Genomic DNA, 56,541 nt, shown 5'->3' with positions numbered 1-56,541 from the left:
TTGTCCTTGTTGTTTTTGTTAGCGCAGTGGCCAATGTTGATGACAGGCATGACGCACCGCGGCGGCGCTGTTCAGCTTGAGCAAGTCCCGGGCGAGGCGTTGGCATTCGGCTTCGTGCAGCTGGCGCACGCGATCCTTGATTTCACCAATTTGTACCGGGCTCACCGACAGCTCGGTCACGCCCAGGCCGATCAACACCGGCGTCGCCAGCGGATCGGAAGCGAGGGCGCCGCATACGCCGACCCAACGCTTGTGCACCGCCGCGCCTTCGCAGGTCATGGCGATCAGGCGCAGCAGCGCAGGGTGCAAGGCATCGACCCGTGCGGCGAGGCCGGCGTGGTCGCGGTCCATGGCCAGGGTGTATTGCGACAGGTCGTTGGTGCCGATGGACAGGAAGTCGGCGTGTTCGGCCAGTTGTTGGGCTTGTAGCGCGGCGGCCGGGACTTCGATCATCACGCCGATTTCCGGACGTTGATTGATCCCCAGTTCCAGGCACAACGCATCGACCCGTTGGCGGATGTGCAGCAGTTCGTCGACTTCGGTGACCATCGGCAGCAGGATCCGGCAGCGCTGCAACGGGCTGACTTGCAGCAGGGCGCGCAGTTGCTGATCGAGGATTTCCGGGCGGGCCTGGGCCATGCGAATACCCCGCAGACCGAGCACCGGGTTGGCTTCCACCGGCAGTGGCAGGTAATCGAGTTGTTTGTCGCCACCGACGTCGATGGTGCGGATGATCACCGACTTGTCGCCCATGGCATCGATCACCGCCTGATAGGCGGCGCGCTGTTCTTCGACGTCCGGCGCGGTGTGGCGATCAACGAACAGAAACTCGGTGCGCAGCAGGCCGATGCCATCGGCGCCATTGGCAAACGCATCCGCCGCTTCATGGCTGGAGGCGACGTTGGCGACCACTTCGATGGTCACGCTATTGCGGGTTTCGGCTGGCAAATGGGCTTTGGCTTGCTGCGCATCGCGACGTTGCTGACGGTCGATTTGCGCTTGTTGGACTTCGGCCAGACGCAGGGCATTCGGCGTCAGTTCGAGGCGCCCGCCATCGGCATCGAGCACCACCGATTGGCCTTGCGTTTGATCGAGCAGCGCCGAGCCCAGTGCGACCATGCACGGCAGGCCTTTGCCCCGGGCCAGAATCGCCACGTGGGAAGTCGCGCCACCTTCGGCCATGCACAAGCCGGCAACACCTTGCGCGCTCAGTTGCAGCAGGTCAGAAGGGGTCAATTCGTGGGCGGCGACGATGGCACCGGCCGGCACTTCGTAATGCCAGGCTTCACCAAGCAGGGCACGCAGAACTCGTTGTTTCAAATCCCGCAGATCATTGGCGCGCTCGGCGAGCAACGGGCTGCCGGTGTTTTGCAGCACTTCGCATTGCGTGTCGATGGATTGGCTCCAGGCGTGAGTCGCCGCAGTGCCGGTTTCAATCGATTGCTGTGCGGCGTCGAGCAGGGCCGGGTCTTCCAGCAGCGCCAGGTGCGCGGCGAAGATCGCTTCTTCGTCGGCATTACGCTGTTTTTTCGCCTGGGCGAGGGTGCCGTTGATTTCGCTGCGAACCTGATTCAGCGCCGTATCGAGGATCTGCAATTGGTGCTCGGGCTGATGATTGCCGGCGTCCGCCGGCAGGCTGATCGCGTTCAGGCGAAACAGCGGCCCGCCGACCAGACCCGGTGCAGCGCACACGCCGTGCAACACGCCGGCCTCGGCCGGGCGATTGCGCGGCGCGGCAGCAACCGGTGCAGCGGCGTGATGATCCTCCGGCAGGGCGGTAGCCAGTGCAGTGAGCAAGGCTTGCAATGCCGCTTGCGCGTCGGAACCCTGGCAACTGACTTGCACTTCGTCCTGTTCGCCAATCGCCAGGCCCATCAAACCGATGAGGCTGTTGCACGGCGCCGATTTGCCGGCGAAATGCAGCTGCGACTGACTCTTGAAACCTTGCGCCGTCTGGCGAATCAACGCCGCCGGACGTGCATGCAGACCACCGCGATGGGCGACCCGCACGTGACCGTGAACTTCCGGCCCGCCGAGTTCTTCTGTGTTCGCCGCTGCACTGTGACGAGCGACGATGTGCAACAGCGGCTCGCCGACCTTCACTGTTTTCAGGGTGATGGGGCGCGCCTGGAAATCCTGGCTGTTGGTCAGGATCAACAGGCTGACCAGGCTTTTGCACTGACGGCCGACCTTGTCCAGGTCATAGCGCAGCAATGGCTGGCCACTGCTGACCCGCGTGCCTTCCTTGACCAGCATCGAGAAACCTTCGCCCTGCAACTCGACGGTGTCGAGCCCCAGGTGCAGGAGGATTTCCGCGCCGTTGTCGGCTCGCACGGTCACTGCATGGCCGGTGCGGGCGACGTGGATCACCACCCCGGCGCAAGGCGAATAAAGGGTGTCGTTCAGCGGATCGATGGCAATGCCATCGCCCATCGCGCCGCTGGCGAACACCGCGTCCGGAACTTTGGCGAGCGTGAGCACCGGGCCGCTGAGCGGGGCGCTTAAAGTCAGCTCTTTATTGTTGTTGTGCATGGCTCGGTCTCATCAGGAAAACGTTCGGTTCGGACTCAGTGCGTACGGGTGACTTTGCTCAGGTGCCGCGGCTGATCCGGGTCCATGCCACGGGCCACGGCCAGGTTGGCGGCCATCACGTAGAAGCTCTGGATCGCCAGGATCGGATCGAGCGCCGGGTGTTCGGCACGGCTCAGGGTCAGGTCGCGTTCGAGCACATCATCCGGCGCCGCCAGCAATACACGGGCACCACGCTGACGCATTTCCGCCGCCAGGCTCAGCAGGCCGGCCTGCTCGGCGCCGCGCGGGGCAAACACCAGCAATGGGTAGTTGGCATCGATCAGGGCCATCGGGCCGTGACGCACTTCGGCGCTGCTGAAGGCTTCGGCCTGGATCGCCGAGGTTTCCTTGAATTTCAGCGCGGCTTCCTGGGCGATGGCAAAACCGGCGCCACGGCCGATCACCATCAAACGCTCACAATCGCGCAGGGCATCGATGGCCGGGCTCCAGTCCTGTTGCGCGGCATCACGCAAGCCTTCGGGCAGGGCGTTGTGCGCCTCCAGCAATTCACTGTCTTCTTTCCAGTGGGCGATCAGGCGGGCGCTGGCGCTGAGGGTGGCGATGAAACTCTTGGTCGCGGCGACGCTGCTTTCGGTGCCGGCCAGCAGCGGCAGGCTGAATTCGCACGCGGCCTCCAGCGGCGAATCAGAGGCGTTGACCATCGACACGCTCAAGGCGCCGCGCTTGCGCAGCAGACGCAGGCTGTTGACCAGGTCCGGGCTCTGGCCCGACTGGGAAAACGCGAACGCTACCTGACCGCTGACCTTCAACGGCGCCTGTTGCATGGTGACCACCGACATCGGCAGTGACGCCACCGGAATCCCCAGTTGCTGCATGGTCAGGTAGGCGAAATAACTGGCCGCATGGTCGGAACTGCCACGGGCGACGGTCATCGCCACTTGCGGCGGCTGACGGCGCAGGCGACCGGCGATCTCGATCATCGAGCCATCGAGCTGTTGCAGTTGGGCTTGCACGGCCTCGAACGAGGACAGCGCCTCCTCAAGCATTTTTGAAGTCAATGTCTTCTCCTTCGACCATGACGGCGGTCAGTGTGAGTGAGCGATCCAGCCGCACGCAGTCGGCCCAGGCGCCAGGTGCAAGGCGCCCGCGTTCGGTGATGCCGAGGTAGTCGGCGGGGAATTGCGAAAGACGTTGCGAGGCCTCGGCGATCGGCAGACCGATCTTCACCAGATTGCGCAAGGCCTGATCCATGGTCAGGGTGCTGCCGGCCAGCGTGCCGTCCGGCAGGCGCACGCCGCCCAGGCATTTGGTGACGGTGTGGCTGCCGAGCTTGTATTCGCCATCGGGCATGCCGGCGGCGGCGGTCGAATCGGTGACGCAGTACAGGCACGGAATCGAGCGCAGGGCCACGCGGATTGCGCCGGGGTGCACGTGCAGCAAGTCCGGGATCAGTTCAGCGAACTTGGCGTGGGCCAGTGCCGCGCCGACGATGCCCGGTTCGCGGTGATGCAGCGGGCTCATGGCGTTGTACAGGTGAGTGAAACTGGTGGCGCCGGCTTCGAGGGCGGCGACGCCTTCCTCGTAACTGCCGAGGGTGTGGCCGATCTGCATGCGGATGCCGCGGCGGCTCAGTTCGCGAATCAAGCCGTCATGGCCGGCGATTTCCGGGGCGATAGTGATCACCCGAATCGGCGCCAGTGCCAGATACTCTTCAACTTCGGCCATCAGCGCGGTGTGGGCGAAGTTCGGCTGGGCACCGAGTTTGCCGGGATTGATGTACGGACCTTCGAGGTGAACGCCGAGGACCCGGGCGGCACCTTTCGGACGCTGCTCACAGAATTCGCCGACATCCTTGAGCACGCTGGCAATCTCGGCACTCGGCGCGGTCATGGTGGTGGCCAACAGCGAGGTGGTGCCGAAGCGTACGTGGGTCCGGGTGATGGTCTCGAAGGCGCTGGTGCCTTCCATGATGTCTTTGCCGCCACCGCCGTGGACGTGCAGGTCGATGAAACCCGGCAGCAGGTAAGGCAGGTCGTTGTCCGCCGGGTCGCAGGGCACGCCTTCGATGGACACGACTCTGCCGTGTTCGTGGATCAGCCGGCCGCGAATCCAGCCGTCAGCGGTGAGGATGTTGTCTTCGGACATTTCGCTTCTCTCGTTTGGCCTGGCTGCCGGTCAGCGGCGCAGCTCTGCAACAAAGTCGTAGTAGTCGTTGCGGCAATAGGTGTCGGTGACTTCGATCGGTGTGTTGTCTTCCAGGTAGCCGACCCGGGTCATCAGCAGCATCGCGGTGCCGGGGGCGATGCCGACCAGCGCGGCGAACTCGTCCGAGGCGTTGATCGCCTGGATGTGCTGCAAGGCGCGCACGATCGGCTTGCCGATGCTGTCGAGGTGTTCGTAGAGCGAATCGCCCACCACTTGTGGTTTGGGCATGATCGAGGCGGGCAGGGTGCTCATCTCGATGGCCATCACCGTGTCGTCGGCCTTGCGCAGGCGTTTCATGCGCGCGACCTTGTCGTTCGGCGACAGGCCGAGGCGGATCAATTCTTCGTGGGTCGGCAGGGTGATTTCACGCTCGAGCCATTGCGAGCTGGGCACGAAGCCCTTGAGACGGAGCATTTCGCTGAAGCCCGACAGGCGCGATAGCGGTTGTTCAAGGCGCGGGGTGATGAAGGTGCCGGAACCTTGCAGACGGCGGATCAGGCCTTGGTCCAGCAAAACCTCCAGCGCCTTGCGCGCGGTGACCCGGGAAATCCCCAGCATTTCGCTGAGATTGCGCTCCGACGGCATCGCCTGTTCGGCTTTCCACTGGCCGGCATGAATTGCCGCTTCCAGGTTGCGCGCCAGTTGCAGGTACAGCGGCGTCGGCTGGGAGTCGTCAGGGCGCAGGGCGTGGAGATCGTTCATGCGGGCACTTCCGGAGCTGGTATTGAATTGTTGTCGCTCGGTGTTTCGGCGAAAACTAATACCACTTGAATACCATGTCAACGCAGCGGAGAGGCCTGTAGTCCTGTTGGATCGGGTGTTTGAGGACGGGTGGTTTTAAGTGGTATTAGAGGTGGGTGCGGGAACGCAAAAGATCGCAGTCTGCGGCAGTTCCGGCGGGTGAAAGTGGTATCACCGTTCAGGCGTTGCCGCAGGCTGCGATCTTTTGCATTTATTTTTTTGCGGGCGACCAATGGTCAGGGGAAAGGGCCGCTTCGCGGCCCGGAGAACCCAGGTACCCTGGTGACAGAATCAGGGGCGGATTTCGATCATCGTGCCGTCCGGCACCAGGTTCCAGACTTCGCGCATGTCGACGTTGCGCATGGCGATGCAGCCGTCGGTCCAGTCCAGGGTATGGAACAGGTTTTCCGGGTTCTCTGCGGAGTCCGGCGTGCCATGGATCATGATCATGCCGCCGGGCTCGACGCCTTCGCGGCGGGCGCGGGCGGAGTCGCTGATGTTCGGGTAGGAGATGTGCATCGACAGGTTGAATTTGTCGCTGGTCTTGCGCCAGTCGATCCAATAGAAACCTTCGGGTGTGCGTTTATCGCCTTCAATCAGTTTCGGACCTTTCTTCGCGCCCTTGCCCAGGGAAATGCGATAGCTCTTGAGCGGTTTGCCGTCGGCGATCAACTGCAGTTGATGAGCCGATTTGAGCACCAGTATTTTTTCGATGAGCGGGGTGTTCGAAGGCGTCACGGTGGTCACGAACGACGCTTGGGAGACGGTGACGAACGACAGGCAAAACAGGGCAAGCAACCAGCGCATTGAAACGATTCCCCAGAAGGTGATGCAGATAATTTATTTATAGATCTTATGCAGGCGCTGTCGCGGGCTGCGCACGCGGGTTATCGGCCGGCTGGCGCTGAAATCAAGTGATGGCCGGCTGAGCGAGCGGCGGGATCGATTCCGAGCGCACGGGGTAAGTCTCGGCGCGGCGGTCAGCGAAGAAGCATTCTAAGGTACGGCCCACCGTGCGGAAAGCCAGCTCGTCCCATGGAATCTGCGCTTCGTCGAACAGTTGCACTTCGAGGCTTTCGGGGCCGGCGGAAAAGTCCAGGTCTGCGAGCTCGGCGCGAAAGAACACATGAACCTGACTGATGTGTGGCACGTCGATCAGGGTGTAGATGCTCAGGTTGCGCACTCGGGCGCAGGCTTCCTCGGCGGTTTCGCGGATGGCAGCCTGTTCGATGGTCTCGCCGTTCTCCATGAACCCGGCGGGCAGCGTCCAGTAACCGAGGCGCGGCTCGATGGCGCGGCGGCAGAGCAGGACTTTGCTGCCCCAGGTCGCTACACAGCCGGCCACGATATTGGGGTTCTGGTAGTGAATGGTCTGACAGCTGTCGCAGACAAATCGCAGCCGCGAGTCGCCTTCGGGAATGCGCTGGGTCACCGGGTTGCCGCACTGGCTGCAAAATTTCATGCTGGGGTTCCTGAATGCTGCGCCTATCTTGGCGTGCAGCGGTGTCAGTCGGCAAGTTGTCGTTTCGCGACATGTCCCTTGTTCAGGGCTTGGGCGGTCGCATTGATTGGTGCATCATGCAGGGCAAGGCACAGATCGAGAACACTTATGCTGGACGAGCTACTGCACCGGGTAAGCAATCACACGCCGCGCACGCTGGAAACCGACACGCGTTTCCCCGAGGCCGCCGTCCTGGTGCCGATTACTCGCAGTGACGAACCCGAGCTTGTCCTCACCCTGCGTGCCAGCGGGCTCTCGACCCACGGTGGCGAAGTCGCCTTTCCCGGTGGCAGGCGTGATCCGGAAGACCCGGACCTGATCTTCACCGCGCTGCGTGAGGCCGAGGAAGAAATCGGCCTGCCGCCGGGACTGGTTGAAGTGATCGGTCCGCTCAGCCCGCTGATTTCCCTGCATGGCATCAAGGTCACGCCGTATGTCGGGGTGATTCCCGATTTCGTCGAGTATCAGGCCAATGATGCCGAGATCGCAGCGGTGTTCAGCGTGCCCCTGGAATTCTTCCGCAAGGACCCGCGTGAACACACCCACCGCATCGACTATCAGGGTCGCAGTTGGTACGTACCGAGCTATCGTTACGGCGAATACAAGATCTGGGGGCTGACGGCGATCATGATCGTCGAGTTGATCAACCTGCTCTATGACGCCAGAATCAGCCTGCATCGACCGCCGAAAAGCTTTATCAATACCTGAAGCCATCGTTCGAATGGCCAGCCATCGTGAGCCCTGAGGAAAACAAGATGAAATATCGCCTGGGCGACGCCCGCGTCGAAACCCATCCGCAGAGCTGGGTCGCCCCCAACGCCGTGCTGGTGGGCAAGGTCAAGCTGGAAGAGGGCGCCAACGTCTGGTTCAACGCCGTGCTGCGCGGCGATAACGAACTGATCCTGATCGGCAAGAACAGCAACGTGCAGGATGGCACGGTGATGCACACCGACATGGGCTTTCCGCTGACCATCGGAACCGGCGTGACCATCGGCCACAACGCCATGCTCCACGGCTGCACGGTCGGGGACTACAGCCTGATCGGCATCAACGCCGTCATCCTCAACGGCGCGAAGATCGGCAAGAACTGCATCATCGGCGCCAATTCGCTGATCGGTGAAGGCAAGGAAATTCCCGATGGTTCGCTGGTGATGGGCTCGCCGGGCAAAGTGGTGCGCGAACTGACTGAGCCGCAGAAGAAGATGCTCGAAGCCAGTGCCGCGCACTATGTGCATAACTCCCAGCGCTATGCGCGCGATCTGGTCGAGCAGGAAGAATGACAATCCCGGAAAGACCCGTCGCCTCGCCGTGCGTGAGCATTTGCGCGCTGGACGAGGATGACATTTGCACCGGTTGCCAGCGCACGGTCGAGGAAATCACCCGCTGGAGCCGGATGACCAACGACGAGCGGCGGGTGGTGCTTGGGTTGTGTCATGAGCGGGCGAAGGCCAGTGGATTGATCTGGATGATCCCTGCCAAGCGCTGATTCTCGCCTGACGTCGGGTGTATACAATTTGTTCCCCGACTTGGCCGGACTCTCCTCCTCAAGTAACCTGTGCGCCAATCTGACAGGTCGCTCCCCATGATTTTCCTCATCGCCTATATCAGCAGCGTCGTGCTGATCAACTTTGCGTTCTCCACTGCGCCGCACCTGGACATCATCTGGTCCGCGTGGGGCGGGCTGGTATTCGTGCTGCGCGACATGGTGCAGATCCGTTTCGGCCATGGCGCGATTGTGGCAATGCTGGCGGCGCTGGTGCTGTCCTATGTCACCTCCGATCCATCGATCGCGCTGGCCAGTGCCACGGCGTTTGCGGTGTCCGAGTGCATCGACTGGCTGGTCTTCAGCATCACCAAACGCCCGCTGCGTGACCGGTTGTGGATCAGCTCGGCGCTGAGCATTCCCCTTGATACCTTCATCTTCTTCGGCATGATCGACCTGCTGACGCCGCCGGTGATCATCACTGCCCTGGCCTCGAAGTTCGCCGGTGTGACTGCGGTCTGGCTGATCATGGCCTGGCGCGAACGCAAACAGGCTGTCGCCGGCTGAAGCCAAACCCTCAGGTTCATGTAAAATGCCGCGCTTTCTCCCCATGGAAAGCGCGTCTGGCGTTGCTTTCCTCGATGATCCGCTTCTTTGAGGACCTGAGATGACCCGTATCGGAACTCCATTGTCGCCGACCGCGACCCGCGTATTGCTGTGTGGCTGTGGTGAGTTGGGCAAGGAAGTGGTGATCGAGCTGCAACGCCTGGGCGTTGAAGTGATCGCCGTTGACCGTTACGCCAATGCGCCGGCCATGCAGGTCGCCCATCGCAGCCATGTGATCAATATGCTCGACGGCGCTGCCCTGCGTGCGGTGATCGAAGCCGAGAAGCCGCACTTCATCGTGCCGGAAATCGAAGCCATCGCCACCGCCACCCTGGTCGAACTGGAAACCGAAGGCTTCACCGTGATCCCGACCGCGCGCGCCGCGCAACTGACCATGAACCGCGAGGGCATCCGTCGTCTGGCCGCTGAAGAGCTGGATCTGCCGACTTCGCCGTACCACTTCGCCGACACCTTCGAGGATTACAGCAAAGCCGTTGAAGACCTGGGTTTCCCATGCGTTGTCAAGCCAGTAATGAGTTCGTCGGGCAAGGGCCAGAGCCTGCTGCGCAGTGTCGATGACGTGCAGAAAGCCTGGGATTACGCACAAGAAGGCGGTCGTGCCGGTAAAGGCCGGGTGATCATCGAAGGCTTCATCGATTTCGACTACGAAATCACCCTGCTGACCGTGCGTCATATCGGCGGTACCACGTTCTGTGCACCGGTCGGTCACCGTCAGGAGAAGGGCGACTACCAGGAATCCTGGCAGCCACAAGCCATGAGCCCGATCGCGCTGGCTGAGTCCGAGCGCGTTGCCAAAGCCGTGACCGAGGCGTTGGGTGGCCGTGGCCTGTTCGGCGTCGAGCTGTTCATCAAGGGCGATCAGGTGTGGTTCAGCGAAGTGTCGCCGCGTCCGCACGACACCGGTCTGGTGACCCTGATTTCCCAGGACCTGTCGCAGTTCGCCCTGCACGCCCGGGCAATTCTCGGCTTGCCGGTGCCGCTGATCCGTCAGTTTGGCCCATCGGCGTCCGCAGTGATTCTGGTGGAAGGCCAGTCGACCCAGACCGCATTCGCCAACCTCGGCGCTGCGCTGAGCGAGCCGGATACCGCGCTGCGTCTGTTCGGCAAGCCTGAAGTCAACGGCCAGCGCCGCATGGGTGTTGCACTGGCCCGTGACGAGTCGATCGAGGCCGCTCGTGCCAAGGCGACCCGCGCTTCTCAGGCTGTCGTTGTAGAGCTGTAATCCCGCTATCTGATCGCTCCCGCCCGTGCGGGAGCGATCATTGCGCCTACGACACCTGATTCAGGTCGTTATGGCGCGTTTCCTTCAGGCACAGCACAGCGATCAAGCTGAGTACCGCGGCCGCAGACACATACCCACCGACATAACTCAAACCACCCATCGCCACCAGTTTCTGCGCGAAGAACGGCGCCGCCGAGGCTCCAACGATGCCGCCGAGGTTGTAGGCCGCCGATGCACCGGTATATCGCACGTGTGTCGGAAACAGTTCCGGCAGCAGCGCGCCCATCGGGGCGAACGTCACGCCCATCAGGAACAGCTCGATGCACAGGAACAGCGCCACGCCCCAGGTCGAGCCCTGAGTCAGCAACGGTTCCATCAGAAATCCGGAAAGAATCGCCAGAACACCGCCGACGATCAGCACTGGTTTGCGCCCGTAACGATCACTTGCCCACGCCGACAGCGGCGTTGCAGCTGCCATGAACAAAACGGCGAAGCACAGCAGTCCGAGGAATGTTTCGCGACTGTAGCCCAGCGTCGACACGCCGTAGCTCAGGGAAAACACTGTCGAGATGTAGAACAGCGCGTAGCAGACGACCATGGCGGCGGCGCCCAGCAACGTTGGCGCCCAGTATTGGCTGAACAGCTCGACCAGCGGCACTTTCACCCGCTCCTGGCGGGCGATGGCGTTGGCGAACACTGGCGTTTCGTGCAGCTTGAGGCGCACGTACAGCCCGACCATCACCAGTACCGCACTGAGCAGGAACGGAATCCGCCAGCCCCAACTGCGAAACTGTTCGTCATTGAGCGTCATGGCCAGCGTCAGGAACAGGCCGTTGGCTGCCAGAAAACCGATCGAAGGGCCCAACTGCGGGAACATGCCGAACCATGCCCGTTTGCCTTTCGGCGCGTTTTCGGTGGCCAACAATGCCGCGCCACCCCATTCTCCGCCCAGTCCGAGACCCTGACCGAAGCGCAGCACACACAACAGGATCGGCGCCCACGCTCCAATGCTGTCGTAACCCGGTAGCACACCAATCAGCGTGGTGCAGACCCCCATCAGCAGCAACGAAGCTACCAGTGTGGACTTGCGCCCGATCCGGTCGCCGAAATGGCCGAACAGTGCCGAACCCAGCGGGCGGGCGAGGAAGGCGATACCGAAGGTGAGGAATGCCGAAAGCATCTGCGCGGTGCCGGATGTCTGCGGAAAGAATACAGGTCCGATCACCAGTGCGGCGGCGGTGGCATAGACGTAGAAGTCGTAGAACTCGATGGCCGTGCCGATGAAGCTCGCGGTGGCCACCCGGGTGGCGGAATTGGCCGGTTGGGCAGGCGTGGTGTCGCTGTAAGCGGTACTGGTCGTCATGCGGTGATCCCTGACAGTCATGAGCTCCATTGGAGCGAATTATTATGGTCGACTACCCGGGGATGTGGGATAGGGCGCGAGCGCTGTTTCAGGTAGGAACAGTCGTCGGTGTGATGCGGAAAGCGGCGATGAACCGGCCGGAACCTGTCGGGTGCGGGGTAAGCACTGGGTTCGGCGGGGCTTGGGTAAGCACCGCAATTATAGGAAGGTGGCTAACGATTGAACAAGGGGCGAGCTAGCGGACGGGTGTGAGCGCCGGTGCCGAGCTGGTGTGCCAGATGAGCACTTTGCTCACGCGGTTTTCCTCGGTTTCGAGGATCTCCAGGCGATAGCGCCCGATTTTCAGGCACACCGCGCTTTCCGGAATGGTTTCCAGCGCTTCGGTCACCAGGCCATTCAGGGTTCGCGGGCCGTCGCTGGGCAGGTGCCAGCCCAGGCATTTGTTCAGTTCGCGGATCGAGGCGGCGCCGTCGATCACCATGCGCCCGTCGGCCTGCGGATGAATATGCGGATTATCGAGGCTGTGCTCACTTTCGAATTCGCCGACGATTTCTTCGAGAATGTCTTCCAGGGTGACGATCCCCAGCACTTCGCCGTATTCGTCCACCACCATGCCCAGACGACGCTGCTGCTTGTGGAAGTTCAGCAATTGCAGTTGCAGCGGTGTGCTTTCCGGGACGAAATACGGCTCGTAGCTGGCGGCGAGGAGCGCTTCGCGGGTCAGGGCGTGATTGTCCAGCAAGTGGCGGATCTGCCGGGTATTGAGGACGGCCTCGACCTGGTTGATGTCGCTGTGGAAAACCGGCAGGCGCGTGCGCTTGTTGTGGCGCAATTGCTCGATGATCTCTTCGATCGGATCGTCGAGATTGATGCCGTCGACGTCACTGCGAGGCACCAGGATGTCGTTGACCGTGATGTTGTCCAGCGCGTGGATACCGTTAACCGGGTGCGTGCGTGACGGATGTTCCGGGTCGTCATGGCGTTCCGGCGGGACGTCGTCTTCGCTCTGTTGCACGACCTGCTGCTTGCGCACCAGCGGACGCAACAGCAAACCACTGATGCTGCTCAGCAGCCATGCGAGCGGATAGATCACTTTCAGTGGTACTGCCAGCAACGTGTTGCCGAATGACAGCACGGCGTCCGGATAACGCTGGGCGAGGGTGCGCGGGAAATAGTCGGCAAACACCAGCAGGACGGCGCCGGCGCCCAGAGTGGCTGCCCAGGGACCGTTTTCTTCACACAGGAAAATCGCCAGCAGCGTGGCAAGCACCACGGCGAGGGCGCGGCACAGGGTGTTGCACAGGATCAGGCTGTCGAGCGGGAAGCTCAGCTTGGCCAGTGGTTTGTCACTGGCGCGCGACGCGGTGCGTTGTGCCAGCAGATGCTGTTGCGCCACTTCGATGGCGGTAAACAGCCCCGACCAGAGAATCAGCAGGACAAATACCGCGAGCATCGGCCCTATGGGCAAACCGTCCATTTATGCCGCCCGTCAGATGTGCAGGATGTATTCACGGACCAGTTTGCTGCCGAAATACGCCAACATCAGCAGACAGAAACCGGCGAGGGTCCAGCGGATCGCTTTGTGGCCGCGCCAGCCCAGGCGGTTGCGGCCCCACAACAGCACGCTGAACACGATCCAGGCCAGGCAAGCGAGCAGGGTCTTGTGCACCAGGTGCTGGGCAAACAGGTTCTCGACGAACAGCCAGCCGGAAATCAGTGACAGCGACAGCAGCGTCCAGCCGGCCCAGAGGAAGCCGAACAGCAGGCTTTCCATGGTTTGCAGCGGCGGGAAGTTCTTGATCAGCCCGGACGGGTGCTTGTTCTTGAGCTGGTGATCCTGCACCAGCAGCAACAAGGCCTGGAATACCGCGATGGTGAACATGCCGTAGGCAAGGATCGACAGCAGGATGTGCGCGAGGATGCCCGGCTCTTCGTCGATGATCTGCACGGTGCCGGTCGGCGCAAACTGCGCCAGCAATACGGTGATCGCCCCCAGCGGGAACAGCAGGACCAGCAGGTTTTCCACCGGGATCCGCGAGCAGGCCAGCAGGGTCAGGGCGATGACCGCTGCGGCAATCAGGCTCGACGCACTGAAGAAGTCCAGGCCCAGCCCGATCGGCGTCAGCAGGTGAGTCAGCAGGCTGGCACTGTGGGCCAGCACGGCGAGCACGCCAAGCGTGACCAGCAGGCGCTTGTTGGCCTTGGCGCCGGTGGCCAGGCGGGTGCCCTGATAAAGGGTCGCAGCGGCATAGAGAAGGGCGGCGGCGAGGGTGGTCAGCAAACTCGGTGACAAGGGGAGCATAAATCCTGTTAGGCAAGCCCGAAAGGCGCTGAGTTTGGCATAGAACGGTCATCGCACGAAAGACCGGCAAGCTGACAGCGAGGTGTCCGCCAGACGCAGTCTTCGCTATAATCCGCGACCTGCCCACGCCGCAGGCTCGCCGAGTACATGTTGATTCCGGTCCGGGCCGCCATTATCCCGGTCTACACAGGGCCTGAAAGGATCGCGCAATGTTTGAAAACTTAACCGACCGTCTCTCGCAGACGCTGCGCCATGTCACCGGCAAGGCGAAACTGACCGAAGACAACATTAAAGACACCCTGCGTGAAGTGCGCATGGCGTTGCTCGAAGCCGACGTTGCCCTGCCGGTGGTTAAGGACTTCGTAAACTCGGTCAAGGAACGCGCTGTCGGCACCGAGGTGTCGCGCAGCCTGACGCCGGGCCAGGCGTTCGTGAAGATCGTCCAGGCCGAACTCGAAAGCCTGATGGGCGCGGCCAACGAAGACCTGAACCTGAGCGCCGTGCCGCCTGCCGTCATCCTGATGGCCGGTTTGCAGGGTGCCGGTAAAACCACCACCGCCGGCAAGCTGGCGCGCTTCCTTAAAGAGCGCAAGAAGAAGTCGGTCATGGTTGTGTCGGCGGACATCTATCGTCCTGCCGCTATCAAACAGCTGGAAACCCTGGCCAACGACATCGGCGTGACGTTCTTCCCGTCCGATCTGAGCCAGAAGCCGGTCGACATCGCCAACGCGGCTATTAAAGAAGCAAAACTGAAATTCATCGACGTGGTCATCGTCGATACCGCCGGTCGTCTGCACATCGACGAAGAGATGATGGGCGAGATCAAGGCGCTGCACGCCGCGATCAACCCGGTTGAAACCCTGTTCGTGGTTGACGCCATGACCGGTCAGGACGCCGCCAACACGGCCAAGGCCTTCGGCGATGCACTGCCGCTGACCGGCGTGATCCTGACCAAGGTCGACGGTGATGCCCGTGGCGGTGCCGCACTGTCCGTTCGTGCCATCACCGGCAAGCCGATCAAGTTCATCGGTATGGGCGAGAAGACCGAAGCCCTCGACCCGTTCCACCCTGAGCGTATCGCTTCGCGAATCCTCGGCATGGGCGACGTGCTCAGCCTGATCGAACAGGCTGAAGCGACCCTCGACAAGGACAAGGCCGACAAACTGGCCAAGAAGCTGAAGAAGGGCAAGGGCTTCGACCTCGAAGACTTCCGCGATCAGCTGCAGCAGATGAAGAACATGGGCGGCCTCGGCGGCCTCATGGACAAGCTGCCGAGCATCGGTGGCGTCAACCTGTCGCAGATGGGCAATGCCCAGAGTGCGGCAGAGAAGCAGTTCAAACAGATGGAAGCCATCATCAACTCCATGACCCCGGCCGAGCGCCGCGATCCCGAGCTGATCAGCGGTTCGCGCAAGCGCCGGATCGCCATGGGCTCCGGCACCCAGGTGCAGGACATTGGTCGCTTGATCAAGCAGCACAAGCAGATGCAGAAGATGATGAAGAAGTTCTCCGCCAAGGGCGGAATGGCGAAAATGATGCGCGGCATGGGCGGAATGCTGCCCGGCGGCGGCATGCCAAAACTGTAAAAGAACTCGCCGGTCGTCGTACCGGCGCAGTCCCGCAAGGACGCGGGATCCACAGCAAACCCGCATTCGGCGGGAGCTGACTGGCCGTTTTCATCGACGGCTCTACCGCAAATCAGCACGGCATGCCATAGGCGCCGGAAAAAGTCATTTGCAAAAGTCCGGATATTCCTTAGAATATGCGGCCTTTCGGGCACCCATGCCCGCTGTGCATTTAGATTTGCAGCACCGACTACAGGAACGATGTTCACATGCTAACAATCCGTCTTGCCCTTGGCGGCTCCAAAAAGCGCCCGTTTTACCACCTGACCGTAACCGACTCCCGCAACCCGCGTGACGGTTCCCACAAAGAACAGGTTGGTTTCTTCAACCCTGTTGCCCGTGGTCAGGAAGTTCGTCTGTCCGTGAACCAAGAGCGCGTAGCCTACTGGCTGAGCGTTGGTGCACAGCCTTCTGAGCGTGTTGCTCAGTTGCTGAAGGAATCGGCTAAGGCTGCGGCCTGAGCAATATGAACGCGACGCCTGCTGTTGCCGATGATTTGATCGTTATTGGCAAAATTTATTCTGTTCACGGCGTTCGCGGCGAAGTGAAGGTTTATTCCTTTACTGATCCGACTGAAAACCTGTTGCAGTACAAAACCTGGACGCTCAAGCGCGAAGGCAATGTCAAACAGGTCGAGCTGGTCAGTGGACGCGGGAGCGACAAGTTCCTGGTCGCAAAGCTCAAGGGTCTTGATGATCGTGAAGAAGCTCGTCTTCTGGCCGGTTACGAGATCTGCGTGCCGCGCAGCCTGTTCGCTGAATTGACCGAAGGCGAGTACTACTGGTACCAGCTGGAAGGTCTGAAGGTCATCGATACGCTTGGGCAATTGCTCGGGAAAATCGATCATCTTCTGGAAACCGGCGCCAATGATGTAATGGTAGTCAAGCCTTGCGCTGGCAGCCTGGATGATCGCGAACGCCTGTTGCCCTATACGGAGCAATGCGTGTTGGCCGTCGACCTCGCAGCGGGCGAGATGAAGGTGGATTGGGACGCGGACTTCTAAGCGTGGCTAACTTGCGCGTAGAAGTGATCAGTTTGTTTCCCGAGATGTTTTCCGCCATCGGCGACTACGGCATCACCAGTCGAGCGGTCAAACAGGGGCTCTTGCAGCTGACCTGTTGGAATCCGCGGGATTACACGACGGATCGGCATCACACTGTGGACGATCGCCCGTTTGGCGGTGGTCCGGGCATGGTGATGAAGATCAAGCCCCTGGAAGATGCTCTGGTTCAGGCCAAGGCAGCAGCCGGGGAGGCGGCGAAGGTGATTTACCTGTCCCCCCAAGGCCGTCAACTGACTCAGTCGGCGGTACGCGAACTGGCTAAATCGGATGCATTGATCCTGATTGCCGGTCGCTATGAAGGCATTGACGAGCGTTTTATTGATGCTCATGTCGATGAAGAGTGGTCGATTGGGGACTATGTCCTGTCTGGCGGCGAGCTGCCGGCGATGGTCCTGATAGATGCGGTTACACGACTGCTGCCCGGAGCTTTAGGGCATGCGGACTCCGCGGAGGAAGATTCCTTCACGGATGGTTTGCTGGATTGCCCGCACTACACCCGACCGGAGGTGTATGCGGATCAGCGTGTTCCCGACGTATTGCTAAGTGGCAATCACGCACACATCCGGCGTTGGCGTTTACAGCAGTCCCTTGGTCGGACCTATGAACGACGCGCCGATCTTCTGGAAAGCCGCTCGCTTTCTGGAGAAGAGAAGAAGCTGCTCGAGGAATACATCCGCGAGCGGGACGATAGTTAACAACGTATCGATGGTAGATCCGACGATTTACCTTAGGAGCACAGCATGACCAACAAAATCATCCTTGCACTCGAAGCAGAGCAGATGACCAAAGAGATCCCAGCCTTTGCCCCGGGCGACACCATTGTCGTTCAGGTGAAAGTGAAGGAAGGCGATCGTTCCCGTCTGCAAGCGTTCGAAGGCGTTGTAATCGCCAAGCGTAACCGCGGCGTGAACAGTGCGTTCACCGTTCGTAAAATCTCCAACGGTGTTGGCGTAGAACGTACTTTCCAGACCTACTCCCCGCAGATCGACAGCATGGCTGTCAAACGTCGCGGTGACGTACGTAAAGCCAAGCTGTACTACCTGCGCGACCTGTCGGGTAAAGCAGCTCGCATCAAGGAAAAACTGGCTTAAGCCCAGCTTCCGATGCAGAAAAAAGCAGCCTACGGGCTGCTTTTTTGTTGTCCGCAATTTATCCACAGCATCATTGTTTCAGGCCGTACCCATGACATCTCGCGAGCAAGAAATCGAACGCCGCACCGAACTCTCGGTGACCCGCGTGACCAAGGCGGTCTTCCCGCCGACCACCAATCACCACAACACCCTGTTCGGCGGCACCGCCCTGGCCTGGATGGATGAAGTGTCGTTCATCACCGCCACGCGTTTCTGCCGTTTGCCGCTGGTGACGGTCTCCACCGACCGGATCGATTTCAACCATGCGATCCCGGCAGGTTCCATCGTCGAGCTGGTCGGGCGGGTGATCAAGGTGGGCAATACCAGCCTCAAGGTCGAGGTGGAAGTGTTCGTTGAGAGCATGAGCTGCGACGGGCGTGAGAAGGCGATTCACGGGCAGTTCAGCTTCGTTGCCATTGATGATGACAAGCGGCCAGTGCCCGTGCTGCCGGGCTTCGCGGCCTGACCCGGCACCGAGCCGCAGCATTCGCGGGCTTGCCCGCGATTGGGTTTATGCGCCGCCGCTGATCTCAGGCTGAATCAACGCCAGCAACGTCCACCCCGGTCCCGGTTTCAGCACGGTCTCCGGCGTGACCACATGCACCCAGCCGCTGTCATCGCGCATGAACAACAGTGTCGCGCGATTGCCATGCAGCGCCCGGTAATCGTCCCAGCCAAACCCGTCCGTCAGCGTCGTGCTGTACAGATCGGCGCCCTGGCCCAACTGGCTGGCCAGCCTGGCGTAAGTGAGCGCCTCGCTCCCCAGTTGATTGCCGCGATGTTCCAGGCTGGCGCGGTGCTTGTCGCTGCGACGGCTTTCGTGACCGCTGGCCAGTCCGAACAGGCGCTGATGGCCAAAGTCATGTCGAAAGCGCATGGCTGCCAGCGTATTGAGTTCGCCGGACGGTGACAGCGCCAGCAAATGTCCCAGCCCCACCAGATCCAGATGCGCATCCGCGTGCTGCGAGGCCGGATTGCCGAAGTAGGTCGGTAAGCCATCCATGCGTGCTGCCCGAATGTTTTCCCAGCTTGAGTCGGTGAGCAACACCCGGCTGCCGAGCTGTTGCAGCGACTTGCCGAGCAGGCGCGCCGGGCCGTTTGCACCAACGATCAGGAAACCGCTGGGTGCCGGTTCCGCCACCTTCAACAGGCGCGCCAGTGGTCGGGCGGTCGCACTTTGCAGCACGACGGTGCCGATGATCACGGCGAAGGTCAGCGGCACCAGCAACAGCGCGCCTTCATGGCCTGCGTCATCCAGGCGAATCGCAAAGATCGCCGAGACTGCCGCCGCGACGATCCCGCGCGGGGCGATCCAGCACAACAATGCACGCTCACGCCAACTCAGGCTCGAACCGGCAGTACTCAAGACTACGTTCAGCGGTCGGGCGATCAGCTGGATCACCAGCAACAAAATCAGCACCAGTGGCCCAAGACCGATCAGCGCGTTCAGGTCCAGCCGCGCCGCCAGCAGAATGAACAACCCGGAAATCAGCAGAACGCTGAGGTTTTCCTTGAAGTGCAGAATGTGCCGCACATCCACGCCCTTCATGTTCGCCAGCCACATGCCCATCAGCGTCACCGCCAGCAGCCCGGATTCGTGCATGGTCTGGTTGGCGGCGATGAATATCCCCAGCACCGCGGCGAGCGATGCCAGATTGTGCAAGTACTCCGGCAGCCATTGACGCCGAATGATCGTACCGAGCAGCCAGCCACCGGCGATGCCGAACGCGCTGCCGCAGACAATCACCCCGCCGAATGTGAGCAGGCTCTGTTCCAGGCCATGGCCTTCGGTCCGGGCAATGATGAAGCTGTAGACCACCACCGCGAGCAGCGCGCCGATCGGGTCGATCACGATCCCTTCCCAGCGCAGGATGTTGGCGATCGAAGCCTTCGGTCGTACCACGCGCAGCATCGGCACGATCACGGTCGGGCCGGTCACCAGGGTCAGACTGCCGAACAGGATGGCGAGCAGCCAGTCGAAACCCAGCAGCCAGTGGGTTGCCACCGCAATCACTATCCAGGTCGAGAGCGCGCCGAGGGTCACCAGCCGATGCACGACGCTGCCGATCTCGCGCCACTCCGACAGGTGCAGGGTCAGACTGCCCTCGAACAGGATCAGCGCCACTGCCAGTGACACCAGCGGCATCAGCAGCGGACCGAACATTTCCTGCGGGTCGAGCCAGCCCAACACGGGGCCGGCGAGAATGCCGGTCAGCAGCAGAAACAGAATCGCCGGCAACTTCAGCCGCCACGCCAGCCATTGACAGCCCAGAGCGGCAGCACCGATACCACCGAAGGCCAAGAGAATTTGCTGCTCGTTCATTGAAGCTCCCTGTTCCTTGAAATGGCGGGCTATGAAAGACTAGCGAGCCTTTCAACCGTTCACTGTTTATTTGCGCGTCGTGCTTGTGCCGGCGCGCCCAGAGTGCCCATGCCTGCCATCGACCACCCGCTGATTGACCAATTCCTCGATGCCCTGTGGCTGGAGAAGGGCCTGTCCGACAATACCCGTGACGCCTACCGCAGCGATCTGGCGCTGTTCAACGGCTGGCTGCAGGAGAAAAACCTCGAATTGATCAACGCGGGTCGCGAGTTGATCCTCGATCACCTGGCCTGGCGTCTGGAGCAGAATTACAAACCCCGTTCCACCGCGAGATTTCTCTCGGGCGTGCGTGGCTTTTATCGCTATTTGCTGCGGGAAAAACTGATCTCGGTCGATCCGACCTTGCGCGTCGACATGCCGCAACTGGGCCGGCCGTTGCCCAAATCCCTGTCGGAAGCCGACGTGGAAGCGCTGCTGAAGGCACCGGATTTGAGCGAAGCCATCGGCCAGCGCGACCGTGCCATGCTCGAAGTCCTTTACGCTTGTGGCCTGCGGGTGACCGAGCTGATCAGCCTGACCCTGGAGCAGGTCAACCTGCGTCAGGGCGTGTTGCGGGTGATGGGCAAGGGCAGCAAGGAGCGGCTGGTGCCGATGGGCGAGGAAGCGATTGTCTGGGTCGAGCGCTACCTGCGCGACGGTCGCAGCGAACTGCTGGGCGGGCGCCCCAGCGATGTGTTGTTCCCCAGTCAGCGCGGCGAACAGATGACCAGGCAGACCTTCTGGCACCGCATCAAGCATCAGGCCAAGGTCGCCGGGATCGGCAAGTCGCTGTCGCCGCATACCCTGCGTCACGCGTTTGCCACACACTTGCTCAACCATGGCGCCGACTTGCGCGTGGTGCAGATGCTGTTGGGCCACAGCGACCTGTCGACCACGCAGATCTACACGCACGTCGCCCGTGCGCGGTTGCAGGATCTGCATGCCAAGCATCACCCTCGCGGCTGAGCCTTCTGCCTTGCGACAGGCGCATTCGGCCACGGGAGCCTTATGTGGTAGGCTTTGCCGGTTTGCACGATGGACGGTTATGACCCGGTGTTCCGGCACGGGCGTTCTGATCGTTCCATTTGTCCGCCTTCAGGAGTTCACATGCGTCTGACCCAGATTTTCGCCGCCGCAGCCATTGCGTTGGTCAGCACCTTTGCCGTCGCCGATGATGCGGCCGACAAAGCCATCCGCCAGAGCCTGGAAAACCTCCAGCTCGACGTGCCGGTGGACACCATCACCGCCAGCCCGCTGCCGGGCCTGTACGAAGTCAAGCTCAAGGGCAGCCGCGTGCTCTACGCCAGCGCCGACGGCCAGTACATCGTTCAGGGCTACATGTTCCAGCTCAAGGACGGCAAACCGGTCAACCTGACCGAGAAGACCGAACGCCTGGGCATTTCCAAACTGATCAACGGCATTCCGGTCGCCGAGACCGTGGTATACCCGGCCGTGGGCGAGACCAAGTCGCACATCACCGTGTTCACCGACACCACGTGCCCTTACTGCCACAAGCTGCACGCCGAAGTGCCTGAGCTGAACAAGCGTGGCATCGAAGTGCGCTACGTGGCGTTCCCGCGTCAGGGCCTGGGCTCGCCGGGTGACGAGCAACTGCAAGCCGTGTGGTGCTCGAAAGACAAGAAAGCGGCCATGGACAAAATGGTCGATGGCAAGGAAATCAAGGCCGCCAAGTGCGAGAACCCGGTTTCCAAACAGTTCGCCCTCGGTCAGTCGATCGGCGTGAACGGCACGCCGGCCATCGTTTTGGCTGACGGACAAGTCATTCCGGGCTACCAGCCTGCGCCACAAGTCGCCAAACTGGCGCTGGGCGCGAAGTAATTCGCATCGTCGCGCCAAGGCGTGACGAGCGTGGCCCGGCGGCAACATGGCCGGGCCATCAATAGAGAGCCGCGATTGCGCGGTTGTTTTCACGGCCGGCCTCGCGTCGGCCGTTTTATGGGGAGTTCACAGTGAAACCGGTCAAAGTAGGCATCTGTGGGTTAGGGACCGTCGGTGGCGGTACCTTCAACGTACTTCAGCGCAACGCCGAGGAAATCGCTCGTCGTGCCGGGCGTGGAATCGAAGTGGCACAAATTGCCATGCGCACGCCAAAGCCTCAGTTCCAGACGACCGGTATTGCGATTACCAACGATGTCTTCGAAGTGGCCACGAACCCTGAGATCGACATCGTCATAGAGCTGATGGGCGGCTACACCGTTGCCCGCGAGCTGGTACTCAAGGCCATCGAGAATGGCAAGCATGTGGTCACCGCGAACAAGGCTCTGATTGCCGTTCACGGTAATGAAATTTTCGCCAAGGCCCGCGAGAAAGGCGTGATCGTGGCGTTCGAAGCGGCGGTAGCCGGCGGCATTCCGGTGATCAAGGCGATCCGTGAAGGCCTGTCCGCCAACCGTATCAACTGGGTCGCCGGGATCATCAACGGCACCGGCAACTTCATCCTCACCGAAATGCGCGAGAAGGGTCGCACCTTCGAAGACGTGCTGGCCGAAGCGCAAGCGCTGGGTTACGCCGAAGCCGATCCGACGTTCGACGTCGAAGGCATCGACGCAGCGCACAAGCTGACGATCCTGGCGTCCATCGCGTTCGGTGTGCCGCTGCAGTTCGACAAGGCCTACACCGAAGGCATCACCAAGCTGACCACCGCCGACGTGAACTACGCCGAAGCGCTGGGCTACCGCATCAAGCACCTGGGCGTGGCACGCAGCACCGCTGCCGGTATCGAGCTGCGCGTACACCCGACGCTGATCCCGGCCGATCGTCTGATCGCCAACGTCAACGGCGTGATGAACGCTGTGATGGTCAACGGTGACGCTGCCGGTTCGACCCTGTTCTACGGCGCCGGCGCCGGCATGGAGCCGACCGCTTCGTCGGTGATTGCCGACCTGGTGGACGTGGTTCGCGCCATGACCTCCGACCCGGAAAACCGCGTGCCGCACCTGGCCTTCCAGCCGGACTCGCTGTCGGCCCATCCGATCCTGCCGATCGAAGCCTGCGAAAGCGCCTATTACCTGCGCATCCAGGCCAAGGACCACCCGGGTGTGCTCGCTCAGGTGGCGAGCATCCTCTCGGAGCGCGGCATCAACATCGAGTCGATCATGCAGAAGGAAGTCGAGGAACACGACGGTCTGGTGCCGATGATCCTGCTGACCCACCGCGTGCTGGAACAGCACATCAACGATGCGATCGCCGCTCTTGAAGCCCTGGCGGGCGTGGTCGGTCCGGTCGTGCGGATCCGCGTCGAGCACTTGAACTAAACAGAAACAGCTGCAAGCTTCGAGCTGCAAGCGACAAGAGAAAAGCAGTCTGGCTTTTACTCGAAGCTTGTAGCTCGCAGCTTGAAGCTCAAACCGAAGGTTTGCCCCTATGCGTTACATCAGTACCCGCGGCCAGGCACCGGCCCTGAATTTCGAAGACGTCCTGCTGGCCGGTCTCGCCACCGACGGCGGTCTGTACGTCCCGGAAAACCTGCCACGTTTCACTCAGGAAGAAATCGCTTCCTGGGCCGGCCTGCCGTATCACGAGCTGGCATTTCGCGTCATGCGCCCGTTCGTCACCGGCAGCATTCCGGACACCGATTTCAAAAAGATCCTCGAAGAAACCTACGGTGTGTTCGCCCACAACGCCGTTGCTCCACTGCGTCAGCTCAACGGCAACGAATGGGTCATGGAGCTGTTCCACGGCCCGACCCTGGCGTTCAAGGACTTCGCCCTGCAACTGCTCGGCCGTCTGCTCGACTACGTGCTGGAAAAACGCGGCGAGCGCGTGGTAATCGTCGGCGCCACTTCCGGTGATACCGGTTCGGCCGCCATCGAAGGCTGCAAGCACTGCGAAAACGTCGACATTTTCATCCTGCACCCGCACAACCGTGTGTCCGAAGTGCAGCGTCGGCAGATGACCACCATCCTCGGCGAGAACATCCACAACATCGCCATCGAAGGCAACTTCGATGACTGCCAGGAAATGGTCAAGGCCAGCTTCGCCGACCAGAGCTTCCTCAAGGGCACGCGCCTGGTGGCGGTGAACTCGATCAACTGGGCGCGGATCATGGCCCAGATCGTTTATTACTTCCACGCAGCCCTGCAACTGGGCGGCCCGGCACGTTCGGTGTCGTTCTCGGTGCCGACCGGCAACTTCGGCGACATCTTCGCCGGTTACCTGGCGCGCAATATGGGCCTGCCGATCAACCAGTTGATCGTCGCCACCAACCGCAACGACATCCTGCACCGCTTCATGAGCGGCAACCAGTACGTCAAGGAAACCCTGCACGCCACGTTGTCGCCGTCGATGGACATCATGGTCTCGTCGAACTTCGAACGTCTGCTGTTCGACCTGCACGGTCGCAACGGCGCGGCGATTGCCGGTCTGATGGACTCGTTCAAGCAGGGCGGCGGTTTCAGCGTCGAACAGGAACGCTGGACCGAAGCCCGCAAACTGTTCGACTCGCTGGCCGTGGACGATGCGCAAACCTGCGAAACCATCGCCGAAGTCTACGAGCAAACTGGTGAAGTGCTGGATCCGCACACCGCCATCGGCGTGAAAGCCGCTCGTGAATGCCGTCGCAGCCTGGATATCCCGATGGTGATCCTGGGTACGGCTCATCCGGTCAAGTTCCCGGACGCGGTGGAGAAAGCCGGTGTAGGAAAAGCTCTCGAACTACCTGCACATCTTTCTGATTTGTTTGAGAGAGAAGAGCGCTGCACCGTTTTGGCAAACGAGCTGAAAGCCGTGCAAGCCTTTGTCAGCCAACATGGCAATCGCGGCAAGCCGCTTTAAGCCCTGAAAGCTGTCACATTTTGAAGCCCGTCTCCTGACGGGCTTTCTTGTTTTTGCATGCCACACTGCGCGTGTTTCGCCCACGAAGGACGGGCGAGTCGATGACGAAGGATGTGGCAATGCGGTTTTATTCAGGATGGAAGCCGGCGTTGTGCTGGTTGTTTTTTTTGGGGCTGTCGGGGTTGCTGCAATTGGCGGACGCGGCCCATCTGACGATGCATTCAGGAGAGGCAGAGTTGAACATCCAGCCCATTGAGCTGGACGCGCAAGAGCAACAGTGGATTCGTGAAAACCCCAGGGTGACAGTCGCCTCGGTGCAGTATCCCTTGTATCTGTTTCAGGATGAGCACGGTCAGTGGAGCGGCTTGAACAACGATGTGCTCAAGCACATCAGCGCCATGACCGGTTTGCAGTTCGTGCATCAGGAGTCGTTCTCCACCAACCACATGCTGGAGCAGCTCGAAAGTGGCGTCGCCGACATCAGTACCACGCTGGCGATGAACGAGGAGCGCAGGCAGTTTCTCGATTTCAGCCATGCATTCGGGGGAGCGGGGTGGGTGTTCGTCGGGCGGGCGGGTTTGCCGGCGGTGCAGTCGCTTGAAGAGCTGGATAAACGGGTTCTTGTGCTGCCGGCCAGGCATGCGCTGGAGGACAGTATCCGACGCGACCATCCGCTGATCGAGATACGTTCGGTCAAGACTTACGCCGAGGCCAAGGCGCTGGTGGAGAGTGGCGAGGCATACGCCACCATTGAAAACGAGATTGGTGCGCAGTTGTTTCCATCGGGCCTGCTCAAGGTCGGAGGTCTGGTGGAGGGCAAGTGGGAGGCAGATCATCTGGCCGTGCGCAAGGGCTTGCCTGAGTTGCTGAGTATTCTCAACAAGGCCCTTGGAGCCTTCTCGGCAGCCGAACTGCGTGCCATGCGGCTGAAATGGCTGGACGGTGTTTCACCTGCTCCGGCGCCCTCGCTCGGGACGCGAGTGATCAAGTGGGGATGCTGGGGCATGGGCGTGCTCGGGGTGTTCGGCCTGTTTTTGCTGCTATGGAGTCGCCGGCTCGCTGTCGAGATAAAGCAGCGACGTGAGGTGGAGAAAAATCTGGGCGATCAACTGGCCTTTCAGCATGCGTTGATCGATGCCATGCCGGATCCGGTGTTCGTGCGTGACCTGCAGGGCCGCCTGATCACGTGCAATCGCAGTTATGAGGAGGCGCTCGGCGTGCGTCTTGAACAGGTGCAGGGACGGACGCTGTGTGAGCTCGACGTGCTTCCGCAAGCTACGGCGTTGATGCTTCATGATGAGTTCATGGTGCAACTGCGCACCCGCAAGACGCGCTTCAGCAGGCGACAGCTGATGTTCAAGGGCGGTTCTCGGCAGGTCTATCAGTGGACGGTGCCTTTTTACGGTGCTGATGGGGCGTTGCGCGGCTTGCTGGGGGGCTGGACAGACATCATTCAGAAGCAGACCGATAGCGGGTGTCGAGGTCTGCGTTGAAGATCGGAAATGTCCTATAAAACCTGGCTACTTTTCTGATGGGAGGCTTAGGACGACTGCCCTAGAGTGACAAACCACTGCGGCGAGAAACCGCGATTGTCGTGCAAGAGGTCGTCCAATGCGCTCGCTCAAAATCCTGCTTCTCGAACCCGATCCGTTTCAGTTGATGGCGTTGCACCAGATGCTCAACGCCATTGGTATCTACGACGTGTTGACCGCGCCCTCGCTGGGAGCGGCAAAGCGCTCGCTGGATCGTCGGGGGGGTGTCGATATCGCCATTTGCAATCCGCAGCTCAAAAGTGGCGAGGGGCTGGCACTGGTCAACCATCTGGTTGCCCGACGGGACGCTCAAGCGTTGATTCTGCTGGGGGTGGTGGCTCCCAGCGTACTGGCCGATCTGGAATCCTTATTGGAGGAGAGCGGGGTGCAGCTCCTGGGCCGACTGTACACGCCGGTTTCGGCGGTGCTGATGCGCAATCTGCTTGACAGTTACCTGTCGCAGCCCCGACGTTCGGTCAGCGCCTGAAGCCATCGGTTATTTTTCTGTCATCTTCTCCATGCATGCTCCGACAGGTCGGTGACGCTCCCGCAGAGGCCGCCGATATGCAGAACTTTCTTCTCGGGCCGGTGGTCATTTACTGTGGACACGCCCCAGGCACTGTGTTTTCGGACTATTGAGTGGAGATCGAGATGGAAAGTATCAGTCTATTGCTCGGTGAGGCTCTGAGCCCGTATCAGGTAACGCTGACCCCTCGCGGTCTGCAGGGTGAATGCCTGGTGACACTGAAGAACGGCAGTGGCGCCATTGTGGTGGAACGTGAATTCAATCGGGCGCAGTTGAGCGACAAGCGCCAACTGACGGATGTGGTCGATGGCTTGCATCGCGACATCCTGATCGCCGAAGGCCGGCTGGAACCCTGTGTGATCGCTGCCTTGCGCAACGTTGCCCGCGACAAGCGCCCGCTGCTCTGAAACTGATGGGACTTTTGTGGGAACCTTCCTGCGCCCAGGTCAGTCAGACCCCATAACAGCAGGATCAAGCATTGTGCTCCGGTGCTTGTCGCTTGCTGCTACGGGTCTTTGATACAGACCACGTTTAACCCCGAGTCGTCTCCCCACTTCTCGGGGTTTCTTTTTGCCCGGGATCTACTGTGCGGCCTGCTGCTGGAAAAAAAACCGTGCCTGCTCCAGGTAGTCCGGGCGCATTTCAGGGTCGAGCCACTGGGCGTAGAGCTGGTTCAGGTGTTCGTGGGGCAGCGTGCGCAGCAGTTGATCGATTTCGCGGATCGCCTGGCGACCCTGGGTGGTATCGGTGCAGCCGACATGGCTCGAGATGTACTTTTCCGCACCGTGAACGGGGAAAAACTCCAGCTCGTCTTCGGCGATCTGAACCTGACGCGCCTGATAGCGGATTTCCGGCCAGTAGCCCAGCACCGCTTGCAGCCGGCCCAGTCGCTGCATCGAGAGCAGGCTGCTAAGGGCATCGTTGCCATAGTGCGGCGTCAGTGAGCCAATCGGTGCCTGACGCAGCAGATTGTCAACGTATTCACCATAACTTCGCTCGGCCACTACCCCGACTTTTCTCTCGCCGTTGGCCAGGTACGCCGACAGATCGACTTGCTCCTCGACCAGAAAAGGTTCCAGCATTTCCCGATCTTTGCGGCGAGCTACCAGACCATTACTGACTGCGCGGAAAGCAGGGATAGAGAACGCGATCCACTGTGCTCGCTCCCTGTTCCAGAGCAGCGACGGATCGCAGGCAAACGGATGTTCATGGAGCATCTGAAGGCCACGGGCGCGGTTGACCCGCATCAGGGTGTGTTCGTATTGCGGCATGCCGGCTATCAGCATCGGCATCAGTTGATCGATGACGCCCTGGCCCTTTTTCGGGCCTTCGAGAATGGTCAGCGGCGGCAGGTCACGCAGCAGCCAGATCAGCGTTGGCTTGGCCTGGGCCCAGGCTGGCAACACCAGCAGAAAAAGCAGGCCGAACAGCCGCCACGTCCACCAGTGGTGGGCGCGGTTGGAGGCTGAGGCCTGTCGGCGCTTCAGCTCAGATGGCTCCGTCTTCGCGCAGCCGGGCGATCTGCTTCTCGTCGTAGCCAAGATCGTGGAGTACCTGCGCATTATGTTCACCGAGCTGCGGTCCGACCCATTCGGACGTGCCGGGTGTCTCAGAGAGTTTCGGCACGATGCCGGGCATCTTGAAAGGTTTGCCGTCCGGCAGTTTGGCGTGCAGGAACATTTCCCGGGCCAGATACTGCGGATCGTTGAACATGTCTTCGGCGCTGAAGATCCGGCTGGCCGGGACTTCGGCCTGGTTCAACAGATCCAGCACGGTTTGCAGTGGCAGCGAATTGACCCAACGGTCGATCACGCCGTACAGCTCGTCGCGGCGAGTGTCGCGCCCGTCATTGCTGGCCAGTGCAGGGTCGTTCGCCAGATCCTCACGGCCAATGATCAGCATGAAACGCTTGAAGATCGCATCGCCGTTGGCGCCGATCTGCACATGCTTGCCGTCGGCACTGGTGTGGATCGAGGAGGGTGTGATCCCCGGCATGATGTTGCCGGTACGCTCGCGAATGAAGCCGAACACATCGAACTCCGGCACCATGCTTTCCATCATGGCGAAGATCGCTTCGTACAACGCCACATCGACCACCTGGCCGAGGCCACCGTTGACCTCGCGATGACGCAGGGCCATCAATGCACCGATCACACCCCACAAGGCCGCAATCGAATCACCGATGGAGATCCCGGTACGCACTGGTGGCCGGTCCTCGAAGCCAGTGATATAGCGCAGGCCGCCCATGGATTCGCCGACCGCACCGAAACCTGGCTGATCCTTCATCGGTCCGGTCTGACCGAAACCGGACAGGCGCACCATCACCAGTTTCGGGTTCAGTGCGTGCAGGGTTTCCCAGCTCAGGCCGAGTTTTTCCAGCACGCCGGGGCGGAAGTTCTCGATCAGGATGTCGGCTTCGCCCAGCAGTTTTTTCAGGATCGCCAGGCCGTCTGGGTGTTTGAGGTTCAGGGTCAGGGACTTTTTGTTGCGAGCCTGGACGAACCACCACAACGAGGTGCCTTCATACAATTTGCGCCACTTGCGCAGCGGATCACCGCCGTCCGGCGATTCGATCTTGATCACTTCGGCACCGAACTCGCCGCAAATGCGCGAGGCAAACGGCCCGGCAATCAAGGTACCCAATTCAATGACTTTCAGACCGCTGAGCGGTTTGTTGGCGAACGGCATGCGAAATCCTGTAGGACAAGGCTGAGCAGATACAGCGTTTTAACATAGCCGGCTGTCAGTCGCGCAAGGTTGATCGCCATCAATTCGTGGATTGCCTACAGCATCGGTTAGACTTGCCGACTTTCCTCGTATCAAGAAGCCCGTTCATGGCCCAGCCGTCCACTACCTACAAATTCGAACTGAACCTCACCGATCTCGACCGCAGCGTCTACGAGAACGTGAAGCAGACCATCGCCCGTCACCCTTCGGAAACCGAAGAACGCATGACCGTACGCCTGTTGGCCTACGCGCTCTGGTACAACGAGCAGTTGTCGTTCGGTCGTGGTCTGTCGGACGTCGATGAACCTGCGTTGTGGGAAAAGAGCCTGGATGACCGCGTCCTGCACTGGATCGAAGTCGGCCAGCCAGATGCGGATCGCCTGACCTGGTGCTCCCGTCGCACCGAGCGCACCAGCCTGCTGGCCTACGGCAGCCTGCGCGTCTGGGAAGGCAAAGTGATCCCGGCGATCAAGAACCTGAAGAACGTCAACATTGCCGCTGTTCCTCAGGAAGTGCTGGAAACCCTGGCCCAGGACATGCCCCGCGTCATCAAGTGGGACGTGATGATCAGTGAAGGCACGATCTTCGTCACCGATGATCGCGGCCAGCACGAAGTCCAGCTCACCTGGCTGCAAGGCGAGCGCGGCTAAGTCCGCGTTACTCCCGAAAAATCCCACTTATTCAAGAGAAGCTTCTGTCACCCCATGCGTATCGATCCTCGCCCGTTGCCCGCCACTCTGCCGTTTCTCGGTGAACTGCCACCCCTGCTGACCCGCCTGTACGCGGCACGGGGCGTGCAGTCCGAGGCGGAGCTGGACAAGAGCCTGGCGCGGTTGATTCCGTTCCAGCAGCTCAAGGGGATCAATGCGGCGGTGGACCTGCTGGTGACGGCGCTGGAGCAGCGTCAGCGGATCCTGATTGTCGGCGACTTCGACGCCGACGGCGCGACGGCCAGCACCGTGGGCGTGCTTGGCTTGCGCCTGCTGGGCGCGGCGCACGTCGATTATCTGGTGCCGAACCGCTTCGAATACGGCTACGGCCTGACCCCGGAAATCGTCGAAGTCGCGATGACCCGCGAGCCGCAACTGTTGATCACCGTCGACAACGGTATTTCCAGCGTCGAAGGTGTGGCGGCCGCGAAACGTCACGGCCTGAAGGTCCTGATCACCGACCACCACTTGCCCGGCGATGAACTGCCGCAAGCCGATGCGCTGGTCAACCCGAACCAGCCTGACTGCGAGTTCCCGAGCAAGGCGCTGGCCGGCGTCGGGGTGATTTTCTATGTATTGATGGCCTTGCGCGCGCGTCTGCGCAGCCTCGGCTGGTACGAGAGCAAGCCACAACCGAACATCGGTGAACTGCTGGATCTGGTGGCGCTGGGTAGCGTTGCCGACGTGGTGCCGCTGGATGCCAACAACCGGATTCTGGTGCATCAGGGGCTGGAGCGGATTCGCGCCGGGCGTGCGCGGCCGGGGATAAAGGCGATACTGGAAGTGGCCAAGCGTGAAGCCTCGCGCATTACGTCGACCGACCTCGGTTTCATCGTCGGTCCGCGCTTGAACGCGGCGGGGCGTCTGGATGACATGAGCCTGGGCATCGAGTGCCTGCTGACCCACGACGCTGCGCTGGCTCGGGAAATGGCGGCACAACTGGACGGCATGAACCAGGACCGCAAATCCATCGAGCAGGGCATGCAGCGTGAAGCGCTGGCCCAGCTCAAGGACTTGCCGGTCGAGTCGATGCCGTTCGGGTTGTGCCTGTTCGATCCGGAATGGCACCAGGGTGTGATCGGTATTCTGGCTTCGCGGATGAAAGAGCGGTATTTCCGCCCGACCATCGCGTTCGCCGATGCTGGCGACGGCTTGCTCAAAGGCTCGGGGCGTTCGGTGCAGGGCTTTCATATTCGTGATGCGCTGAGCGTGGTGGCGGCGCAGCATCCGAATTTGATCAGCAAGTACGGCGGCCACGCGATGGCAGCCGGTCTGACCTTGCCGCAGGAGAATTTTCCGTTGTTTGCCGAGGCCTTCGACGCCGAAGTGCGTAGGCAGCTTCGCGAAGAAGACCTGACTGGGCGTCTGTTGTCGGATGGCACGCTGGCGGTCGAGGAATTTCATCTGGAACTGGCCCGTGCTCTGCGTCACGCCGGGCCTTGGGGCCAGCATTTCCCGGAGCCGCTGTTTCACGGCGTGTTTCAGTTGGTCGAGCAGCGAGTGGTCGGCGAGCGGCACCTCAAAGTGGTGCTGAAAACCGAATGCGGTTCGGTGAAGCTTGATGGCATCGCCTTCGGCATCGATCGCGATATCTGGCCGAATCCGACGATCAAATGGGTCGAACTGGCGTACAAGCTCGATCTGAACGAATTTCGCGGTAATGAAACCGTGCAACTGATGATTGCCCACATCGAACCGCGCTAAAGGACTTCGCGCCCCTTCAGTTAAGGGGCGCAGGAAGCTTCAATTGTGCTGTTTCATTTCTGAACCCTCCCTCATCCCCGGATGTCGACTAGGCTCTAAGCACTGCTTGATTGGCCTTGTGACGTCTTGTCGAATTTTTTGCCCGCGGGGGCGGGTGCCGTACCTTTTCCTGTCACTCGTCGACTTTTCAAACAGAACCCTGGAGCCTGCCCACTGATTTGAGAGGTGCCCCATGAGTCTGCTGCTTGAACCCTTTACCCTTCGCCAACTGACCCTGCCCAACCGCATCGCCGTGTCGCCCATGTGCCAGTACTCCAGCGTCGATGGCCTGGCCAACGACTGGCATCTGGTGCACCTCGGCAGCCGTGCCGTGGGGGGCGCGGGACTGGTATTTACCGAAGCCACGGCGATCACGGCCGACGGGCGGATCACCGCCGAAGACCTGGGCCTGTGGAACGACGAACAGATCGCACCGCTGCAACGCATCACCCGATTCATCAATGCGCAGGGCGCAGTGGCCGGCATTCAACTGGCCCACGCCGGACGTAAGGCCAGCACCCATCGGCCATGGATCGGCAAACACGGCAGCGTCAAACCGGATGACGGCGGCTGGACCCCGGTCGGGCCTTCGCCGATTGCCTTTGACCCGCAACACACCCAACCCAAACAGCTTGATGAGAGCCAGATCGCTCAGGTCATTCAGGACTTTGTGGCAGCGGCCAAACGTGCTCTGGCGGCCGGTTTCAGTGTGGTCGAGGTGCATGCGGCGCACGGTTATCTGCTGCACCAGTTTCTTTCGCCGCTGAGTAATCAGCGCCGTGACCAGTACGGCGGTTCGTTCGAAAACCGCATTCGTCTGGTGCTGCAAGTGACCGAGGCGGTACGAGCGGTGTGGCCGGAAGAACTCCCTGTGTTCGTCCGCCTGTCGGCCACCGACTGGGTTGAAGATGGCTGGAACCCCGATGAAACCGTCGAGCTGGCGCGACGCCTGAAAACCCTCGGTGCGGATCTCATCGACGTGTCGTCGGGCGGTACCGCAGCGAATGCGGAGATTCCGGTGGGACCGGGTTATCAGACGCGCTTCGCCGAACGGGTGCGCAAGGAGTCAGGCATCGCCACCGGCACCGTGGGAATGATTACCGAACCGGCCCAGGCCGAGCACATCCTGCGAACCTGTCAGGCCGACATCATCTTCCTCGCCCGAGAGCTGCTGCGTGATCCGTACTGGCCGCTGCATGCCGATGATGATCTGGGCGGGCGCAAAGCGGTATGGCCGGCGCAGTATCAACGTGCGACTCATCGGGATCAGCCGATTCACGAGTCTGATCTGCGGGATTGATTCCGACCTGCCGCAAAGCCTATAAAACCCGCCATTGAACCGGCGGGTTTTTCTTGTCTGCCGTCCGGAATCGCAAGGGAATGGACTGCAATGTTGATCGAACGAGCGCTGACTGAATCCGACTTGCCACTGCTGGGGCTGATCAACCGCAGTGAGTTGGTCGAGGAATGTTATCGCGTGGAAAACGGTGAGCTGGTTCGGTATCCGGTGCATTTCGACATGCTCGGTTGGCCCGAAGGGGAAGCGGAGGAGAACGCGCGGGTATTGGAAAAGTGTTGGCGCAGCGGCGGTTGGCTACACGGACTTTTCGATGGCGAGACAATGGTGGCGGCGGTGGTTGTGGATAACCGGGTTATTCACAATCAGGGCCTGAACATGCGGCAGCTGAAGTTCCTGCACATCAGCCGTGACTGGCGCGGGCAGGGACTGGGCGGGCGCTTGTTTGCCCTGGCTTGCGAGCATGGCCGGGAAGTCGGCGCCGAGGCGTTGTACGTCTCGGCGACCGAGTCGCGCAATACCGTGGAGTTTTACCAGCGCCAGGGTTGCCGGTTGCTGGCGCAACCGGATCCCGAGTTGTTTGCACTCGAACCCCACGATATCCACTTGTACTGTCGCCTGGACTGACGCCATCGCGAGCAAGCTCGCTCCCACAGGTTTTCGGTTGTACACAAACTCTGTGATCAATCGATACCCATGTGGGAGCTGGCTCGCCAGCGATGAGGCCCGATCTGACGTCAGAGTATCATCAAGGATACTTGCGCTTGTCCGGTGCCGGCGGGAAGTACTGGTACAACCAGGTCTCGCTCAACGTGCGGTCGTTGGTGCGGATGAACAGTCGCAGCTCAACCGGCTCCACGCTGTCGTTGGTCGGGTACCAGTCGAACAGGATCCGGTAACCCTTGATGTCATCCAGCACCAGCACGCTGAAGTCCTGCACCTTACCGTTGGAGCAAGTGACCACCGGTTCGATCCCGGTGCCCTGCGGCAAACGATCCAGACCGCCACCGGTGAAGTCCACGGCAAAACGACGGGCCCAGACCGGCGGGTAATGCTCGCCCGGTGCCCAGCCTTCAACGAATCCACCCATGCCCGAACGGGTCGCATGCACCCGCGCCAGCGGCGTGCCGACCGGCGGCAGGGCGCTCCAGTAGAGCTTGTAGCCGTAGTTCAGCGAGTCGCCTGCGGCCACTGGTTTTTTCGGCGTCCAGAACGCGACGATGTTGTCGAGGGTTTCGCCGGTTGTAGGAATTTCCAGCAGATCGATAGAGCCTTCGCCCCACGCGGTTGTAGGTTCTACCCACAGGCTCGGACGCTTGCTGTACCAGTCGACGGTGTCCTGATAGTTGGCGAATTCGTGGTCGGTCTGCACCAGACCGAAACCTTTCGGATCGGTATCGGCGAAGGCGTTGAATTGCAGGGTTGCCGGGTTGTTCAGCGGACGGCAGATCCACTCGCCGTTGCCGCGCCACATGGCCAGGCGATCCGAGTCATGAATTTGCGGGTGAATGGTGTCGCACATCCGGCGCTCGTGGGTGCCGCAGCTGAACATGCTGGTCATCGGCGCGATGCCCAGTTGTTCGATGGCGGTGCGGGCGTTGACGTGGGCGTCGACTTCCATCACCACGCGCTCGGCCTGGCAATCGATGTCGAAGCGATAGGCACCGGTCGCGCTCGGCGAGTCGAGCAGGGCGTAGACCACGAAGCGGGTCGCGTTCTGATCCGGGGTTTCGAACCAGAATTTGGTGAAGTCGGGGAATTCTTCGCGTTTCTTGGCGTAGGTGTCGACGGCCAGGCCGCGGGCGGAGAGGCCATATTGGCCAGTGGCATCCACCGCACGGAAGTAGCTGGCGCCGAGGAACGACACCACGTCATGCCGATCCAGCTCCGGTGCCTTGAACAGCTTGAAGCCGGCAAAACCCAGGTCGCCCTTGAGCTGCTGAGTGTCGACCGAAGTGTTTTCATAGTTGAACAGTTGAGGGCGGAAATGCACCTCGCGGGCCGTGCGCGTCTTCGGATCGACGCTGTACATGCGCACCGGCTGGCGGAAACCCATGCCGACGTGGAAGAACTGCACGTCGAGCTGACCCTTGTTTTCCTTCCACAGCGAATGCTCGCCGTCGTAGCGGATCGCGTTGAAGTTTTGCGGGGTCATGGTCGCCAGGGTCGGCGGCAGCACCTGTTTGGTGTCCTGATACGCGCTGCCGGCCAGTTGTTTGGCCTGGCGCTTCAGCGTTTCGAAGTCGAAGGCCTGTGCTTCACCGTCGGCGGCACCGCCAGAGGCGGCCCAGGCGCGTGCGGCGAGCAGGCCGGAGGCGGAAAGACCGGTGTAAGCCGCAATGGCCATGGACGCTTTGAGCAAATTCCTGCGGTGCATAGATACAACCTGTCGTGGACAATCCCGCGCCGTTCCTGGCACGTACTGGATCAGAAATTACGGTTCGGACAAGCCTTCGGCCAAACGCTACGGACTAGTAACAGATGCGCGCTAGCTTAATCCGTTCGCTGATTTTGCAAAATTCATTGATTACACGGCGACAGCGTCTCAATGAAACAAGACGTTACGGTTACTTATCCCACAGCTTTTTCTGATTTACAGGGCATATCTGATTTTTTCGACTAATTACTCTAAAAACCACTTTTCAGCGCCGATTTAATTTCTATTCTATGGGCATGGCCGGTCACGACTCACCCGACCGGCAGGGCTCAAATCGCTGCTTAAGGGAGCAGGGCGATGCGGTTTTGGAAAATTTCTGACGTACTGGAAAAGGACAACGTCCATGGCAAAAGGACAAGGCATCACCGAAATGTTGGGCATCTTTCCCTGCCTCGCCAACGTCCGGCGAAGACGCCGGCTCAGTCCGGATGAACTGAAGCTGGTGGAGCGTTACCGGGAGTTGTCGGAGAGCGACCGGATTGCGATGCGGTATCTGGTGGATGCGATGAGGAGTGTTTCGCGGTTTTGAAGTGAAAAACCAAAGGGGCGGACTGTGAAGTTCGCCCCTTTTTCATTCTTGAGGTTTACCGGGGACGCTGTGCCTGCATCAACTCAGGCATGTCCCGCCATTTCACCCAGGCCTGTTGTTGCCAATGCAGCAGCGGCACGGTGACGCCTGCCCAATGCATCGAGCTCAGGCTCGGGCAATTTTCCGCTGTTGCTGAGTTGGTTTCCCGCAGGATGGGAATCACTTCATTACTCAGCCATTGCCGCAGGTTGCGGTTTTCCGGGATGAAATGGTGGACGAGCAGCGCGTACATGCCGGATTCGCTGACCATTGGTGTCTCGACAACTTTGCCGTACTTGCGCAGGCGGACGGTGCGGCGTTGGTCGGGGGCGAGTTTGAGCGTGACGCGTGGGTTCAAGGGATGGCCCATCATGCGACCCAGATCTTGAGCGCAGAACCAGGCTTGATGATCAAGCAGGAGGGCGTGGAGGAAGCGGTTGTGGCGGGTGAATACGGTGGGGATGAAGTAAGGATGATCTTTAGAGGAATTTTGAGTTTGATTGGGCATTCGTCGACTCCAATATTGAGAATAGAGCCGCCACTCGAATGAGTGCGGTTGCGCCATTTTGACTTTGTTCCGGCTTCGACACCGGGCTGCTGACTTCGCTGCCGAAAAGAAGCGTATCGGTCAGATGCTTATGGTGCCAAGCCCGGTTAATCGACGCTTGTTGTCGGAATTGAAGATCTTTTTCGTAGGCAGCATCTGTAGGAATTTCCTGTTTTTGCATGTTCTGCAGAGAGGAGGCCCCTGAGCCACAATTTTTCCTATATTCATTCGAATCCACGGAACGAACCTCAGGTTTCTTCCCGACGATCCAATATTCGGTTTCCAGTTACGGCTTGTTTCAGGCGGGTCACTGCGACCTATGGCAGCTGTTTATCGTCAGAGCAAAACGCTTTAAAGCACTGCGCTGTCGTCCTTTAAATCGGTCGGAGTAGTCCTACGATCAGCGGCGGTTGCAGATCCCGAAACCAAGTATTACGTTGGTGTAGCGAGTAATACTCAAGGAGCATGACATGACGACAACCATGACGAGTAAGGGTCAAGTGACGATTCCCAAGCCAATCCGTGATGCCTTGCATCTCACGCCGGGCTCGGCGATTGAGTTCAGTGTCAATGAGCAGGGAGAGGTGGTACTGCACAGTGCGAAGCCCGATACAGGCAAAGCAAAAATTCCGGATCGATTTGATGCTGTTCGTGGCAAAGCCGATATCAAATGGCGAACCGATGATTTGATGGCGTTGCTTCGGGGGTGATGATTAATGGTGTTAGTTGATACCAATGTGTTGATTGACGTTTTGGAGGACGACCCAGCTTGGGCCGACTGGTCTATCCAGCAACTTCGCGCTCAGTCGCTAATTCATGAGTTGGTCATTAACCCGATCGTCTATACAGAGTTATCCCAGACGTTTTCAACGTTTGAAGCTCTGGATGGGGTAGTTAATCAGCTCGGCTTGGTCATGCAGGAAATCCCGCGACCTGCGCTCTTTTTGGCTGGTAAAGCGTTCGTTCGTTATCGAAAGGTAGGCGGAGGAAAACACAACGTGTTGGCGGACTTTTTCATTGGTGCTCATGCAGCTGTAAAAAAACTACCGTTGTTAACACGAGACTCTAAGCGCTACCGCAATTACTTCCCCTCCGTCGAGTTGATTACACCTTCCTGATTTGTAGGTACGTTTATAAGTAGCTTGGAATCGTAAGTCGCCCCGGAAGTATCTGAATCTCCGGGGCGATTGTGTTTAGCGACTCACCTTCCAAGCATCCCCAGCCGGCGCCTTCCCATGGTCATACGGCTTGCCAATCCACATGTAAACCAGCCCCAACCCAATCACGATCACCGTGCTCAGCACCATCGCGTAGTTGATGTACCACGCGGCATCCGGGGTACGTGGCCAGGCCATGTTGATGATTGCGCCGACGCCGTACACCAGCGCGCCGATGTTCACCGGCCAGCCCCAGGCGCCGAGGGTGAATTTGCCGCTGGGTTTCCAGCCTTTGCTGCGGGCGTACAGGGCGGCGAGGACGATCATCTGGAATGCGAGGTAGATGCCGATGGCGGCGAAGCTGACGATGGTGGCCACGGCGTCTTGCAGGAAGAAGCCGAGGGCGATGATCAGGCCGGGCAGGACGCCGGACACGAACAGCGCGGCAACCGGAACTTGGGTCGTAGGAGAAATCTTTTTCAGCAGTCGGCTGCCGATGACCATTTCATCACGGGCGTAGGAATACAGCAGACGACTCGCCGCTGCTTGCAGGCTGATGACGCAGGAGATGAAGGAAATCATTACCACGCCCATCACCACTTTCGAGCCGATCGGGCCGAAGGCGTTGTTGAGGATGGTGGTGACCGGGTCCTTGTCGGTGCCGTTGATCACCGCTTGCATGTCCGGCACGGCGAGGATCAGCGCCAGGCACGCAAACATCGCCGCGATGCCGCCGATGTAGATGGTCATGCGCATGGCCACCGGGATTTTCTTGCTCGGGTTCGGGGTTTCTTCGGCGACGTCGCCGCAGGCCTCGAAGCCGTAGTAGAGGAACATCCCCGCCAGCGAAGCGGTGAGGAACGCCGGCAAATAGGAGCCGTCAACACTGATGTCGAAAGTGTTGAACAGCACGCTGATCGGCTGGTGACGCTCGAAAATCAGCAGGTACACGCCGACGATCACTGCGCCCACCAGTTCGCAGAGGAAGCCGAACATGGCGATCCGCGCCAGCACTTTGGTGCCGCTGAGGTTCACCAGGGTGGCGAACAGTGTCAGCACCAGTGCGATGACGATGTTGGTGTTGTTGCTCGGCTCAAAACCCAGCATGGCCGCGAGGTACGGGCAGGCGCCGACCGCCACGGCGGCGATGGTCACGCACAGGGCGATGGAGTAGATCCAGCCGACCATCCATGCCCATTTCTTGCCCACCAGCCGCCGCGCCCAAGGATAAACGCCACCGGAAATCGGGAACTGCGAAACCACTTCGCCGAAGATCAGGCACACCAGCAATTGCCCGCAACCGACCAGCAAGTAGGCCCAGAACATCGGTGGTCCGCCAGCGGCCAGGCACAGGCCGAACAGGGTATAAACCCCTACGACCGGTGACAGATAAGTGAAGCCCAACGCGAAGTTTTCCCACAAGCTCATGCTGCGGTTGAAGTTGGAGGTGTAGCCCAGTTGGCGCAGTTGTTCGGCATCGCTGTCGGCAACGGCGGCTGAGAGATCGGGTGATGCACTCATGTGTGTCTGCTCCGTGAAATCGGCAGATTTCGGATGGCCGAAACCGTGGCGGGGCTCGGTGAGCGCCGCCCGGATCGGTAGTTATTGTCGGGTGTTTAATCCTGTTGGTGCGTATGGCCGGTTTCTGCCTTGAAGCCGGAGTTGACACCTTCGCGAGCAGGCTCGCTCCCACGGGAACTGTGGGAGGGCCGTCAGTGTGTCAGTGCTTGAACATCACATGCCGAACCGTGGTGTAGTCCTCCAGCCCGTACATGGACATGTCCTTGCCGTAGCCGGACAGTTTCTGACCGCCATGAGGCATTTCGCTGACGAGCATGAAGTGCGTATTCACCCAGGTGCAGCCGTACTGCAAACGGGCGGACAGGCGATGCGCACGTCCTACATCCGCCGTCCATACCGAGGACGCCAGGCCGTAGTCGGAATCGTTGGCCCACTCCAGCGCCTGGGCTTCATCGGTGAATTTGGTCACCGACACCACCGGCCCGAACACTTCGCGACGGACGATCTCGTCGTCCTGCTGGGCGTCCGCCAAAACGGTGGGTTCGAAGAAGAAGCCGTTGCCTTCGACAGCCTTGCCGCCGGTGATCAAGCGAATGTGCGGCTGCGCCACGGCGCGTTCGACAAACCCGGCCACGCGGTCGCGATGCTGGGCGGTGATCAGCGGCCCCAGTTCGGTAGACGGATCATCCTGCAAGCCGTATTTGATACTGCTGACCGCCGCGCCGAGTTTCTCGACGAACTTGTCATAGATGCCTTGCTGGGCGTAGATCCGGCACGCGGCAGTGCAGTCCTGGCCGGCGTTGTAGAAGCCGAACGTGCGAATGCCTTCCACTGCAGCGTCGATGTCAGCGTCGTCGAAGATGATCACCGGCGCCTTGCCGCCCAGTTCCATGTGCATGCGTTTGACGCTGTCGGCGGTGCTGGAAATGATGTTCGAACCGGTGGCGATGGAGCCGGTCAGCGACACCATGCGCACTTTCGGATGAGTCACCAGCGGACTGCCCACGCTCGGCCCACGACCGAACACCAGATTGAGTACGCCGGCCGGGAAAATTTCCGACGCCAGTTCGGCCAGACGCAACGCGGTCAGCGGGGTTTGTTCCGACGGCTTGAGCACCACGGTATTACCGGCGGCGAGGGCCGGGGCGATTTTCCAGGCGACCATCATCAGCGGGTAGTTCCACGGCGCGATGGAGGCGATCACGCCCACCGGGTCGCGGCGGATCATCGAAGTGTGGCCGGGCAGGTATTCGCCGCCGGCCGAACCGCTCATGCAACGGCTGGCGCCGGCGAAGAAACGGAACACGTCGGCAATCGCCGGGATCTCGTCATTCAGCGCGGCACTGTAGGGTTTGCCGCAGTTGTCCGATTCCAGTTTCGCCAGTTCTTCGCCGTGGGCTTCGATGGCGTCGGCGAGTTTGAGCAGCAGCAGCGAACGGTCCTTCGGCGTGGTCTGTGACCATTCGGCGAAGGCACTGTCGGCGGCGCGCACGGCGGCATCGACCTGGGCTTCGGTGGCTTCGTTGATGTCCACCAGCACTTCTCCACGCGCCGGGTTGAGCACCGGTTGCGCCGGGCCTTCGCCGTTGACCAGTTGGCCGTTGATCAAGAGTTTGGTTTGCATGTTGTTGTCCTCTTTCTACTGCAAATTCAGGATGGGAAAGGTCAGGGAATTCATTTGCCGCCGCTGCCGGCCACGCTCTCGCCACCCCGGGTCAGGTAGTAGGCGCCGAGGATCGGCAGCATGGTTACGAGCATTACCAGCATCGCCACGACGTTGGTCACCGGCACGTCCCGTGGGCGGCTCAACTGGTTGAGCAACCACAGCGGCAAGGTGCGTTCGTGGCCGGCGGTGAAAGTGGTGACGATGATTTCGTCGAACGACAGCGCAAACGCGAGCATGCCGCCGGCGAGCAACGCCGAGCCGAGGTTCGGCAGAATGATGTAGCGGAAGGTCTGCCAGCCGTCGGCGCCGAGATCCATCGACGCCTCGATCAGGCTGTGGGAGGTGCGGCGCAAACGGGCGATGACGTTGTTGTAGACGATCACCACGCAGAAGGTCGCGTGACCGACGATGATGGTGAACATCCCCGGCTCGATCCCCAGTGTCTTGAAGGTCGCCAGCAGCGCGATCCCGGTGATGATCCCCGGCAATGCAATCGGCAGGATCAGCATCAGCGAAATGCCCTGTTTACCGAAGAAGTCCCGGCGATACAGTGCCGCTGAAGCCAGAGTGCCGAGCACCATCGCAATCAGCGTGGCAATGGCCGCGATCTGCAACGACAGCTTGATCGCTTCCAGCACGTCCGGCCGGGAAAACGCCACGCTGAACCAGTGCAGCGTGAAGCCTTTCGGAGGAAAGCTGAACGCCGCGTCTTCGGTGTTGAAGGCGTAGAGGAAGATGATCAGGATCGGGAAGTGCAGAAACACCAACCCGCCCCAGGCTGCGATTTTCAGGCCTAGAGAGGCTTTTTCCCCCTGCTTTTCTGAATTAGAGCGCATCGAAGGCCCCCAGTCGTTTGACGATGGACAGGTAAATGGCGATCAGCACGATCGGCACCAGCGTGAACGCCGCAGCCATCGGCATGTTGCCGATCGCGCCTTGCTGCGCGTAAACCATGCTGCCGACGAAGTAGCCCGGCGGGCCCACCAGTTGCGGCACGATGAAGTCGCCCAACGTCAGCGAGAACGTGAAGATCGAACCTGCGGCAATCCCCGGCACCGACAGCGGCAGAATCACCTGCATGAAGGTCTGGCGCGGCTTGGCCCCGAGGTCGGCGGAGGCTTGCAGCAACGACGGCGGCAGGCGTTCCAGCGAGGCCTGGATCGGCAGGATCATGAACGGCAGCCAGATGTAGACGAACACCATAAAGCGCCCCAGATGCGAGGTCGACAAGGTGCTGCCGCCAACCCCGGGAATCCCCAGAATGAACTGCAGAACCGGCTCCAGCCCCAGGTGCTGAACGAACCACTGCGCCACGCCGCCCTTGGCCAGCAGCAACGTCCAGGCGTAGGCCTTGACGATGTAACTGGCCCACATCGGCATCATCACGGCGATGTAGAAAAACGCCTTGGTCTTGCCGGTGGTGTAACGCGCCATGTAGTAGGCAATCGGGAACGCGACGATGGCGCTGGCGATCGACACCACGACGGCCATGCTCAGGGTTCTCAGGATGATGTCGAAGTTCGACGGTTGAAACAGCGCGGCGAAGTTGGCCAGGGTCAGGTCCGGGGTGACCGCCATGGTGAAGTCGTCGAAAGTGTAGAAACCTTGCCACAACAGCACGAGCAACGAGCCCAGATAGATCGCGCCGAACCACAGCAGCGGCGGCACCAGCAGCATCGACAGATACAGATTCGGCTTGCGGTAGAGCAGGTTGGAAAACCTGCGCAACGGCGCCGATTGAGGGAGGGCGAGGGCGGTCATGTCACACCCCGCTCGCAACGGTGTCGTGCAGCGGAATCATCGCTTCCCGCGCCCAGCGTGCACTGATGCGCTGACCGGTCTGGTGCTGCGCGCTACTGTCGATCCACTGATTGTTGGCCTGGCTGATGCTCAGGGTCTGGCCGTTTTCCAGTTTCAGTTCGTAGCGCGTGGCGCTGCCCTGGTACTGGATGTCATGGAGCAGACCGCTGACTTCGATTTCATGGCCGGCCAACGGGCCTTCGGCGAAACGTACGTGTTCCGGGCGGATCGAAAACGGCTGCGGATGACCGCTGAGCTGGCGCGCCAGATCACCGCGAATCACGTTCGAAGTGCCGACGAATTCGGCGACGAACGTGGTGGTGGGTTTCATGTACAGATTGCGCGGGGTGTCGACCTGTTCGATGCGACCCTTGTTGAACACGGCCACGCGGTCGGACATCGACAGCGCTTCGGTCTGATCGTGGGTGACGAAGATGAAGGTGATGCCGAGCTGGCGTTGCAGTTTCTTCAGTTCGCTCTGCATCTGTTCGCGCAGCTTCAGGTCGAGGGCGCCCAACGGCTCGTCGAGCAACAGCACTCGTGGGCGATTGACCAGTGCGCGGGCGAGGGCGACACGCTGGCGCTGACCGCCGGACAACTGCACCGGTTTGCGCGCGCCATAGCCGCCGAGGGCGACCATGTCCAACGCCTCTTCGGCGCGTTTGTGGCGCTCGTTCTTGTTCACACCTTTGACCTTCAGGCCGTAGGCGACGTTGTCCAGCACGTTCATGTGCGGGAACAGCGCGTAATCCTGAAACACGGTGTTTACGTCGCGTTGATAAGGCGGCAGACCGGCGGCTTCGGCGCCGTGAATGCGGATCGAGCCAGCGCTCGGTTGTTCGAACCCGGCGATCAGGCGCAGGCACGTGGTCTTGCCCGAACCGGAGGGGCCGAGCATGGAAAAGAACTCGCCGTCCTGGATATCGATGGAAACCCGGTCAACGGCCTTCACTTCGCCGAACTGCCGGGAAACGTTGGTGAACTGGACTGCAAGCGTCATGATGCGGTGCTCCAAAAAGGCGAGGGCCGTCGCAGCGGCCCTGCCTGGACTTCTGAAAAACGAACAACGGTTATCTGTTGCCAGGTGAGATCGCGGTATTGGCGGTGACCGGGTGTGGGAGCGAGCTTGCTCGCGAAGACGGTGGGTCAGTCACCTGCAATGTTGGATGTGATGCCCACTTCGCGAGCAAGCTCGCTCCCACAGGAAAGATCGATTACCTACCGCCCATAATCGCAATGTAGTCCTGCGTCCACCGGCTATACGGCACAAACTTCCCACCCTCAGCCTGCGGTGTTTTCCAGAAAGCGATCTTGTCGAACTGATCGAACCCGTTGGTCTTGCAGCCTTCAGCGCCGAGCAATTCACTGCCCTGGCAAGCCGCCGGAACCGCCGGCAACGAGCCAAACCACGCCGCGACATCACCTTGGACTTTCGGTTGCAGCGACCAATCCATCCACTTGTACGCGCAGTTCGGGTGCTTGGCCTCGGCGTGCAGCATGGTGGTGTCGGCCCAGCCGGTGGCGCCTTCTTTCGGTACGGTCGACGCGATCGGCTGTTTCTCGTTGATCAGGCCGTTGACCTGATACGGCCAGGCGCTGGATGCCACCACGCCTTCGTTCTTGAAGTCGCTCATCTGCACCGTGGTGTCGTGCCAGTAGCGGTGGATCAGCTTCTGCTGGGCGCGCAACAGTTCCAGCACAGCCTTGTACTGATCTTCGGTGAGCTGGTACGGATCCTTGATCCCCAGCTCAGGCTTGGTGGATTTCAGATAGAGCGCTGCGTCGGCTATGTAGATCGGGCCGTCGTAGGCTTGAACGCGACCCTTGTTCGGCTTGCCATCGGGCAGGTTCTGCGCGTCGAACACCACGTTCCAGCTGGTCGGCGCCGTCTTGAACACGTTGGTGTTGTACATCAACACGTTCGGGCCCCACTGGTACGGGGTGCCGTAGGTTTGTTTATTGACGACGTACCACGGCGCGTCTTTCAGGCGCGGGTCGAGGGATTTCCAGTTCGGGATCAACGCGGTGTTGATCGGCTGCACACGCTTGCCGACGATCAACCGCAGCGAGGCATCGCCCGACGCGGTCACCAGGTCGTAACCGCCCTTGGCCATCAGGCTGACCATTTCGTCGGAGGTGGCGGCGGTTTTCACATTGACCTTACAGCCGGTTTCCTTCTCGAAACCGGTCACCCAGTCGTAGGCCTTGTCGCTTTCACCGCGTTCGATGTAGCCGGGCCAGGCGACGATATCCAGCTGGCCTTCGCCGGCGCCGACGGCTTTCAGCGGTTCGGCGGCCTGCAGGCTGGCGCTCGCCAGCAGGGCCGTAGTGATTGCACTGAGCAGTGCGGTCTTGTGCACGAACATGGTGAACCCTCTTCTTTAAATTATGGTCGGGGCAGTTGTGAACGCGGTGGAGCATGCCGTCAGCGGCTTGTTATTAGCGTAGTCAGAGATGCTGGCCGTGGCGGGCCATGATGTGCCGCACCACGCTGTAGTCCTGTAGCGAATCGCTGGATAAGTCTTTGCCGTAACCGGAGCGTTTCAGCCCGCCGTGGGGCATTTCGCTGACCAGCATGAAATGGCTGTTGATCCAGGTGCAGCCGTATTGCAGGCGCGCGGCGACCTGCATCGCCTTGTCCAGATTCTGGGTCCAGACCGACGAGGCGAGGCCGTATTCCGAGTCATTGGCCCAGTCCACCGCTTGCGCCAGTTCGTCGAAGCGGGTCACGGTCACCACCGGGCCGAACACTTCGCGCTGGACGATTTCATCGCTCTGTTTGCAACCGGCCAGCAGCGTCGGTTGATAGAAGAACCCGGCACCCGAATGCACCGCAGCGCCTGTGACCCGCTCGATGTGCGGCTGACCGAGGGCGCGTTCGACGAAGCTGGCCACGCGGTCGCGCTGGCGCGTGCTGATCAGCGGGCCGATTTCGTTGTCGGCGTCACGCTTGCCGGCGAAACGCAGGCTGCTGACCGCCGCGCCAAGTTCGGCGACCAATTTGTCGTGAATCCCGGCCTGGGCGTAGATCCGGCACGCGGCGGTGCAGTCCTGCCCGGCGTTGTAATAGCCATAAGTGCGAACGCCTTCGACCACGGCTTTCAGATCGGCATCGTTGCAGACGATCACCGGGGCCTTGCCGCCGAGTTCGAGGTGTGTGCGTTTCAGGGTTTTGGCGGCGGCCTGGAGGATTTTCTGGCCGGTGACGATATCGCCGGTCAGCGACACCATGCGCACTTTTGGATGCCCGACCAAGTGACTGCCAACGCCTTCGCCGCCACCGCAGACAATGTTGATCACCCCACGCGGCAGGATTTCGGCCAGCGCCGGCGCCAATGCCAGAATCGACAGCGGCGTGTGTTCGGACGGCTTGAATACCAGCGTATTACCGGCAGCGAGGGCCGGGGCGATTTTCCACGCGGCCATCATGATCGGGTAGTTCCACGGCGCAATCGAGGCGACGACACCAATCGGATCGCGGCGCACCATGCTGGTGTAGCCCGGCACGTATTCGCCGCTGAGCTGGCCGGTCTGGCAGCGCACGGCGCCGGCAAAGAAGCGAAACACATCGACGGTCGCGGTCAAATCATCCTGCCGCGCCAGATGCAGCGGCTTGCCGCAGTTCAGGGCTTCCAGGCGGGCGAGGTGGTCGGCGTGTTTTTCGACAGCGTTGGCGATTTCCATCAGGAAATTCGAGCGTTGTTGCGGGGTGGTGCGCGACCACTCCGCAAAGGCGCGGTGGGCGGCGAGGATGGCGGCTTCGACTTGCTCGGTGCTGGCCTCGGCGATCTGGGTCAGGACTTCGCCGGTGGCCGGGTTGAGGATCGGTTCGACAAATCCTTGCCCGGCGACCAGTTCGCCGTCGATCAGCAACGCGGTGTGCATGTGGGTCTGCGCGCCAGCCATTTTCCGGGATCTCTTTTCTTGTGTGGTCATATTGCTCCCTGTTTCGGGAGCCGACCGTCTTATAGATGCAGCAAGACTAGTGCGCGGCTCCGGGGTCGACAAATTCTAAATACTGAAGGTGGCATTCGATTAAATAGATGGCTTGCGTCCGCCGTGAGGCTGCTCGCGGGCCACGGTCAGGAACGGATCGACCAGCGCGGGGCGCGCGGTACCGCGACGCCAGGCCAGACCGACGTCGAGGGTCTGGCTGAGGTCGGCAATCTGCCGGGCCTCGATGATGTCGCCTTCCAGCGACCATGGGCGGTAGGTCATGTCGGGCTGGATCGAAACGCCTAGACCCGCCGCAACCAGACTTCGTACTGCTTCGGTGGACGCGGTTCTGAGGGTGATCTTCGGTTGCAGTCCGGCGCCACGCCAAAGACGGTGGGCATTGCGATCCATCTCGTCGACGTTCAGTTGAATCAACGGCTCCCGGGCGGCATCGGCGAGGTTGATGCTGTCGTGCTCCAGCAGCGGATGCTGGGCCGGCAGCCACAAACGGTGCGGCGAGTGGGTCAGCACTTCGGTCTGCAAGGCGTGGCGGTCTTCGAGGTTGGACAGGATCAGCACGCCGACATCGATCTCGCCGCTGACCAGCAGATGCTCGATGTACGGTCGCTCGTCCTCCATTACCCGGATCTCGACGTTGGGATACGCGCGTTGGAAACGGGTGAGCAAATCCGCCAGGTAATAACCGGCCACCAGACTGGTCACCCCGACAATCAACTGCCCGGCAACCTGATCGGTGCTCTGTTGCAGGCTGCGTTTGGCGTTGTCCACGGTAGCCAGAATCAGGTGCGCCTGACGCAGGAATTGGTGGCCCTGATGGGTAAGGGTCATGCCCTTGGCGTGGCGGTTGAACAGGCTGACGCCGATTTCTTCCTCCAGTTGCTGGATGGCCAGGGTCAGGGTCGATTGGGAAATGAACGCGGTTTGCGCGGCGGCGGAGATCGAGCCGGTCTCGGCCACGGCGATGAAATGGCGGATCTGACGCAAGGTCATCATGAAAGGTTTACCCGGTGGGCGGTTTTTATAGATTGCGTCGAGTGTATATCTATTTTCGCGAAGGGCTGCTCTGGGCCAGGCAACATCTGGAAGCACACTTGCACCCAAGTGACGGGCACTTTCGAACTAGGCTGAGGGCCTTATTGATCCGGATAACCCCTGTTTGGAGACGGAACATGAACACCCGTGGATTGCTCGATCAACTCCTCAAATCCGGCCAGGAACTGCTGCAGAACAAGGCGGGCGGGGCGCAGAACAAACCGGCTGCCGGCGGCTTGGGCGGCTTGCTGGGCGGGTCTTCCAATAATGGCGCACTCGGCGGTTTACTGTCAGGCGCAGGCGGCGGTGCCCTGGCGGCCGGCGCCATGGGCCTGCTGCTGGGCAGTAAAAAGGCCCGCAAGGTTGGCGGTAAAGTCGCCATCTATGGCGGCCTCGCCGCACTGGGCGTGATCGCCTACAAAGCCTACGGCAACTGGAACGCCCAGAAAGGCACCGCCCCACAAAACGAACCGCAAACTCTCGATCGCCTGCCACCGGCGCAAATCGAACAACACAGCCAGGCCATCCTCAAAGCCCTGGTTGCCGCCGCCAAAGCCGACGGCCACATCGACGACCGCGAACGCCAACTGATCGAAGGCGAATTCACCAAACTCGACAACGATCAGGAACTCAAACACTGGCTCCACGCCGAACTCAACAAACCCCTCGACCCCACCGACGTCGCCCGCGCAGCAAGCACACCGGAGATGGCCGCCGAAATGTACGTGGCGAGCGTGATGATGGTTGATGAGGAGAACTTCATGGAGAAGAGCTATCTGGATGAACTGGCGCGGCAGTTGAAGCTGGAGCCGGGGTTGAAGGTGGAGTTGGAGAGGCAGGTTAGGGTGGCGGTTGTGTAACTGAAAGACTTTATGAATTCCCGGTGAGGGGCTAACACCGCTCGCCGGGTTTTCTTCAGTGCAAACCTGCGGCCTTGCAAGCCTCGACAAAGGTCGCGCCTTTCTTGTCCATGGCACTTTTGACCAATTGATTGGCTTTCATCAGTGCCGCACTGGGTTTCGCCCAATGCTCCGGCGGCAGTGGCTGCGACCAGGCTTGAACCTGTTCCGGCAGAACGGGACGGCCCTTGCGATGAGCCCATTCGGCGAGAATGTAGGGCATTTTCCAGAAGGTCAGCACACGCCCGATGTACCAGCGGCGCAATGGCCACCGAGATTTCTCCGCGAATCCATATTCCCTCCGTTGTTCTGGAGTCAGGTCCTCGCCACCTTCTTCGTCCAGCGACCCCATCGCACGGGCATCTTCGCGTTCGATTTCAAAGGTGTGCAGTCCTTCATAGGGCTTGAGCCGATCCCCGGTCGGGATCAGGCCGAGTGCCTTGAGCATCGGGTTCGGCACATCGACCAGTTGACCGTCTTCCATGAAGTTGCGAATGGATGCCCACATGCCCAAGGAGTGAGCATCGCTGGGTTGTGGTAGCAGCAGAAACTGCACTTTGTCCTGCTCTTCATCTTCCAGCCCCATGCCTAAGGTGTATTGGCGAGTGGCGCCGTAACTGGTGACGCCCTGGGAGTTTGCAACCCAGGCAACCACGCTTTCCCAAGGCACGATCAGCACGCGATGGGTTTTGCTGTCGACGTAACAGACTTCGCGGCGCTGGCGGTTGAAGCGGACGGGGTAGGTTTTTGCGGCGGTGAAGACGCTGGAAAACATCCCGTAGACATAGGCGCCGAGAGGTAGAAGCCCTAACAGTGCAATCCCTGAAAACGTCTGAATGCCCATTACTAAATCTTTCAAGGGTGTGGGAAAGTTCTCCGGGGAGGCAAGCGCACCGTACAAAACAACTAAACTCGGGACAATAAATGCCAGGGTCAGGAGCATCCAGATTCCTGCGGCTAATATTTTTCCTTGCTCGACCATGCCCCAATTGTTGCCGCCCAACTCCAGATAGGTCTCGGTGATCTCCGAAAAGTTGCGACGAGATGACTGTGTCTGGCCGGTGTAAACAGGTAGTGGCGAAAGAAATAGGGTCTCATTTAATCCGCTGACACGAATTTCTCCAGCGCGTGGGCGTTGGTTTCTGATATCTGGGGTTGATTCCTTCCCTTCATTGCTCTTTTTGAGCATTCTCTTCGCAGGTTTCCATGTTTTGATTTGGTAATTCACCACATCCAATCTTTTTCCGTAAAAACTGCATCTTTCGGAAGTAGTTCTTTAAGTGTTGACAAATATTCTGCAAATAAGCTTTCGGGAAGCCTGGCCTCAAAGCCGATCATGATGTCAGTGTGTTGAGCTACGATTAAACGTCTCTTTTTGTCGATGGTGACGAACTTATATTCTTTCCATTCGGAAGACTTTTCTATTTTTGGAGTGTTATTCCAAGTAAGAAAGAATTTTGCTGCTATCAAGGCCATCCCTGCAGGGCCTGCGAGTATTAAAGCCGATGAAGGGCTATAGATAATGGTTGCGATAATGATTATGAAAAATAGTGCCGATATGGCCTTGAATGCGATATGAAAAGGCTTTGGGAAATTTACTGAAGATTCCTCGGTTCCCACTGTTTCGGTAATAGTATAGGTATATGTCTTTTTTTGATGAACGACGAGAGTCCAAAGGTAGGTGGCTACCAAAGTCCAGATTATACCAGCGCGAAGATTCAAGAAAATTGAGCCATTTTCTTCTGATAAGTTGAGGATGTAAGACTCGTGGATACCATTTATTATCGCCGCTATACCGATGGCTATAATGATTGCCATGCCGATGTCCATGTGGGTTGTATCCCGGGGCTTGGCTTTTATCGTCCATTTCATCAGGATTTTTTCCTGATTTTTTAATGGTTTTTCTGAAGATGTCGTGTCGTTTTTTAATTCCATTGTTTGTGTTTTTCTTTAATTAAGTAACGGGAGCACTGCGGCATCGTTGCGGCCGCCCAGTTGTTGTACAACCAGTGTGCTATTGTCCAATGAGCTAATACGGGAGTCTTTCTGATCTTCGACGCCTTCTTTATCAAGTTCCAGTTGATAGCGATAGCCTCTATCGCCCTCTCCAGAGGCAAGAATTTCAATAGGGTACCAGATCTGAATTTCAACGTTCTGAGCATCTGTCGTAAGTGGCACCCAAGTCTGCCAAACAAGTGATGTGCCTTCTCTGGGGCGAGGTGGAATGGCACCAAGGGAAGCATTTGCCAGGGGGCGAGTTATAGGCGGGCTTCTAAAAGTAGTGGCTTCAACAGATTGCCCATTATTGAGGAATGGCGCCTGCAATTGGTCGTCAAGTTTCGTCACTGGGCCAATATAAAAAGGCCTATGGCTAGCCGCCAGATTTGTTCTGACCACGTTGCCCCTTAACTCTGCTGGAAAATGCATTTGAATCCAAGCGCCATCTTGTTTTTTTGACTCGTGCGGAATCATTTGAGGTCCGTACTGAATCTGGGAGATGAATGTTGGTTTTACAAAAATGGTTGGGCTCATTTGTATTTCTAGCAACGATCGGTTTTCTTCGTTTTGATCGTTTATTCTCTCGCTGGCTGTTCTGCTCCAAGTGCATTTATGAAGCCATTGTCCAATCGCATCACGCTTGAAGTAGTTAAGAGCTGCGGTTGCAATCAAGTAAACTATTCCGGCAATCAATGCAGCGACGGCGAACCAGGGATTCATTGCAAAAGCTACCAGATTAGATCCTCCTAGTAGACCTGTAACGCCTGCAAGCAATTGTACGGCGCCAATAAGCGACATCGTGATTACTGCGCCTTGCTTGGCAATAAGAGCAGCTCTTTCATCCTTGTTTGATGTTGTCTTTAGATCGTCTTGAATATCCCAGTACTCAAATCCGGTTGCCAGTAGGGAGGTTCCGCCAAGTCCGACTAGACGCCAGCTAAAGCCGCGTATTATTTTTCCCCAGTTTTTTGCAGATTTTGTCAGCTCCCAATATTTAGCTGAGCGATCTGCAATGTTTATAGTTTTTGTTCCGACGGTAATATTTAGCCCTTTCATTGATGACCATTTTGTTTCTATGAAGATTGCCATAAGTGCATTGGCTGTGTAGCTAAAACTTGAGAATATTTTTGCGCGATCTTTTTCACTTATCTCACCATCTTTGGAGACGGTGTTGTAAGTTACGGCGGTGTTGAAAAGGTTGGCAATCGCAACTCCCCAGGTAATGGCTGCTGCATCGATGCCGTATTTTGCACTCCAAGCTTTCGCTCGTTGCTGCCATTGGTTTGCAGCAAGTCCACCTCTTTTTAAGGTGTTGCGTATTTCGTCACCGAGAATTTGTGCGTATTTGTTGTTTTGATAATCAAGCAGGGCGGGAAGTTCGTGGGTTGAAAGCTGTACGTCGTTTTGAAGTTTTAGGATATTTCTTCCGAGAGACACACGGTCGTGCGCTGCCCGGGGGATGTGCCATTGTTTGAGATGGTTATCAAGGCTGACCTGTGCAAGAATGAAGCGATTTTTCCATTTGCTCAGGCGATCATTTCCGGATTTGTCAAACTCCAGACGATCTTTGTGATTTGCCAGGATGTGGCCAACCAGGATGTTTCTGAGCAAGGCTGGCAGGTTTTGTTGCTTGCTTCGTGCCAGTCTGCTATCGACAGGAAGGAGCGCTAATAATGTTTGCTCGAAGACTGCCTTGCCGCGCTCTTTCGCCAATATTGTAATGGTTTTCAGTGTTAGTTTTGCCGGATCGGTCAGCCCCTTCATCCAGGCTTTGTCAGCTATTGCATCATGCGTGATAAAACTATTTAGCTCTCCTATTCTGCTGATGATGGCAGTTATATCGCCTGTCCCTTGAACAAGTTTATTCGCCTCATTAGTCAGGGCGGATTGTATTTCCAGTGAAAAGCCAAATCGGGCGAGCCCAAGTAGTGTGCTGGCCTTGATATCCTGTTTGGTGAGCCACTCACATATGGCTTGGTCTTGTCCGAGAGTTTTAAGGACTTCGGATATTATAGTCGCCAGATATAGGTGCGGTTCAGGTCGGGTTGTGTCGATGAACAGACGTAGTGGTTCGGCCCCGATGTATTGAGCGAGGTTGATCAGGTCTTTTTGTGTGTCGTTGACTTTGCTTATGAGGCGTGTGCCGTTTTTTTTGTTTTTCGATATGTAGTTTCGGGCACTTGTTAAATCAACTTGGTTTCGCCATTTCGTACGAGCTTCCCATGACTCCTTCAGCGCTTGAGAAGGAATGCTGCCATACTTTTTTTTGAGGTCGGCTGCCATCTCCAATGAAGGTAAGTTTGGAGGAATCAGAATGGTATCGTTACCATTGTAGAGTTGGTCTTCGAGTTTTAGTTGCGAGAAGTAATCTTCGATATCAGAGGTATATTGCCTCTTTTTTTCATCGTTTCCCGCGATGGAGGTCGGTAGCAGTGACTTATCGCCATTTGCACCGCAAAGGTTGTCCACAATTTCTGCAATGCCGACTTTGTGCTGATGCTCATCTTGCCATTCAATATAGGCTGCTTGATCACCAATTAGTTGCCAATTCAAGTCTTCCAGCATTGCCAGTGGGTCATCTAGAGCAATGACCATGGCACTCGCTGGATCAGACACACTTCCGGTCCAGACTACATCGGATGCCAGCGGGACAAGATTTCCCTTGTCGGCAGAACTACCGTCGGGTGGATATGCCGAGTCGGAAAAACGTTTGTCTCTCGTTACTGTACCTTTATCAATATCTGCGACAGCATCGACTATTTGAGTAAGCGGCAGAGTATGCGCACTTTTCATTGTCAGGCAGTATTCTTTGAGATCGAGTTTCTGCATCCAGTCCTTACGGCTACCGCCATTGGACCTAATGAATTCACATATGCGCCAACTCCATTGCAAAGTGGAGTAGGCGATGCGGATCGTATTTTTTCTAGGGTAGAGCAAATGAGTCTTGCTAGCGCCGGAACTACTGCGCTCGTCCTTACCTAAAATGTCTGCTTCCCATTTGATACGCGTGAGCATTGCGGTGTCGGCCTGGTATTTATATTCATGAAGCGTTTTTTCTGTTTCATCAAATACATACACATATCCATTGCGGAGTTGGCGCAATGTGTAACTTCGTGTCTTCAAAACGGGAAGACTCGACCACGTGCCAGTTTTGAGCAGGGGTTTGAGTTTTTTCGGATGCTCATCGTATCGAGAACGATCTAGTGCGTATCGCATCGGGATTATTGCGACATCCGGGCCGTTAAGGGGGCAGACACCCGTAGCGTTAGCCGGTGTTGCGGGAAAAGAGGCGTTGCGCTGTTGTTGAAGTGTTCCGCTCTTGTCAGCCATTTGCAGTGTCCTTTGCTGCCAGTGTTTGCTGGCGGTAATCATCCAGTGCTTCAATTCGTAATTCGGGAGCCAAACGAGCTTTTTCCGGATTCTGGATCAGCCACTCCTGATAGGGGCTGTCGGGGTTGGAGGTGAAGTCCCGTCCCCAGTCAACGCAAGCTTCCGCCCACGTTACCATTCCTCGTTCGCTGACGAGGCCCCAGGCATTAGCGCTATCCATTACATGTTCCAGCCACCACTCGATTTGATCTTCGTTGAGGAGGGAAAAAGTTTGTGCATCTCTGATATTCAGCCAAGCGTACAGCCTTTCTTTGAACTGCCAACGATATGCGAGTTCAAGGGCGGAGAGTTGTTGTTCACCTAGCAAGGCGAAATTTTTTTCACGTGACTCCTTTGATTGTACCCGTGGAAACGGAGTAATTGATGTGGCCACGGGAGCTCGCCAGGAATGAACGGGTGACTTCGTCCAAATAGTTTCGATGGGGCCCAGTACGTGGCTCAGGTGTTCTTGCCCATAGCTGGAAAGCCAGTAGTGCATGACAAGCGGATCGGCAAAACGCAATAAGCCATTGCCTCCATTCACGTCGAGGGGGGCGATGAAATGGCGTAGATGTTCTGCCACGTCATTGAGTGAAAAACGACTGAACAAGGGGCACGAGTCGTCTCGTGCCAGTTCGTTTTGTTGCCAGTTTCTAAGGATTGAAGATGAACCATGCGGCTTGACTAGGATGGGGCCCAGATCATTCAGCTCCGTCCAGCGCGTGCCTAAGTAAAGCGGTTCAATCTCAAGAGGTTCACCGAGCTGATAAAGGCTGGCAATCGCATTCGGTCGTAATACGCCGTCAATCAGTAAATAGTTGGCTTGCATTGAATTAGTCACTTCGCTGCTTCCTTCGCAGCCCTCTCGCAAATCTCACAACGAGGCGTACCTCGCATCAACGCCTGCCGCTGCGCCGGCACCAACAACTTCCCGGCCTTATCCGTATCCGCCTGCTTCAACGGCCCCGGCATCAACGGCGCCGCCCCAGTCCCGCTCCCCGGCCCACCGCCGGAGTTGATGTTGATCGCCGGCCCGCTCATGGTCACGCCGCCGCCATCGATCTTGATGAAGCTACCACCGCCGACCAGCGTCAGTTCAGCGCCAGCTTCCAGCACCACCTTCATCCCGCTGCTCAGGTGAATTTCCTGCCCCGCATCGATGAATTGCCCGGTGCCGATCTTGATGTGCTGGTTCACGCCTACGGTGAGGTGGTCGTTGGCGCGGGCTTCGACTTTGCGGTCTTCGTAGACAGTGTGGTGTTCTTCGGCCTTGAATTCCGTGTAGCTGTTTTTTTCCACGACGTCGTGGCGTTCGTTGCCGACGCGGATTTTCTGGTCGTGTTCGATGTTCTCGTCCCAGTCGCGCTGGGCGTGGAGGAAGATCTGTTCCTGGCCTTTCTTGTCTTCGATGCGCAGTTCGTTGAAGCCGCCACCGCCCATCGAACTCAGGGTCTTGAAGGTGGTGCGCGTCTTGTTCGCCGGCAGCGCGTAGGGGACGGTGTTTTCCTTGTGGTACAGGCAGCCGCTGATCAGCGGCTGGTCGGGATCACCTTCGAGGAAGGTGACCAGCACTTCCATGCCGATGCGCGGGATGGCGATGCCGCCGTATTGGGCGCCGGCCCAGGCGCTGGAGACGCGCAGCCAGCAGCTGGTCTTGTCGTCGGCGAGACCGTCGCGGTCCCAGTGGAACTGCACTTTCACCCGGCCGTATTCGTCGCAGTGGATTTCCTGGCCTTGCGGGCCGGTGACCACGGCGCTCTGGCTGCCGAGGATGCGCGGTTTCGGGTGGCGCAGGGGCGGGCGGTTCGGCACGTCCCACGGGGTGGCCTGGAAGCGGTTGCGGTAGCCCTGATGGAAGTCGTCTTTCAGCGCCGTGGTGTCACTGGTGACCGACTCTTCCAGCACTTGCGGCTGTTTGCCTTCGTGGTGGACTTCGGTGAGCAGCCAGAGGTCGTTCCACTTGGCCTTCGGGTGTTCTTTCAGCGCGAGGAAATGGCCGCTGACCAGCAATGGCTGGTCGCTCTTGCCTTCGGCGAGCTGGAAGTCGCTGCGATGGCGTTCGAGGGCGCGTTTGGCCAGGTGCTTGCCACGCTCGCGGTCGACGA

Annotated in this window: 54 protein-coding genes; 26 read left to right on the top strand and 28 right to left on the bottom strand. The window is 59.4% G+C overall.

The features are described 5' to 3' along the window. Positions 1 to 18: 18 nt before the first annotated feature. The 6 genes from ptsP to DXT77_RS21305 form a co-directional block, all read right to left on the bottom strand. Entirely contained in the window at positions 19 to 2,532 is a 2,514-nt protein-coding gene (ptsP, locus tag DXT77_RS21330; protein WP_119429036.1) for a phosphoenolpyruvate--protein phosphotransferase, read from the bottom strand. A 35-nt stretch (positions 2,533 to 2,567) separates the two neighbouring features. After that, a complete protein-coding gene (locus tag DXT77_RS21325) occupies positions 2,568 to 3,578 on the bottom strand; it encodes an SIS domain-containing protein (RefSeq protein ID WP_114881509.1) in 1,011 nt (336 codons plus the stop codon). Next, on the bottom strand, positions 3,571 to 4,677 hold the full coding sequence (gene nagA, locus DXT77_RS21320) for an N-acetylglucosamine-6-phosphate deacetylase (protein ID WP_119429035.1): 1,107 nt from the start codon (positions 4,675 to 4,677) through the stop codon (positions 3,571 to 3,573). Before nagA ends, DXT77_RS21325 begins: the two co-directional genes overlap by 8 nt. 30 nt (positions 4,678 to 4,707) lie before the next feature. Further along, complete coding sequence (locus tag DXT77_RS21315; protein ID WP_007954613.1) at positions 4,708 to 5,439, bottom strand: GntR family transcriptional regulator; 732 nt, start codon at positions 5,437 to 5,439, stop codon at positions 4,708 to 4,710. 330 nt (positions 5,440 to 5,769) lie between these two features. Then, positions 5,770 to 6,285, bottom strand: coding sequence for a murein L,D-transpeptidase family protein (locus DXT77_RS21310; RefSeq protein ID WP_085711656.1), 516 nt, complete (start codon positions 6,283 to 6,285; stop codon positions 5,770 to 5,772). Between the two features lie 103 nt (positions 6,286 to 6,388). Further along, positions 6,389 to 6,940, bottom strand: coding sequence for an NUDIX hydrolase (locus tag DXT77_RS21305; protein WP_096819233.1), 552 nt, complete (start codon positions 6,938 to 6,940; stop codon positions 6,389 to 6,391). A 147-nt stretch (positions 6,941 to 7,087) separates the two neighbouring features. Between DXT77_RS21305 and DXT77_RS21300 the strand changes: the two genes are divergently transcribed. The 5 genes from DXT77_RS21300 (at position 7,088) to purT (ending at position 10,311) form a co-directional block, all read left to right on the top strand. After that, a complete protein-coding gene (locus DXT77_RS21300; protein ID WP_119429034.1) occupies positions 7,088 to 7,687 on the top strand; it encodes a CoA pyrophosphatase in 600 nt (199 codons plus the stop codon). Between the two features lie 47 nt (positions 7,688 to 7,734). Continuing rightward, positions 7,735 to 8,259: a gamma carbonic anhydrase family protein gene (locus DXT77_RS21295; protein WP_034154816.1), complete on the top strand. Its 525-nt coding sequence runs from the start codon at positions 7,735 to 7,737 to the stop codon at positions 8,257 to 8,259. Next, on the top strand, positions 8,256 to 8,465 hold the full coding sequence (locus tag DXT77_RS21290; RefSeq protein WP_119429033.1) for a DUF1289 domain-containing protein: 210 nt from the start codon (positions 8,256 to 8,258) through the stop codon (positions 8,463 to 8,465). The genes DXT77_RS21295 and DXT77_RS21290 overlap by 4 nt, the downstream gene beginning before the upstream one ends. A gap of 96 nt (positions 8,466 to 8,561) precedes the next feature. Further along, a complete protein-coding gene (locus DXT77_RS21285) occupies positions 8,562 to 9,029 on the top strand; it encodes a preQ0 transporter (RefSeq protein WP_114881513.1) in 468 nt (155 codons plus the stop codon). Between the two features lie 100 nt (positions 9,030 to 9,129). Further along, entirely contained in the window at positions 9,130 to 10,311 is a 1,182-nt protein-coding gene (gene purT, locus DXT77_RS21280; RefSeq protein ID WP_119429032.1) for a formate-dependent phosphoribosylglycinamide formyltransferase, read from the top strand. Between the two features lie 46 nt (positions 10,312 to 10,357). On the opposite strand, the gene DXT77_RS21275 is transcribed toward purT, so the two are convergent. The 3 genes from DXT77_RS21275 to DXT77_RS21260 all read right to left on the bottom strand — a co-directional run bounded on the left by DXT77_RS21275 (position 10,358) and on the right by DXT77_RS21260 (position 13,976). Next, positions 10,358 to 11,674 carry an MFS transporter gene (locus DXT77_RS21275; protein ID WP_119429031.1) on the bottom strand — a complete coding sequence of 439 codons (1,317 nt, stop codon included), beginning with the start codon at positions 11,672 to 11,674 and terminating at the stop codon, positions 10,358 to 10,360. Positions 11,675 to 11,909: 235 nt separating this feature from the next. After that, positions 11,910 to 13,151 carry a transporter associated domain-containing protein gene (locus DXT77_RS21265; protein WP_119429029.1) on the bottom strand — a complete coding sequence of 414 codons (1,242 nt, stop codon included), beginning with the start codon at positions 13,149 to 13,151 and terminating at the stop codon, positions 11,910 to 11,912. A gap of 12 nt (positions 13,152 to 13,163) precedes the next feature. Next, positions 13,164 to 13,976, bottom strand: a complete 813-nt coding sequence (locus DXT77_RS21260) for an inner membrane protein YpjD (protein WP_085711648.1) — start codon at positions 13,974 to 13,976, stop codon at positions 13,164 to 13,166. 209 nt (positions 13,977 to 14,185) lie between these two features. Between DXT77_RS21260 and ffh the strand changes: the two genes are divergently transcribed. The 6 genes from ffh to DXT77_RS21230 all read left to right on the top strand — a co-directional run bounded on the left by ffh (position 14,186) and on the right by DXT77_RS21230 (position 18,260). Beyond that, a complete protein-coding gene (gene ffh / locus DXT77_RS21255) occupies positions 14,186 to 15,562 on the top strand; it encodes a signal recognition particle protein (RefSeq protein WP_085711647.1) in 1,377 nt (458 codons plus the stop codon). Positions 15,563 to 15,810: 248 nt separating this feature from the next. Then, the gene (rpsP, locus tag DXT77_RS21250) at positions 15,811 to 16,062 is read left to right on the top strand and encodes a 30S ribosomal protein S16 (RefSeq protein WP_003198088.1); all 252 of its coding nucleotides are present in this window, start codon (positions 15,811 to 15,813) and stop codon (positions 16,060 to 16,062) included. A 5-nt stretch (positions 16,063 to 16,067) separates the two neighbouring features. Then, positions 16,068 to 16,604: a ribosome maturation factor RimM gene (gene rimM, locus DXT77_RS21245; protein WP_085711646.1), complete on the top strand. Its 537-nt coding sequence runs from the start codon at positions 16,068 to 16,070 to the stop codon at positions 16,602 to 16,604. Between the two features lie 2 nt (positions 16,605 to 16,606). Next, the gene (gene trmD / locus DXT77_RS21240; RefSeq protein ID WP_085711645.1) at positions 16,607 to 17,359 is read left to right on the top strand and encodes a tRNA (guanosine(37)-N1)-methyltransferase TrmD; all 753 of its coding nucleotides are present in this window, start codon (positions 16,607 to 16,609) and stop codon (positions 17,357 to 17,359) included. 45 nt (positions 17,360 to 17,404) lie between these two features. Then, positions 17,405 to 17,755: a 50S ribosomal protein L19 gene (gene rplS, locus DXT77_RS21235; RefSeq protein WP_009047143.1), complete on the top strand. Its 351-nt coding sequence runs from the start codon at positions 17,405 to 17,407 to the stop codon at positions 17,753 to 17,755. A 91-nt stretch (positions 17,756 to 17,846) separates the two neighbouring features. Next, positions 17,847 to 18,260, top strand: a complete 414-nt coding sequence (locus DXT77_RS21230) for an acyl-CoA thioesterase (protein ID WP_114881518.1) — start codon at positions 17,847 to 17,849, stop codon at positions 18,258 to 18,260. A gap of 45 nt (positions 18,261 to 18,305) precedes the next feature. Here the strand turns inward: DXT77_RS21230 and DXT77_RS21225 are convergent, their stop codons facing one another. Further along, complete coding sequence (locus DXT77_RS21225; protein WP_119429028.1) at positions 18,306 to 20,117, bottom strand: sodium:proton antiporter; 1,812 nt, start codon at positions 20,115 to 20,117, stop codon at positions 18,306 to 18,308. A 108-nt stretch (positions 20,118 to 20,225) separates the two neighbouring features. Here DXT77_RS21225 and xerD point away from each other — a divergent pair, with 108 nt between their 5' ends. From xerD to DXT77_RS21190, 7 genes are all read left to right on the top strand, one after another. Continuing rightward, on the top strand, positions 20,226 to 21,122 hold the full coding sequence (gene xerD, locus DXT77_RS21220) for a site-specific tyrosine recombinase XerD (RefSeq protein WP_119429027.1): 897 nt from the start codon (positions 20,226 to 20,228) through the stop codon (positions 21,120 to 21,122). A gap of 141 nt (positions 21,123 to 21,263) precedes the next feature. Continuing rightward, positions 21,264 to 21,995: a bifunctional protein-disulfide isomerase/oxidoreductase DsbC gene (gene dsbC / locus DXT77_RS21215; RefSeq protein WP_085711641.1), complete on the top strand. Its 732-nt coding sequence runs from the start codon at positions 21,264 to 21,266 to the stop codon at positions 21,993 to 21,995. A gap of 131 nt (positions 21,996 to 22,126) precedes the next feature. Further along, the gene (locus tag DXT77_RS21210; RefSeq protein ID WP_011332618.1) at positions 22,127 to 23,431 is read left to right on the top strand and encodes a homoserine dehydrogenase; all 1,305 of its coding nucleotides are present in this window, start codon (positions 22,127 to 22,129) and stop codon (positions 23,429 to 23,431) included. A 109-nt stretch (positions 23,432 to 23,540) separates the two neighbouring features. Beyond that, positions 23,541 to 24,950: a threonine synthase gene (thrC, locus tag DXT77_RS21205; RefSeq protein ID WP_119429026.1), complete on the top strand. Its 1,410-nt coding sequence runs from the start codon at positions 23,541 to 23,543 to the stop codon at positions 24,948 to 24,950. Positions 24,951 to 25,069: 119 nt separating this feature from the next. Then, positions 25,070 to 26,443 carry a transporter substrate-binding domain-containing protein gene (locus DXT77_RS21200; protein ID WP_119429025.1) on the top strand — a complete coding sequence of 458 codons (1,374 nt, stop codon included), beginning with the start codon at positions 25,070 to 25,072 and terminating at the stop codon, positions 26,441 to 26,443. Between the two features lie 118 nt (positions 26,444 to 26,561). Next, positions 26,562 to 26,969 (top strand): response regulator, encoded by a 408-nt coding sequence (locus tag DXT77_RS21195; RefSeq protein WP_119429024.1) that lies wholly within the window; start codon positions 26,562 to 26,564, stop codon positions 26,967 to 26,969. Positions 26,970 to 27,133: 164 nt separating this feature from the next. Further along, positions 27,134 to 27,415 (top strand): DUF3509 domain-containing protein, encoded by a 282-nt coding sequence (locus DXT77_RS21190; protein WP_119429023.1) that lies wholly within the window; start codon positions 27,134 to 27,136, stop codon positions 27,413 to 27,415. 174 nt (positions 27,416 to 27,589) lie between these two features. Here the strand turns inward: DXT77_RS21190 and DXT77_RS21185 are convergent, their stop codons facing one another. Together DXT77_RS21185 and DXT77_RS21180 are read right to left on the bottom strand one after the other, a co-directional pair. Beyond that, a complete protein-coding gene (locus tag DXT77_RS21185) occupies positions 27,590 to 28,570 on the bottom strand; it encodes a TIGR02285 family protein (protein WP_119429022.1) in 981 nt (326 codons plus the stop codon). Next, positions 28,497 to 29,696 carry a CaiB/BaiF CoA-transferase family protein gene (locus tag DXT77_RS21180; RefSeq protein WP_085688875.1) on the bottom strand — a complete coding sequence of 400 codons (1,200 nt, stop codon included), beginning with the start codon at positions 29,694 to 29,696 and terminating at the stop codon, positions 28,497 to 28,499. The genes DXT77_RS21185 and DXT77_RS21180 overlap by 74 nt, the downstream gene beginning before the upstream one ends. Positions 29,697 to 29,842: 146 nt before the next feature. On the opposite strand from DXT77_RS21180, the gene DXT77_RS21175 reads away from it, so the two are divergent. The 4 genes from DXT77_RS21175 to DXT77_RS21160 all read left to right on the top strand — a co-directional run bounded on the left by DXT77_RS21175 (position 29,843) and on the right by DXT77_RS21160 (position 34,112). Beyond that, on the top strand, positions 29,843 to 30,385 hold the full coding sequence (locus DXT77_RS21175; RefSeq protein ID WP_007954646.1) for a YaeQ family protein: 543 nt from the start codon (positions 29,843 to 29,845) through the stop codon (positions 30,383 to 30,385). 54 nt (positions 30,386 to 30,439) lie between these two features. Further along, positions 30,440 to 32,149, top strand: a complete 1,710-nt coding sequence (gene recJ, locus DXT77_RS21170) for a single-stranded-DNA-specific exonuclease RecJ (protein ID WP_119429021.1) — start codon at positions 30,440 to 30,442, stop codon at positions 32,147 to 32,149. Between the two features lie 232 nt (positions 32,150 to 32,381). Beyond that, entirely contained in the window at positions 32,382 to 33,488 is a 1,107-nt protein-coding gene (locus DXT77_RS21165) for an NADH:flavin oxidoreductase/NADH oxidase (protein WP_119429020.1), read from the top strand. A 90-nt stretch (positions 33,489 to 33,578) separates the two neighbouring features. Next, positions 33,579 to 34,112 (top strand): GNAT family N-acetyltransferase, encoded by a 534-nt coding sequence (locus tag DXT77_RS21160; protein ID WP_119429019.1) that lies wholly within the window; start codon positions 33,579 to 33,581, stop codon positions 34,110 to 34,112. Between the two features lie 121 nt (positions 34,113 to 34,233). Here the strand turns inward: DXT77_RS21160 and DXT77_RS21155 are convergent, their stop codons facing one another. Next, entirely contained in the window at positions 34,234 to 35,862 is a 1,629-nt protein-coding gene (locus DXT77_RS21155; RefSeq protein WP_119429018.1) for a glucan biosynthesis protein D, read from the bottom strand. Between the two features lie 403 nt (positions 35,863 to 36,265). On the opposite strand from DXT77_RS21155, the gene DXT77_RS21150 reads away from it, so the two are divergent. Continuing rightward, a complete protein-coding gene (locus DXT77_RS21150) occupies positions 36,266 to 36,451 on the top strand; it encodes a hypothetical protein (RefSeq protein ID WP_119429017.1) in 186 nt (61 codons plus the stop codon). Positions 36,452 to 36,506: 55 nt separating this feature from the next. On the opposite strand, the gene DXT77_RS21145 is transcribed toward DXT77_RS21150, so the two are convergent. Together DXT77_RS21145 and DXT77_RS29770 are read right to left on the bottom strand one after the other, a co-directional pair. Further along, the gene (locus DXT77_RS21145) at positions 36,507 to 36,998 is read right to left on the bottom strand and encodes a Bro-N domain-containing protein (protein WP_119429016.1); all 492 of its coding nucleotides are present in this window, start codon (positions 36,996 to 36,998) and stop codon (positions 36,507 to 36,509) included. Continuing rightward, positions 36,970 to 37,275 (bottom strand): hypothetical protein, encoded by a 306-nt coding sequence (locus tag DXT77_RS29770; protein WP_147407019.1) that lies wholly within the window; start codon positions 37,273 to 37,275, stop codon positions 36,970 to 36,972. The genes DXT77_RS21145 and DXT77_RS29770 overlap by 29 nt, the downstream gene beginning before the upstream one ends. Positions 37,276 to 37,507: 232 nt before the next feature. Here DXT77_RS29770 and DXT77_RS21140 point away from each other — a divergent pair, with 232 nt between their 5' ends. Then, entirely contained in the window at positions 37,508 to 37,747 is a 240-nt protein-coding gene (locus DXT77_RS21140) for an AbrB/MazE/SpoVT family DNA-binding domain-containing protein (protein WP_119429015.1), read from the top strand. Positions 37,748 to 37,753: 6 nt separating this feature from the next. After that, entirely contained in the window at positions 37,754 to 38,155 is a 402-nt protein-coding gene (locus tag DXT77_RS21135; protein ID WP_119429014.1) for a type II toxin-antitoxin system VapC family toxin, read from the top strand. A gap of 75 nt (positions 38,156 to 38,230) precedes the next feature. Here DXT77_RS21135 and DXT77_RS21130 read toward each other — a convergent pair whose 3' ends face one another. The 8 genes from DXT77_RS21130 to DXT77_RS21095 all read right to left on the bottom strand — a co-directional run bounded on the left by DXT77_RS21130 (position 38,231) and on the right by DXT77_RS21095 (position 48,131). Further along, the gene (locus DXT77_RS21130; RefSeq protein ID WP_119429013.1) at positions 38,231 to 39,715 is read right to left on the bottom strand and encodes an APC family permease; all 1,485 of its coding nucleotides are present in this window, start codon (positions 39,713 to 39,715) and stop codon (positions 38,231 to 38,233) included. A 199-nt stretch (positions 39,716 to 39,914) separates the two neighbouring features. After that, positions 39,915 to 41,339, bottom strand: coding sequence for a gamma-aminobutyraldehyde dehydrogenase (locus DXT77_RS21125; protein ID WP_119429012.1), 1,425 nt, complete (start codon positions 41,337 to 41,339; stop codon positions 39,915 to 39,917). 50 nt (positions 41,340 to 41,389) lie between these two features. After that, positions 41,390 to 42,217, bottom strand: a complete 828-nt coding sequence (locus tag DXT77_RS21120) for an ABC transporter permease (protein WP_119429011.1) — start codon at positions 42,215 to 42,217, stop codon at positions 41,390 to 41,392. Continuing rightward, entirely contained in the window at positions 42,207 to 43,142 is a 936-nt protein-coding gene (locus tag DXT77_RS21115; protein ID WP_007954664.1) for an ABC transporter permease, read from the bottom strand. The genes DXT77_RS21120 and DXT77_RS21115 overlap by 11 nt, the downstream gene beginning before the upstream one ends. Before the next feature lies 1 nt (position 43,143). Beyond that, entirely contained in the window at positions 43,144 to 44,181 is a 1,038-nt protein-coding gene (locus DXT77_RS21110) for an ABC transporter ATP-binding protein (protein ID WP_119429010.1), read from the bottom strand. Positions 44,182 to 44,395: 214 nt separating this feature from the next. After that, positions 44,396 to 45,547, bottom strand: coding sequence for a putative ABC transporter substrate-binding protein YdcS (gene ydcS / locus DXT77_RS21105; protein WP_119429009.1), 1,152 nt, complete (start codon positions 45,545 to 45,547; stop codon positions 44,396 to 44,398). A gap of 82 nt (positions 45,548 to 45,629) precedes the next feature. After that, positions 45,630 to 47,117, bottom strand: a complete 1,488-nt coding sequence (locus tag DXT77_RS21100) for a gamma-aminobutyraldehyde dehydrogenase (RefSeq protein WP_119429008.1) — start codon at positions 47,115 to 47,117, stop codon at positions 45,630 to 45,632. A 99-nt stretch (positions 47,118 to 47,216) separates the two neighbouring features. Next, entirely contained in the window at positions 47,217 to 48,131 is a 915-nt protein-coding gene (locus tag DXT77_RS21095) for a LysR family transcriptional regulator (RefSeq protein ID WP_119429007.1), read from the bottom strand. A gap of 176 nt (positions 48,132 to 48,307) precedes the next feature. Between DXT77_RS21095 and DXT77_RS21090 the strand changes: the two genes are divergently transcribed. Further along, on the top strand, positions 48,308 to 49,030 hold the full coding sequence (locus DXT77_RS21090; RefSeq protein ID WP_119429006.1) for a tellurite resistance TerB family protein: 723 nt from the start codon (positions 48,308 to 48,310) through the stop codon (positions 49,028 to 49,030). Between the two features lie 55 nt (positions 49,031 to 49,085). Here DXT77_RS21090 and DXT77_RS21085 read toward each other — a convergent pair whose 3' ends face one another. The 5 genes from DXT77_RS21085 to tssI form a co-directional block, all read right to left on the bottom strand. Next, positions 49,086 to 50,297, bottom strand: coding sequence for a DUF6708 domain-containing protein (locus DXT77_RS21085; RefSeq protein ID WP_256662996.1), 1,212 nt, complete (start codon positions 50,295 to 50,297; stop codon positions 49,086 to 49,088). Then, a complete protein-coding gene (locus DXT77_RS21080; RefSeq protein WP_147407018.1) occupies positions 50,294 to 51,004 on the bottom strand; it encodes a hypothetical protein in 711 nt (236 codons plus the stop codon). The genes DXT77_RS21085 and DXT77_RS21080 overlap by 4 nt, the downstream gene beginning before the upstream one ends. A 15-nt stretch (positions 51,005 to 51,019) precedes the next feature. Next, positions 51,020 to 54,397: a T6SS effector BTH_I2691 family protein gene (locus DXT77_RS21075; RefSeq protein ID WP_119429003.1), complete on the bottom strand. Its 3,378-nt coding sequence runs from the start codon at positions 54,395 to 54,397 to the stop codon at positions 51,020 to 51,022. Beyond that, on the bottom strand, positions 54,390 to 55,277 hold the full coding sequence (locus tag DXT77_RS21070) for a DUF4123 domain-containing protein (protein ID WP_372238682.1): 888 nt from the start codon (positions 55,275 to 55,277) through the stop codon (positions 54,390 to 54,392). The genes DXT77_RS21075 and DXT77_RS21070 overlap by 8 nt, the downstream gene beginning before the upstream one ends. After that, the coding region (tssI, locus tag DXT77_RS21065; RefSeq protein WP_119429002.1) for a type VI secretion system tip protein TssI/VgrG at positions 55,274 to 56,541 on the bottom strand (1,268 nt) is incomplete at its 5' end. The genes tssI and DXT77_RS21070, both read right to left, overlap by 4 nt.

Origin of the sequence: Pseudomonas sp. 91RF, assembly GCF_003576265.1 — a bacterium.
Classification (GTDB): Bacteria; Pseudomonadota; Gammaproteobacteria; order Pseudomonadales; family Pseudomonadaceae; genus Aquipseudomonas; species Aquipseudomonas kribbensis.
This window is presented reverse-complemented; position numbering and strand designations above follow the sequence as displayed.

Excerpts from the sequence above, each read along its gene's own strand:
- ptsP (WP_119429036.1), bottom strand. The coding sequence starts at position 2,532 with ATGCACAACAACAATAAAGAGCTGACTTTAAGCGCCCCGCTCAGCGGC.
- DXT77_RS21325 (WP_114881509.1), bottom strand. The coding sequence starts at position 3,578 with ATGCTTGAGGAGGCGCTGTCCTCGTTCGAGGCCGTGCAAGCCCAACTG.
- nagA (WP_119429035.1), bottom strand. The coding sequence starts at position 4,677 with ATGTCCGAAGACAACATCCTCACCGCTGACGGCTGGATTCGCGGCCGG.
- DXT77_RS21315 (WP_007954613.1), bottom strand. The coding sequence starts at position 5,439 with ATGAACGATCTCCACGCCCTGCGCCCTGACGACTCCCAGCCGACGCCG.
- DXT77_RS21310 (WP_085711656.1), bottom strand. The coding sequence starts at position 6,285 with ATGCGCTGGTTGCTTGCCCTGTTTTGCCTGTCGTTCGTCACCGTCTCC.
- DXT77_RS21305 (WP_096819233.1), bottom strand. The coding sequence starts at position 6,940 with ATGAAATTTTGCAGCCAGTGCGGCAACCCGGTGACCCAGCGCATTCCC.
- DXT77_RS21300 (WP_119429034.1), top strand. The coding sequence starts at position 7,088 with ATGCTGGACGAGCTACTGCACCGGGTAAGCAATCACACGCCGCGCACG.
- DXT77_RS21295 (WP_034154816.1), top strand. The coding sequence starts at position 7,735 with ATGAAATATCGCCTGGGCGACGCCCGCGTCGAAACCCATCCGCAGAGC.
- DXT77_RS21290 (WP_119429033.1), top strand. The coding sequence starts at position 8,256 with ATGACAATCCCGGAAAGACCCGTCGCCTCGCCGTGCGTGAGCATTTGC.
- DXT77_RS21285 (WP_114881513.1), top strand. The coding sequence starts at position 8,562 with ATGATTTTCCTCATCGCCTATATCAGCAGCGTCGTGCTGATCAACTTT.
- purT (WP_119429032.1), top strand. The coding sequence starts at position 9,130 with ATGACCCGTATCGGAACTCCATTGTCGCCGACCGCGACCCGCGTATTG.
- DXT77_RS21275 (WP_119429031.1), bottom strand. The coding sequence starts at position 11,674 with ATGACGACCAGTACCGCTTACAGCGACACCACGCCTGCCCAACCGGCC.
- DXT77_RS21265 (WP_119429029.1), bottom strand. The coding sequence starts at position 13,151 with ATGGACGGTTTGCCCATAGGGCCGATGCTCGCGGTATTTGTCCTGCTG.
- DXT77_RS21260 (WP_085711648.1), bottom strand. The coding sequence starts at position 13,976 with ATGCTCCCCTTGTCACCGAGTTTGCTGACCACCCTCGCCGCCGCCCTT.
- ffh (WP_085711647.1), top strand. The coding sequence starts at position 14,186 with ATGTTTGAAAACTTAACCGACCGTCTCTCGCAGACGCTGCGCCATGTC.
- rpsP (WP_003198088.1), top strand. The coding sequence starts at position 15,811 with ATGCTAACAATCCGTCTTGCCCTTGGCGGCTCCAAAAAGCGCCCGTTT.
- rimM (WP_085711646.1), top strand. The coding sequence starts at position 16,068 with ATGAACGCGACGCCTGCTGTTGCCGATGATTTGATCGTTATTGGCAAA.
- rplS (WP_009047143.1), top strand. The coding sequence starts at position 17,405 with ATGACCAACAAAATCATCCTTGCACTCGAAGCAGAGCAGATGACCAAA.
- DXT77_RS21230 (WP_114881518.1), top strand. The coding sequence starts at position 17,847 with ATGACATCTCGCGAGCAAGAAATCGAACGCCGCACCGAACTCTCGGTG.
- DXT77_RS21225 (WP_119429028.1), bottom strand. The coding sequence starts at position 20,117 with ATGAACGAGCAGCAAATTCTCTTGGCCTTCGGTGGTATCGGTGCTGCC.
- xerD (WP_119429027.1), top strand. The coding sequence starts at position 20,226 with ATGCCTGCCATCGACCACCCGCTGATTGACCAATTCCTCGATGCCCTG.
- dsbC (WP_085711641.1), top strand. The coding sequence starts at position 21,264 with ATGCGTCTGACCCAGATTTTCGCCGCCGCAGCCATTGCGTTGGTCAGC.
- thrC (WP_119429026.1), top strand. The coding sequence starts at position 23,541 with ATGCGTTACATCAGTACCCGCGGCCAGGCACCGGCCCTGAATTTCGAA.
- DXT77_RS21200 (WP_119429025.1), top strand. The coding sequence starts at position 25,070 with ATGCGGTTTTATTCAGGATGGAAGCCGGCGTTGTGCTGGTTGTTTTTT.
- DXT77_RS21195 (WP_119429024.1), top strand. The coding sequence starts at position 26,562 with ATGCGCTCGCTCAAAATCCTGCTTCTCGAACCCGATCCGTTTCAGTTG.
- DXT77_RS21190 (WP_119429023.1), top strand. The coding sequence starts at position 27,134 with ATGGAAAGTATCAGTCTATTGCTCGGTGAGGCTCTGAGCCCGTATCAG.
- DXT77_RS21185 (WP_119429022.1), bottom strand. The coding sequence starts at position 28,570 with ATGCGCAGGTACTCCACGATCTTGGCTACGACGAGAAGCAGATCGCCC.
- DXT77_RS21180 (WP_085688875.1), bottom strand. The coding sequence starts at position 29,696 with ATGCCGTTCGCCAACAAACCGCTCAGCGGTCTGAAAGTCATTGAATTG.
- DXT77_RS21175 (WP_007954646.1), top strand. The coding sequence starts at position 29,843 with ATGGCCCAGCCGTCCACTACCTACAAATTCGAACTGAACCTCACCGAT.
- recJ (WP_119429021.1), top strand. The coding sequence starts at position 30,440 with ATGCGTATCGATCCTCGCCCGTTGCCCGCCACTCTGCCGTTTCTCGGT.
- DXT77_RS21165 (WP_119429020.1), top strand. The coding sequence starts at position 32,382 with ATGAGTCTGCTGCTTGAACCCTTTACCCTTCGCCAACTGACCCTGCCC.
- DXT77_RS21160 (WP_119429019.1), top strand. The coding sequence starts at position 33,579 with ATGTTGATCGAACGAGCGCTGACTGAATCCGACTTGCCACTGCTGGGG.
- DXT77_RS21155 (WP_119429018.1), bottom strand. The coding sequence starts at position 35,862 with ATGCACCGCAGGAATTTGCTCAAAGCGTCCATGGCCATTGCGGCTTAC.
- DXT77_RS21150 (WP_119429017.1), top strand. The coding sequence starts at position 36,266 with ATGGCAAAAGGACAAGGCATCACCGAAATGTTGGGCATCTTTCCCTGC.
- DXT77_RS21145 (WP_119429016.1), bottom strand. The coding sequence starts at position 36,998 with ATGCCCAATCAAACTCAAAATTCCTCTAAAGATCATCCTTACTTCATC.
- DXT77_RS21140 (WP_119429015.1), top strand. The coding sequence starts at position 37,508 with ATGACGACAACCATGACGAGTAAGGGTCAAGTGACGATTCCCAAGCCA.
- DXT77_RS21135 (WP_119429014.1), top strand. The coding sequence starts at position 37,754 with ATGGTGTTAGTTGATACCAATGTGTTGATTGACGTTTTGGAGGACGAC.
- DXT77_RS21130 (WP_119429013.1), bottom strand. The coding sequence starts at position 39,715 with ATGAGTGCATCACCCGATCTCTCAGCCGCCGTTGCCGACAGCGATGCC.
- DXT77_RS21125 (WP_119429012.1), bottom strand. The coding sequence starts at position 41,339 with ATGCAAACCAAACTCTTGATCAACGGCCAACTGGTCAACGGCGAAGGC.
- DXT77_RS21120 (WP_119429011.1), bottom strand. The coding sequence starts at position 42,217 with ATGCGCTCTAATTCAGAAAAGCAGGGGGAAAAAGCCTCTCTAGGCCTG.
- DXT77_RS21115 (WP_007954664.1), bottom strand. The coding sequence starts at position 43,142 with ATGACCGCCCTCGCCCTCCCTCAATCGGCGCCGTTGCGCAGGTTTTCC.
- DXT77_RS21110 (WP_119429010.1), bottom strand. The coding sequence starts at position 44,181 with ATGACGCTTGCAGTCCAGTTCACCAACGTTTCCCGGCAGTTCGGCGAA.
- ydcS (WP_119429009.1), bottom strand. The coding sequence starts at position 45,547 with ATGTTCGTGCACAAGACCGCACTGCTCAGTGCAATCACTACGGCCCTG.
- DXT77_RS21100 (WP_119429008.1), bottom strand. The coding sequence starts at position 47,117 with ATGACCACACAAGAAAAGAGATCCCGGAAAATGGCTGGCGCGCAGACC.
- DXT77_RS21095 (WP_119429007.1), bottom strand. The coding sequence starts at position 48,131 with ATGATGACCTTGCGTCAGATCCGCCATTTCATCGCCGTGGCCGAGACC.
- DXT77_RS21090 (WP_119429006.1), top strand. The coding sequence starts at position 48,308 with ATGAACACCCGTGGATTGCTCGATCAACTCCTCAAATCCGGCCAGGAA.
- DXT77_RS21080 (WP_147407018.1), bottom strand. The coding sequence starts at position 51,004 with ATGGAATTAAAAAACGACACGACATCTTCAGAAAAACCATTAAAAAAT.
- DXT77_RS21075 (WP_119429003.1), bottom strand. The coding sequence starts at position 54,397 with ATGGCTGACAAGAGCGGAACACTTCAACAACAGCGCAACGCCTCTTTT.